This window comes from Burkholderia sp. Bmkn7, from assembly GCF_041103175.1.
Lineage (GTDB): Bacteria > Pseudomonadota > Gammaproteobacteria > Burkholderiales > Burkholderiaceae > Burkholderia > Burkholderia cepacia.
Window position 1 is genome coordinate 1 of the sequence record NZ_JBGCUH010000001.1, and the last position, 57671, is coordinate 57671.

General features: G+C 65.6%; 47 protein-coding genes and 1 pseudogene (1 of these 48 running past the window's edge). 14 read left to right on the forward strand and 34 right to left on the reverse strand.

The window, feature by feature from the left end:
• Nucleotides 1-225 precede the first annotated feature (225 nt).
• The gene (locus tag AB3K92_RS00005) at nucleotides 226-663 is read left to right on the forward strand and encodes an ATPase (protein WP_165582009.1); all 438 of its coding nucleotides are present in this window, start codon (nucleotides 226-228) and stop codon (nucleotides 661-663) included.
• Between the two features lie 172 nt (nucleotides 664-835).
• On the opposite strand, the gene AB3K92_RS00010 is transcribed toward AB3K92_RS00005, so the two are convergent.
• From AB3K92_RS00010 to AB3K92_RS00060, 11 genes are all read right to left on the reverse strand, one after another.
• Complete coding sequence (locus AB3K92_RS00010; protein WP_369464288.1) at nucleotides 836-1519, reverse strand: DUF429 domain-containing protein; 684 nt, start codon at nucleotides 1517-1519, stop codon at nucleotides 836-838.
• A 9-nt stretch (nucleotides 1520-1528) separates the two neighbouring features.
• Nucleotides 1529-2053 carry an HD domain-containing protein gene (locus AB3K92_RS00015; protein WP_043185438.1) on the reverse strand — a complete coding sequence of 175 codons (525 nt, stop codon included), beginning with the start codon at nucleotides 2051-2053 and terminating at the stop codon, nucleotides 1529-1531.
• 121 nt (nucleotides 2054-2174) lie between these two features.
• A complete protein-coding gene (locus tag AB3K92_RS00020) occupies nucleotides 2175-5645 on the reverse strand; it encodes an AAA family ATPase (RefSeq protein ID WP_369464289.1) in 3471 nt (1156 codons plus the stop codon).
• 3 nt (nucleotides 5646-5648) lie between these two features.
• Complete coding sequence (locus AB3K92_RS00025; RefSeq protein WP_048028198.1) at nucleotides 5649-6899, reverse strand: DNA repair exonuclease; 1251 nt, start codon at nucleotides 6897-6899, stop codon at nucleotides 5649-5651.
• A 64-nt stretch (nucleotides 6900-6963) separates the two neighbouring features.
• Nucleotides 6964-7506 carry a CbrC family protein gene (locus AB3K92_RS00030; RefSeq protein ID WP_042976725.1) on the reverse strand — a complete coding sequence of 181 codons (543 nt, stop codon included), beginning with the start codon at nucleotides 7504-7506 and terminating at the stop codon, nucleotides 6964-6966.
• A gap of 78 nt (nucleotides 7507-7584) precedes the next feature.
• Nucleotides 7585-8175: a hypothetical protein gene (locus tag AB3K92_RS00035; RefSeq protein ID WP_021161970.1), complete on the reverse strand. Its 591-nt coding sequence runs from the start codon at nucleotides 8173-8175 to the stop codon at nucleotides 7585-7587.
• Between the two features lie 145 nt (nucleotides 8176-8320).
• The gene (locus AB3K92_RS00040; protein WP_369464291.1) at nucleotides 8321-9091 is read right to left on the reverse strand and encodes a hypothetical protein; all 771 of its coding nucleotides are present in this window, start codon (nucleotides 9089-9091) and stop codon (nucleotides 8321-8323) included.
• A gap of 374 nt (nucleotides 9092-9465) precedes the next feature.
• Nucleotides 9466-10008 carry a hypothetical protein gene (locus AB3K92_RS00045; RefSeq protein WP_021161973.1) on the reverse strand — a complete coding sequence of 181 codons (543 nt, stop codon included), beginning with the start codon at nucleotides 10006-10008 and terminating at the stop codon, nucleotides 9466-9468.
• A gap of 350 nt (nucleotides 10009-10358) precedes the next feature.
• On the reverse strand, nucleotides 10359-10697 hold the full coding sequence (locus tag AB3K92_RS00050) for a hypothetical protein (protein ID WP_257009004.1): 339 nt from the start codon (nucleotides 10695-10697) through the stop codon (nucleotides 10359-10361).
• Between the two features lie 79 nt (nucleotides 10698-10776).
• Nucleotides 10777-12765, reverse strand: a complete 1989-nt coding sequence (locus AB3K92_RS00055) for a gamma-glutamyltransferase family protein (protein ID WP_369464292.1) — start codon at nucleotides 12763-12765, stop codon at nucleotides 10777-10779.
• A gap of 224 nt (nucleotides 12766-12989) precedes the next feature.
• Nucleotides 12990-13946 carry a LysR family transcriptional regulator gene (locus tag AB3K92_RS00060; RefSeq protein WP_021161975.1) on the reverse strand — a complete coding sequence of 319 codons (957 nt, stop codon included), beginning with the start codon at nucleotides 13944-13946 and terminating at the stop codon, nucleotides 12990-12992.
• A 102-nt stretch (nucleotides 13947-14048) separates the two neighbouring features.
• Here AB3K92_RS00060 and AB3K92_RS00065 point away from each other — a divergent pair, with 102 nt between their 5' ends.
• The 3 genes from AB3K92_RS00065 to AB3K92_RS00075 all read left to right on the forward strand — a co-directional run bounded on the left by AB3K92_RS00065 (nucleotide 14049) and on the right by AB3K92_RS00075 (nucleotide 17868).
• Nucleotides 14049-15173 carry an aryl-sulfate sulfotransferase gene (locus tag AB3K92_RS00065; protein ID WP_042976728.1) on the forward strand — a complete coding sequence of 375 codons (1125 nt, stop codon included), beginning with the start codon at nucleotides 14049-14051 and terminating at the stop codon, nucleotides 15171-15173.
• 59 nt (nucleotides 15174-15232) lie between these two features.
• Complete coding sequence (locus tag AB3K92_RS00070) at nucleotides 15233-16594, forward strand: uracil-xanthine permease family protein (RefSeq protein WP_369464293.1); 1362 nt, start codon at nucleotides 15233-15235, stop codon at nucleotides 16592-16594.
• Between the two features lie 335 nt (nucleotides 16595-16929).
• Nucleotides 16930-17868, forward strand: a complete 939-nt coding sequence (locus tag AB3K92_RS00075; RefSeq protein WP_060219872.1) for a tyrosine-type recombinase/integrase — start codon at nucleotides 16930-16932, stop codon at nucleotides 17866-17868.
• 36 nt (nucleotides 17869-17904) lie between these two features.
• Here the strand turns inward: AB3K92_RS00075 and AB3K92_RS00080 are convergent, their stop codons facing one another.
• The 5 genes and pseudogenes from AB3K92_RS00080 to AB3K92_RS00100 all read right to left on the reverse strand — a co-directional run bounded on the left by AB3K92_RS00080 (nucleotide 17905) and on the right by AB3K92_RS00100 (nucleotide 20691).
• On the reverse strand, nucleotides 17905-18384 hold the full coding sequence (locus AB3K92_RS00080; RefSeq protein ID WP_021161980.1) for an RES family NAD+ phosphorylase: 480 nt from the start codon (nucleotides 18382-18384) through the stop codon (nucleotides 17905-17907).
• Nucleotides 18381-18836: an antitoxin Xre/MbcA/ParS toxin-binding domain-containing protein gene (locus AB3K92_RS00085; protein ID WP_006480981.1), complete on the reverse strand. Its 456-nt coding sequence runs from the start codon at nucleotides 18834-18836 to the stop codon at nucleotides 18381-18383. Before AB3K92_RS00085 ends, AB3K92_RS00080 begins: the two co-directional genes overlap by 4 nt.
• 369 nt (nucleotides 18837-19205) lie before the next feature.
• Nucleotides 19206-19407, reverse strand: a pseudogene (locus tag AB3K92_RS00090) (DUF1289 domain-containing protein).
• A 418-nt stretch (nucleotides 19408-19825) separates the two neighbouring features.
• Nucleotides 19826-19957 carry a catalase gene (locus AB3K92_RS00095; protein ID WP_162175300.1) on the reverse strand — a complete coding sequence of 44 codons (132 nt, stop codon included), beginning with the start codon at nucleotides 19955-19957 and terminating at the stop codon, nucleotides 19826-19828.
• Nucleotides 19958-20049: 92 nt separating this feature from the next.
• Complete coding sequence (locus AB3K92_RS00100; RefSeq protein ID WP_059487785.1) at nucleotides 20050-20691, reverse strand: HD domain-containing protein; 642 nt, start codon at nucleotides 20689-20691, stop codon at nucleotides 20050-20052.
• 214 nt (nucleotides 20692-20905) lie between these two features.
• Here AB3K92_RS00100 and AB3K92_RS00105 point away from each other — a divergent pair, with 214 nt between their 5' ends.
• From AB3K92_RS00105 to AB3K92_RS00115, 3 genes are all read left to right on the forward strand, one after another.
• Entirely contained in the window at nucleotides 20906-21871 is a 966-nt protein-coding gene (locus tag AB3K92_RS00105) for a GlxA family transcriptional regulator (RefSeq protein ID WP_042976733.1), read from the forward strand.
• A 322-nt stretch (nucleotides 21872-22193) separates the two neighbouring features.
• Nucleotides 22194-22505: a DUF4148 domain-containing protein gene (locus AB3K92_RS00110; protein ID WP_042976736.1), complete on the forward strand. Its 312-nt coding sequence runs from the start codon at nucleotides 22194-22196 to the stop codon at nucleotides 22503-22505.
• Nucleotides 22506-22820: 315 nt separating this feature from the next.
• On the forward strand, nucleotides 22821-23534 hold the full coding sequence (locus AB3K92_RS00115) for a dienelactone hydrolase family protein (protein ID WP_042976735.1): 714 nt from the start codon (nucleotides 22821-22823) through the stop codon (nucleotides 23532-23534).
• A 133-nt stretch (nucleotides 23535-23667) separates the two neighbouring features.
• Here the strand turns inward: AB3K92_RS00115 and AB3K92_RS00120 are convergent, their stop codons facing one another.
• The 4 genes from AB3K92_RS00120 to AB3K92_RS00135 form a co-directional block, all read right to left on the reverse strand.
• A complete protein-coding gene (locus AB3K92_RS00120; RefSeq protein ID WP_369464294.1) occupies nucleotides 23668-25200 on the reverse strand; it encodes an efflux transporter outer membrane subunit in 1533 nt (510 codons plus the stop codon).
• 2 nt (nucleotides 25201-25202) lie between these two features.
• Nucleotides 25203-28394, reverse strand: a complete 3192-nt coding sequence (locus AB3K92_RS00125; RefSeq protein WP_369464295.1) for an efflux RND transporter permease subunit — start codon at nucleotides 28392-28394, stop codon at nucleotides 25203-25205.
• Nucleotides 28395-28409: 15 nt separating this feature from the next.
• A complete protein-coding gene (locus tag AB3K92_RS00130; protein WP_111998968.1) occupies nucleotides 28410-29666 on the reverse strand; it encodes an efflux RND transporter periplasmic adaptor subunit in 1257 nt (418 codons plus the stop codon).
• Nucleotides 29667-29897: 231 nt separating this feature from the next.
• On the reverse strand, nucleotides 29898-30782 hold the full coding sequence (locus tag AB3K92_RS00135; RefSeq protein WP_369464296.1) for a LysR family transcriptional regulator: 885 nt from the start codon (nucleotides 30780-30782) through the stop codon (nucleotides 29898-29900).
• A 595-nt stretch (nucleotides 30783-31377) separates the two neighbouring features.
• On the opposite strand from AB3K92_RS00135, the gene AB3K92_RS00140 reads away from it, so the two are divergent.
• The gene (locus AB3K92_RS00140; RefSeq protein ID WP_369464297.1) at nucleotides 31378-32346 is read left to right on the forward strand and encodes an AraC family transcriptional regulator N-terminal domain-containing protein; all 969 of its coding nucleotides are present in this window, start codon (nucleotides 31378-31380) and stop codon (nucleotides 32344-32346) included.
• A gap of 210 nt (nucleotides 32347-32556) precedes the next feature.
• On the opposite strand, the gene AB3K92_RS00145 is transcribed toward AB3K92_RS00140, so the two are convergent.
• Complete coding sequence (locus AB3K92_RS00145; RefSeq protein ID WP_059487854.1) at nucleotides 32557-33498, reverse strand: LysR family transcriptional regulator; 942 nt, start codon at nucleotides 33496-33498, stop codon at nucleotides 32557-32559.
• A 298-nt stretch (nucleotides 33499-33796) separates the two neighbouring features.
• Nucleotides 33797-35095 (reverse strand): adenylosuccinate synthase, encoded by a 1299-nt coding sequence (locus AB3K92_RS00150; RefSeq protein ID WP_059487852.1) that lies wholly within the window; start codon nucleotides 35093-35095, stop codon nucleotides 33797-33799.
• A 140-nt stretch (nucleotides 35096-35235) separates the two neighbouring features.
• On the opposite strand from AB3K92_RS00150, the gene gcvA reads away from it, so the two are divergent.
• Entirely contained in the window at nucleotides 35236-36141 is a 906-nt protein-coding gene (gene gcvA, locus AB3K92_RS00155; RefSeq protein ID WP_059551833.1) for a transcriptional regulator GcvA, read from the forward strand.
• A 187-nt stretch (nucleotides 36142-36328) separates the two neighbouring features.
• On the opposite strand, the gene AB3K92_RS00160 is transcribed toward gcvA, so the two are convergent.
• A complete protein-coding gene (locus AB3K92_RS00160) occupies nucleotides 36329-36640 on the reverse strand; it encodes a hypothetical protein (protein ID WP_048028142.1) in 312 nt (103 codons plus the stop codon).
• Between the two features lie 2549 nt (nucleotides 36641-39189).
• On the opposite strand from AB3K92_RS00160, the gene AB3K92_RS00165 reads away from it, so the two are divergent.
• Nucleotides 39190-40506: a replication initiation protein gene (locus AB3K92_RS00165; protein ID WP_021163671.1), complete on the forward strand. Its 1317-nt coding sequence runs from the start codon at nucleotides 39190-39192 to the stop codon at nucleotides 40504-40506.
• Nucleotides 40507-40600: 94 nt separating this feature from the next.
• Here AB3K92_RS00165 and AB3K92_RS00170 read toward each other — a convergent pair whose 3' ends face one another.
• The 4 genes from AB3K92_RS00170 to AB3K92_RS00185 all read right to left on the reverse strand — a co-directional run bounded on the left by AB3K92_RS00170 (nucleotide 40601) and on the right by AB3K92_RS00185 (nucleotide 46390).
• Nucleotides 40601-41632 (reverse strand): ParB/RepB/Spo0J family partition protein, encoded by a 1032-nt coding sequence (locus tag AB3K92_RS00170; RefSeq protein ID WP_369464298.1) that lies wholly within the window; start codon nucleotides 41630-41632, stop codon nucleotides 40601-40603.
• Nucleotides 41625-42320 (reverse strand): ParA family protein, encoded by a 696-nt coding sequence (locus tag AB3K92_RS00175; protein WP_089430033.1) that lies wholly within the window; start codon nucleotides 42318-42320, stop codon nucleotides 41625-41627. The genes AB3K92_RS00170 and AB3K92_RS00175 overlap by 8 nt, the downstream gene beginning before the upstream one ends.
• Before the next feature lie 1804 nt (nucleotides 42321-44124).
• On the reverse strand, nucleotides 44125-45141 hold the full coding sequence (locus AB3K92_RS00180; RefSeq protein ID WP_369464299.1) for an AraC family transcriptional regulator N-terminal domain-containing protein: 1017 nt from the start codon (nucleotides 45139-45141) through the stop codon (nucleotides 44125-44127).
• 124 nt (nucleotides 45142-45265) lie between these two features.
• On the reverse strand, nucleotides 45266-46390 hold the full coding sequence (locus AB3K92_RS00185; RefSeq protein ID WP_059591514.1) for an MBL fold metallo-hydrolase: 1125 nt from the start codon (nucleotides 46388-46390) through the stop codon (nucleotides 45266-45268).
• Nucleotides 46391-46473: 83 nt separating this feature from the next.
• Here AB3K92_RS00185 and AB3K92_RS00190 point away from each other — a divergent pair, with 83 nt between their 5' ends.
• The gene (locus tag AB3K92_RS00190; protein ID WP_021163666.1) at nucleotides 46474-47127 is read left to right on the forward strand and encodes a TetR/AcrR family transcriptional regulator; all 654 of its coding nucleotides are present in this window, start codon (nucleotides 46474-46476) and stop codon (nucleotides 47125-47127) included.
• A gap of 187 nt (nucleotides 47128-47314) precedes the next feature.
• Complete coding sequence (locus AB3K92_RS00195; protein ID WP_027792197.1) at nucleotides 47315-47806, forward strand: flavodoxin family protein; 492 nt, start codon at nucleotides 47315-47317, stop codon at nucleotides 47804-47806.
• A 134-nt stretch (nucleotides 47807-47940) separates the two neighbouring features.
• Here the strand turns inward: AB3K92_RS00195 and AB3K92_RS00200 are convergent, their stop codons facing one another.
• Nucleotides 47941-48525: a DUF2889 domain-containing protein gene (locus tag AB3K92_RS00200; RefSeq protein ID WP_369464625.1), complete on the reverse strand. Its 585-nt coding sequence runs from the start codon at nucleotides 48523-48525 to the stop codon at nucleotides 47941-47943.
• Between the two features lie 755 nt (nucleotides 48526-49280).
• On the opposite strand from AB3K92_RS00200, the gene AB3K92_RS00205 reads away from it, so the two are divergent.
• Nucleotides 49281-49943 (forward strand): ProQ/FinO family protein, encoded by a 663-nt coding sequence (locus AB3K92_RS00205; protein WP_021163663.1) that lies wholly within the window; start codon nucleotides 49281-49283, stop codon nucleotides 49941-49943.
• Between the two features lie 501 nt (nucleotides 49944-50444).
• A complete protein-coding gene (locus AB3K92_RS00210; RefSeq protein WP_060221720.1) occupies nucleotides 50445-51506 on the forward strand; it encodes a DMT family transporter in 1062 nt (353 codons plus the stop codon).
• A gap of 554 nt (nucleotides 51507-52060) precedes the next feature.
• Here AB3K92_RS00210 and AB3K92_RS00215 read toward each other — a convergent pair.
• The 6 genes from AB3K92_RS00215 to AB3K92_RS00240 all read right to left on the reverse strand — a co-directional run.
• Nucleotides 52061-52651: a nitrogen fixation protein NifQ gene (locus tag AB3K92_RS00215; protein ID WP_369464626.1), complete on the reverse strand. Its 591-nt coding sequence runs from the start codon at nucleotides 52649-52651 to the stop codon at nucleotides 52061-52063.
• Between the two features lie 99 nt (nucleotides 52652-52750).
• The gene (locus AB3K92_RS00220) at nucleotides 52751-53176 is read right to left on the reverse strand and encodes a molybdopterin-binding protein (protein WP_369464300.1); all 426 of its coding nucleotides are present in this window, start codon (nucleotides 53174-53176) and stop codon (nucleotides 52751-52753) included.
• Nucleotides 53177-53444: 268 nt separating this feature from the next.
• A complete protein-coding gene (locus AB3K92_RS00225) occupies nucleotides 53445-54980 on the reverse strand; it encodes an efflux transporter outer membrane subunit (RefSeq protein ID WP_369464301.1) in 1536 nt (511 codons plus the stop codon).
• A complete protein-coding gene (locus AB3K92_RS00230) occupies nucleotides 54977-55954 on the reverse strand; it encodes an HlyD family secretion protein (RefSeq protein WP_060276713.1) in 978 nt (325 codons plus the stop codon). The genes AB3K92_RS00225 and AB3K92_RS00230 overlap by 4 nt, the downstream gene beginning before the upstream one ends.
• A 2-nt stretch (nucleotides 55955-55956) precedes the next feature.
• Entirely contained in the window at nucleotides 55957-56169 is a 213-nt protein-coding gene (locus AB3K92_RS00235) for a DUF1656 domain-containing protein (protein WP_027792190.1), read from the reverse strand.
• Nucleotides 56170-56203: 34 nt separating this feature from the next.
• Nucleotides 56204-57671, reverse strand: partial view of an FUSC family protein gene (locus AB3K92_RS00240; RefSeq protein WP_059677848.1) — the 3' portion only. 665 nt of this gene lie beyond the right edge of the window; the window shows 1468 of its 2133 coding nt (coding positions 666-2133); its start codon lies off the right edge, out of view — the gene reads right to left on this strand; the stop codon is at nucleotides 56204-56206.

A 57671-nucleotide genomic window follows, 5' to 3' on the forward strand; every position in this document is an offset into this window, starting at 1 on the left:
GCCCCCCATCCACGCAAGCCCTTTGTGAAAATATTTTGAGAAAGCCCTCGTGCGCTGGCGCGCACGAGGGCTGGCGTCACGACGAGCCGCGCGTCGCCACGCGATCAACCCTCTATTGGTGTGACGTATGCCTCACGTCCCTCTATATATACGGACGCGGAACGGGCAAGGAATCCGGTGCTGTCGAGTATCATGCCGCGACCGAACCACGCACTCATATCCACGATGGACAGCACGACTCAATCCGGCGACGCCGACCTTCGCGACGAATATGCAGCGCTCCGCGAGCGCGCCATCATCCTGGAAGAACAGGCTCCGCCGCTTCTGCAACGCATCTCGGATGTATTGCCGCGCATCAGTGGCGAATCCGAACTGGCAGACGAGCACCGCGAGCGGCTCGTCGGCGCGCGCAACGCGGCAATGGTCTCGATCGAAAATTATCAACAGGCGATTCCCTTCCTGCAGACTGCCGACTCGATCATCGAGCAGTTGGACAAGACGCCCGAGCGTGACGAAGACATCGAGTGGCGCGAATCGCTGCTGCAACGGCTCGACGAACTGATCGACGTCGCAGTCGTGATGATCGACGACGCCGAAGGCTACTTCGAACAGGCGCAAGCCTGCGACCTGTCCAGCGTGCCGAAAGCCATCCTCGAGGATTGAATAACGCAGCCCGGGATCGCGTAGCGCACCGGCCTAACGCCGTGTGCGCCAGCCATTCCGATGCTTGCCGGCCGGCAATCGCAGCCTGACACCTTCGCCGGCACACCGGCCGCGCCCCTCCCGAAAAAGCTCACCTTTTTGTTACGCGCCTCGCCCGGGCCGCGCGACACGACTACGGTGAGTCGAGAGCGATCGTCTCGTTCACGATCGGCACGCGGATATATCCGCCCTCCGTATCGCCATACGCGTGCGCATTCCCGTCGATGACGTATTGCGCGGTCAACGCGCACAGGGTCGCGTCTCGCGCATCGACGGACTTCAGCGTCGACACGTCGATCCCCAGTCGCTCCAGCAACTGCCGGCGCTGGTTGCGTTTCTGCTTCGCCGACGCAACAGTCTTGCCCAGCATTGCGCAGGTGATCGCATAAGGATAGGTTTCGAAGCTCGCTCGCCCGCCCGCATAGCGCGCGCCGGTCAGCAGCGGATAGGCGTCCGCGAGTGCGCGGTAGACACGCTCTCCCGTGAACATCCAGTCGAAGAAGCCTGACGTGCTCGCAACCGCCTGCTCCCGTGACGGCGTCGGAAAGCATGAGATCCGTTCGCGCGCGAGCGCCTGTTCCGCCGCCCGGCGCCCGCTCCCTGCCCACCACCCGCTCGGTGCGTCGACACCGACGGCCACGACGTCATGGGCGAGACACAGCGCAGGCACCGCCTCGGGCGCGATCCGTTCCTCGCAGCAAACGACCGTTGGTCCGCGCAGGATCACGAGATCGCATTGCTTCTTTTCGCCACCCACATCGACACCCGCCACGGCCAGCGATTGCCGCGCGGATCCAGCGGATCGGGCCGATCGCATGCGGGCGCCTCAGTCCGCCGGCCGTGCGTCGTAGGCGGTGTCGAAGATCGCTTCGAGACCGGGATGCACGCCGCGCATCGGGTCGACGACCGACTTCGCCCAGTCGAAGTACGCCTGCTTGCGCTCGAGCGGCCAGTCCGCGGGCGGATGCCGCGCGATGTCGCGCAGGTTGCAGATCTTGTCGGCCAGCTTCACGAGCTTCGCGCGCCGGCTGATGGTCGCCGCATGCTCGACCTGCAGGCGTTTGCGCTCTTCCTTCGGCAACGACTTGTCGTCGGTGACTTCCATCACGATGTCCGCCACGTCCTTACCGAACAGCCGCAGCAACTCCTGCTCGGTCGTCTCCGTATCCTCGACCGTGTCGTGCAGCACGGCGGCGACGATCACCCGCTCGTCCTCGACGCCGGCCTCGTTGGCCAGCACGTCGGCGAGCGCGATCGGATGATTGATGTACGGTGACGCTTCCTCGTCCTTGCGCCGCTGATTGCGATGCTTGTCCGCCGCGAACGCGATGGCAGCTACCAGCTTTTTCATATTCCCCCCTCGTATGGCCAGACCCGCGACCGGCAGAACCGGCCGCGCGCATTTCGGAACCGCACATACTACCTGCACGCGATGACCGCGCCCGTGCGCCGGCATCCCGGCACACCCCGCATCACGCGCTCACCGGCGCGCGCTGCAGCTCGACCACGTTGACCTGCGCACCGAATACGTCCCGCACGAGCGGCAGCAGGTGGTCGTGGTGCGTCAGGAACAGCACCTGGGTTCGCGTCGACAGATCGCGCAGTGCGTCGAGGCCGGCCTTCGCGCGCGCGTCGTCGAAGTTGATGAACAGGTCGTCGGCCACGAACGGCAGCGCGGTCCGGCTGCCGAGCTGCAGTTCCAGTGCCGCGATCCGCAGCGCGAGAAACAACTGGTCACGCGTGCCTTCGCTCAACCCGGCGACCTCGACCGATGCGCCCTTCGTCCGCCGTGCATACAGGGCGGGCGGCGTCCGTTCGGTATCGACGGTCAGCCGCGAGAATTCGCCGAGCGTGAGCCCGGCAAAGATTTCGCCCGCGCGCCTGAGCATCGGCCCCTGCTTCTGGTCGCGATAGCGATCCGTCGCCCACTTCAGCAACCGGCTTGCGGTGGCCGCTTCCAGGTACTGTTCGGCTGCATCGCCCATCGCCGCCAGCGCTTCCTGCCGTTTCGACTCGGCAACGGCCGCGCTCGCCTGGCCGTCGATCGCGCCGAACGCCTGATCGGCCACGACCTGCTGCTGTGAAAGCTCGTTGAGCCGCTTGCCGACATCGGCGAGCGATTGCTTCACCGCTTCGAGGTGCGCAGGTACGTCGGCGATGTCCTGCTCCGCGACCTCGGCTTCGACGGCGGAGCGCGACAGGCCGTCGCCGTCGCGCACCAGTGCCTCGTGCGCGGCATCGACCGCCTGCCGGAGCTGGCGCTGCCGGTCCGAGCGTTCGGCCAGCGGCAGCGCGGCATCGATCGACACGACACCGGCCAGTTGCAGCAGCGGCTGGACGCGTGCCTCGGCACCGGCCACCGCGGCGGCGGCATCCGCGACCTTGCCGTCGGCCTGCCGCACGGCCTCGTCGGCCCGATCGATCGCACGCGCGATTTCCCTGGCGGCGGCGAGGCGCATCGTCAGCCGGCGCGCGACGTCCGGCCAGTCGCCGCTCGTCAGCCATTCCGGCGCGAGTGCCGCGGCAAGCCGCCTTGCGCCCGCCTCGAGCGCGGCCAGTTCCGCACGGATCGCGACGATCCGGTTGCGCGGCGCGTCGGCATCGGCCAGTTCGGCCGTCACGGCGTTGGCAAGCGCGAGCGCACCTTCCGCCGCGGCCAGCGTCGCCGCGCTCGTGGAAAGCTTCGCGTCAGCCAGCGCGTCGCGCCATTGCGCGTGCCACGCGTCGTAGGCCGCCTGCGCGTGGCCGGCCCGCGATTGCGCCGTCGCGCATCCGCGTTCGGCTTCCCGCGCGCGCTCCTCGAGACTGTCCTGCTGCGCGAGCGCTTTCTCGGCCGACTGTACGAAAGCCTCGGCGGTCGCGACGAGTGCCGCCAGACCGTCCGACTCGCTGCCTCGCGACACGGTACGCAGCGCCGCGCGCAACGCGGCTTCGGCACCGGCCCGCGCGGCGCGAATCGTGTCGAATTCGCGACGCTGGCGATCGAGATCGGCCTGCGCGGCGAACACCGTGTCGCGCTTCGCCAGCCAGTCACCCATCGCCGCCAGCGGCATCCCGGGCACCGCGGCCGTCGTCGCGAGCGCGGCCCATGCGTCGCGATGCGCGGCGAGCTCACGCTCGCGCTCGTCCAGCGCGGCCTGCCTGCGCGCCACGCCCGCACGCGCGGATTCGACCTGCTGACGCAGCGACTGCAACGTCGCCGCTGCCTGCGTCGCGCCCAACTGCGCGTCGACGAGTTCGTCCGCAAGGCGAATTGCATCGTCGAGCGCGGGCGCGCCCGTCGCGAGATCGGTCGCGCCGCTGCGGATATCGCCCCACGCGCCGTCGCGCCGCGCACGCGCTGCCAGCACGTCGGCGGTCGTGACGACCTTGTGGTTCTCCGCGAAGTGCTTCTCCTGCAGTTCGAGCCGCTCGAGCTCTTCGAGCGCGCCGTCCCGTGCGTCGCGTGCGGCAGCGGCCGCGCTCGCGCGTTCGCTGTCTTCCTTCAGCAGCGCACCGAGCCGTGCCACCGACGGCACGTCGAGCGCGCGCAGCGTGTCGACCGGCATGCGCCACCGGCCGAGCGCATCGAGTGCGCCGGACAGTGTGCGTTCGGCAGCAGCGATTTCCTGTTCGAGCGCCTGCTCGCGCTGGCCGCTGTTGCGAAAGCCCTGCGCATCGGCCAGCGCCGCGCGCAGCGTTTCCGGCACATCGACGGTCGACAGGCGCGCCTGTTGTTCCTGCACCTGTGCAAGCTCGCGCGTGCGTTCGTCGAGCGATTCGCGCGCGCCGGCCAGCGCCTGGTGCAGCGCGCCGTGTTCGCGCAACAGGTTGGCCACGGTCTTCAGCGACAGCGCCGTCGGCAGCGACGCACGCAGCGACGCTTCGTCCGTCGGCCAATCGAGCTGGGCGGCCGCGGCGAACGCGGCGGACAGGTGCCGCTCGACGTCCGCACCCAGCAGCACCAGATCCTGCGCGTGATTCATGCACGCGCCGCGCAGCCGATCGAGCGCCTCGATGTCGGCTTCGAGCGCCAGCGTGTCAGCGTCGGCGTCGATCGCCTCGCGCGCCTGCCGTTTCGCGAGCAGGTCGGCACGCCGTTCCTCGAGCACCTTCTGTTCGGCCGCGAGATCGCCCTGCGCCTTCAACAGATCCGCATACGCGGTGGGCGGCAACTCGACGACCGCGCCCAGTTCCGCGAGCGCCGCGTCCTTGACCGTCAGCTCCTTGAGGTACGGCGCCAGCCGTCGCACGCGCTCGAGCTTCGAGCGCAGCGCTTCGAGCCGGCGCTGTTCCGCGCGCGCCTGCTCGATCTGCTGTTCGACCGCTTCGCGCGCGTCCTTGCGTTCGACCCAGTCGCGCGTGCGCACCTGAACCGTCTTCAGTTCGGTCACGGCTTCGTTGAACGACGTTTCGGCGAGCGCAAACGCACTGCCGCTGCGACGCGGCGCCCACAGCTCGACCGCACGCGCATCGAGCTCCTCGCGCACCGGCCCGAGACTGCCGACGCCGGCGGCCGATTCGAACAGCACCTGGCCGAGCTTGTCGGATGCGTCGAGAATGCTCCGGCCGCCGGCGACCAGACGCCCGTGATCGAGCCCGAACATCTGCTCGAAGAACTCGCGCGTGGCGCCGTCGAGAACGGCGGCCAGGTAATCGTCGGGCAACCTGTCGTCGGCGGGCGTGCGCAGCGGACTGCGCCCACGGGCGCGGTGGAACGCGAGTTCGCCCGTGCCGCTCTCCAGCACGCCGCCGATCCGCAGTTCCGGTGTGCTGTGCAGGAAATCGAGGGGCGTCTGCAGCTTCATCCCGAACAGCAGTTCCGACACGGCCGTGCGGATCGTCGACTTGCCGGCCTCGTTCGGCCCCACGATCACATGGAAATCCTCGCCGGCCGACGGGAAACGCAACGTCTCGTCGGTGAACTTGCCGTACTTGATCAGATCGAGCTGGTTGATCCGCATCGCTTACTCCCCCCTCGCCAGCCGCGCAAGCAACGCGGGCCCGACCTGCTCGACGAGTGCCGTGAACTCGCCCGCGCGTGCCATCGCCAACAACGGCACCTCTTCCTTCACGTCGCTGCGCACCTTACCGACGAACGGCTTCAGGTCGCGTTCGAGCAACTCGAGGAAATCCGGATCGCGCGCGGCGTCGGCCAGGATCTGCTTCAGGTCCTCGAGCGCTTCGAGCTGCTCGCTTTCGCCCGGCTGATGATCGGCCGCGGACGTCGCGAGCCGGACCTTCTCGAGCCACAGCCGCTCGTTGCCGATGATGCCGATCTGGTTCAGCACCTCCGCGCGCAACTGCGGCGCGCGGCCGAAAAAGAGGCCGTGGGCGGGCGTACGCCCCGCAACCGTCACGCGCACCGCGCGCGGCACATGGCCGTCGACGGTCAGCAGCGCTTCCAGCGACTGGCCGATCTTTCTCGACAGGTCGGCGACGGTCAGGCAATCGGACGCGTCGACCGACACGGCTTCCCAGCGCAGCACGTCGAGATACAGACGCTCGACCTGCGTGCGGCCTTGCTCGACCGTCACGAGCACCGCGCCGCGGCGGCCCGTCTCGCGGATATGGCGCCCCTGCAGGTTGCCGGGAAACACCACGGTGGACGGCCCCGACCATTGCTGGAATTCGTGCACGTGGCCGAGCGCCCAGTAGTCGTAGCCTTTCGCGTGGAGTTCGGCCAGCGTGCACGGCGCATAGTTCGCGTGCGCCGCATAGCCTTCGAGCGCCGTATGCAGCACGCCGATGTTGTAGTAACCGGGGACCGGGTCCGGATAGCCGATCGCGAGATTGTCGACGACGGCCTTGTCCTTGAAGCTCTGCCCGTGCAGCGCGACTTCGAATTCAGGCAGCTTGTGGGTTTCCGCCTTGCGGTGGCCGAACACCGTGACGTTGTCGGGCAGCGTCAGCTTCTTCGTCATCTCGCTTTCGGCATCGTGGTTGCCGCCGAGCACGAACGCGCGGATGCCGGCCTTGCGCAGGCGCCCCATCTGCTGGCCGAAGAAGATGCCCGTGTTGTGATCCTTCCAGTCGCCGTCGTACAGGTCGCCGGCAATCACGAGGAACGCGACTTCCTCTTCGATCGCACGATCCACGAGTTGCCGCAGCGCCTCGCGCGACGCGTTGCGCAACTGCGCGGCCGGCGCGTCGGGATACGCGCTCAGGCCGTGCAACGGGCTGTCAAGGTGTATGTCTGCCGCGTGGATGAACTTCACGAAGATTCCTCTGTTTCATGACGATAAAGCCGGCGATCGCCGCGCGATGCCGTGAGCCAGGCCATCAGTCGCAATCCTGGTAGCCGCCGGGTTCGCCGCAACGGATACAGCGGAACATATATGCGGTCGGTGAACCGTCCTTGTCGAGTGCGGCAAGGAAATGCTCCCACTCCGCGCCCTCGTCGAGTCCGGTCGATTCCCGAATCGACGCGATTGCCTGCGGGCCGAGCGCGCGCAGTTCTCCGGCACCGGCACGGCCGATGAACTGCGCGGCATCGCCGCAATGCGTCCACCACCGCTCCTGCTGCCAACCCTGAAAGCCCGGCGTGCGACAAGTGATTTCGCTGACGACCGCGTCGGGCACTTCGTCCCATTCGCCGCCGCCGATGCCGTCCGTGTCGGTGAAGGTTGCGCCGAGCCGCGCGTGTGCCGAACCGTCGGCGATGCACCATGGGCAGATGCAATTCTCATACTCGTCGACCGCATACACGGGGCCGGCGTAGACGTAACCACGTGCATCGCCGCAACACACGCAGCGCGCGTCGGAGCGGATCACGCTGCCCGTTGCCAGCGGGTCGGGATGGTACCTGAAAGCGGGTAACGACATGACGCTCTCCGTGGAGCCGGAAGGGAGGAAAGCACGCGATGCGAATTCGCATCGCCATCGTGCCACGGGATGACCGTGTTACTGCGGTACCTCGGTCTCGACAAATGTGCCGTTCACGAAACGATAAACGCGATGCAGCGCGCCGCCATGCGCGACATATTCCCACCGGATGTCGATGGCGGCCGGATCGTCGCGCCACGCGATCGCCAGGTAAGGCGACTGAGTTCCACCGTCGGTTTCGAGAGAAACGGAATCGAGACAGCTTTGGACCGGCAGCGAGAAACGTGGCACCGCACGGGTGCCGCGCAGTTCCAGCACGTATAGCGACCCTTCTTCGCCCGCGCCGCAATATCCGGTCGGACGGCTGCTCGACGAGCGATTGACGACGACCAGCAGATAGTCGTTGCCGTCGATCCGCTTCGAACGGCCCGACGGGAACGCAACGCTCGATGCCTCGGCCAATGCACGGCGCAGCGCAGCCGGCACGATCAGTGCCGATTTCGTGTGGCGGGCCGCATCGACCTCGAACAGCCTCGGGCTCGCCCATTCGATCTCGTGACCGTTGGCGAGCCGCACCGATTCCGGTGCCGGCGTTTCGGCGAATGCAACGGCAGCATTCGAGGCCAGCAGCGCCAGCGCCGCGAGCTTCAATGCAATCGACGATCTCATCGGGCCGATCCGTGGCCGCAAGAATCGCGCAGGATCGTCGTGAAGTCCGTCGCATGCGCCGGCATGCCGCTCGGGCCGCGGCGACCCAGGATCGCCGCGCGCGCATCGTTCGCCGCGACGCGCGCGGCCGATCCACGACGCAACGTCACTCGCCGCGCGGCACCGGCGGCGGAGCATAGCCGTTGTCATTGCCGGGGAACGGATTCGCGTTGCGGCGCAGCGCTTCCTCTTCATTCTCCTTCTGCGCAAACAGCGCGACGCCGATCACGCCGACGTTTGCCGAATCGCCGTACTTCGAGTTCGCGACGTAGCTGTCGGGCACCGCCGCGAAGCGGAACGCGGCGACTTCGTCGCGGCTCTTGCGGAAGCCCTCGATCGTCAGCGTGCGGCCCGGATACAGCACGTAACCGCCATTCGTGTAGCTGCCCGGCCGCCCCGACAGCACGTCGAGCCCGTCGACGGTCGACACGACTTCGAACGTACGGCGCCCCTGGTTGCGCAGCACGATCATGTAGCGCGAACCTTCGACGCCCGCCATGTGCCAGCGGCCGTTGCTGCGCGCAAGACGCAGCGGCGCCCCATTTTCGTCCGTAAACGACAGCGCGATGTCGCCGTTGGCGAGCGCGACGCGGGTCGGCAACCGGCGTACCTGGGACGCGGGCGGATGTCCGGGCAACGCATCGTTGTAATAGACCGACGCGAGATCCGTCGGCTTCGTTGGATCCGCGCGTTCGAAATCGACCTGGCGGGTTTCGGATCGCACCGACTCGCCCCATGCGGTGCCGAGCCCGCGGCGTTCGCTGGCATCCGGCGCGGCGGCGGACGCGCCGGTGCTGGCGGACGGCGGGGGCGGCGCTGCGCAGGCGGCCAGCCAGAGCGCGCAGGCGAGCGCGAGAAGACGGAACAGGATGGTCATGACGTGAGGCCTCGGAATGTTATCGGGCCGCGCCGGACTGGCCGGAACGGCGTTTTGGTGTCGTCTGTCGTCACGATGTCGATCGGACATGCTGGCCCGTGTCGGCCGGCACCGCGATCCCGGCGGCCCGGCGATCGGGAGCCCCGCTATTTAAGCATGGCGGGCGGGCAATGGGCAGGGGGCGCGCACACCGCCCGTTGCGGGCACGTGCCGGCGGCCCCAGGCAAAGGCGTGCATACGGGTCGCGCGCCGGATCGGTGGCGAACGTCGACGCATCCCCGTATCGAGGATGCGTTGAACGGCGCGCCGCGCGCGCCAATAGAAAAGCCCGGCCCGCATCGAAGCGGGCCGGGCCTTGACGGGAAGCGTGACGCTTACAGCGCGCCGCCTTGCGCGGACGCCGAACCCTTCACACCGACCGATGCGCCGCCCTGCACCGCGTTCGTCGCACCTTCGAGCGCCTCACCGGCCTTCGCCTTCGCGCCGCCGGCGACTTCGCCTGCCGTCGACACCGCGCCTTGCGCGTGGTTCTTCGCCGTGCCCGCGACATGCTTCACGTGCGATTTCGTCGAGTGGACGGCCGATGCGGCGGCATCCTTCGCCGTGCCCGCTGCCGAACCGACCGCATGCGTCGCACCGCCCACCGCGTTGCCGGCCGCCGAGCCCACGCCGCCGACCGTCTTGCCGACGCCGTTCAGCGCGCCGCCGACGACGTTACCCGCGCCCGAACCCGAGCCTGCCGCGTTCGCGCCGGCGCCGGCCTGCACACCCACGCCACCGCCGAGCAGCGGCGTCTGAACCTGCGCGCCGACACCGGCGGAACCCTGGGCGCCGGTTTGCGCCGTCTGTGCGAACGCAGCCGAAGTCGCCACTGCCGTCAGTGCAGCACCCACCAGAATCGTACGGATCTTGTTCATGGTCATTCTCCCCAAAGACGTTGTTGCTGCGGGCCGCCTTCGTGCGGCTTGTCGCATGCCTCGCCGCGACGTGCGGCAGGTGGAGCTAATGTAGCGGCGCGATCGTGCAAAACGATTGATTTGCGGGGACTGTTACTTCGGTTGCAAATGCTGACGATTGATTCACACAGTTTGACAATCGGGCGATTGCAACGGGATCGGGACGGTGTAGTCCGGCGGACGAGGAAAAGCTGGAGGCGTGTCGCGCGGCGCATTCCGCGACGGAGCCGAGGCCGATCGCACGGATCGGAACCAGACAGGCAAAACGGCCGGAAGCGACCGGAAACGGCTAGCAGGGAAACCGGCCGCTTCTATAAGCATTCCAAAGGACGCTCGTCGGCCAGCCGTCGGTACGGCCTGACAACCGGCTCCTCGCGATCAGCTCGATGTCGTCGGACACGCACGCCGGCATGCCCCGACGCGCCGAACGCGAGCTTGAACGCCTTTTCCCTCAGCGCATCCACGGCCGGCCGGTCGAGCGCTGCGCCTGGATCACCGTCGATTTCGTCGAACGACGCCATCCACTGCGCGTCGAACGGCTCGGCGTCGCGACTGTCCAGCGCGCGGTCGCAATCCAGGTCGGCGAGGAAATCGAAAAAGCCCGGCGCCGACAGGATGGCGTCCATTTCAAGCAGATGCGCATGCATCATTGCGGCTCCTTCACGATGCACGGCCCCGATCGCCCATCGGCCAATACGGGCACATCGGGGCCGCGCGCGTACCGCCCGATTATGGCCGGAACGTATCGCCGAGCACGACGCCTTCACGCCGCGGATCGGTGCCGCCCTGCAACGCGGGCGACTGGCCGACCGTCACGCGCATCACCGTGTTGACGCCGCTCGCCTGCGCGGACGTCGACACCTTGTGCCCGAGCGCGAGCAGCCCCGTGATCAGCGGATCGTTCGCCCCGTTGTTCGCCGTGTTGACGTTCGGATGCTCGCCGCCGATCGTGGTCGTCGGGCTGTTGCTCGCGCCGAAGTCCACGAGCCCCGCGGACTGCTGCGCATCGAGGCCCCAGTCGAGCGCGCCGACGAGCGTCTTGACCACGTATTGCGGAATCGTGCCGCCGCCCGGTGAACCGGTCGCCATCACGAAGTCCCCGCGCGAGCCGTCCGCGGCCTGACCGAACACGATCGTCGGCGCCATCGAGCTGCGCGGACGCTTGCCCGGCTGCAGGCGGTTGGCCACCGGATTGCCCGAACTGTCGACCGGGTTCGCGGAAAAATCGGTCAACTGGTTGTTCAGCAGGAAGCCGTTGGTCATGTGGAACGAACCCATGCTCGACTCGACCGTGGTCGTCGCGCTCAGCACGTTGCCGTCGCCGTCGACGATCGTGAACTGGTTCGTGCCGTGCTCGATCAACGTCGTGTCGACCCCGAGCGGCACCGCACCGAGATTGCCCGGCTGCGCGGTCCCCATGCTCTTGGCCGGGTCGATCAGCGCCGCGCGCGATTTCAGGTACGGCTTGTTCAGCAGCGTATTCCACGTGCCGCCCGGCAGCGGCACGAAATCCGTGTCGGCCACGTACTTGTCGCGGTCGGCATACGCGAGCCGCTCGGCCTCGGTGATCAGGTGCACGCCCGCGACGGTCGGCTTGCCGCCTTCGAGATCGATCGCCGTCGGCTTCAGCGATTTCAGGTCGTAGTTCTCGAGAATGCCGAGTGCCGACGCGACCGCGATGCCGCCCGACGACGGCGGCGGCATCCCGCACACCCAGTAGCTGCGATAGGTCGTGCACACCGGGTCGCGGCGCTTCGCCTGGTAGGCGGCCAGATCCGCGACGGTCGTCTTGCCCGGCGTGAGCGTCGAGCCATCGGCGCCCTTCGTCGTGGCGATCTTCGCGACGATGTCCTGCGCGATCTGCCCCGTGTACAGCGCGTTCGCACCCGACTGCGCCATCAGCGTCAGCGTGCGCGCATACGCCGGATTCTTCAGCACGGTGCCGAGCGTCTTCGGCGAACCGTCAGCGTTCAGGAAATACGCGGCGGCCTCGGGGTCGCGCTTCAGGTTCGCGGCGTTCGCCGCGATCGCGTCGGCGAGCCGGCCACCGATCGGGAAGCCGTTGGTCGCGAGCGTGATCGCATCGCCGAACAGGTTCTGCCATGGCAGCCGGCCGTGATCCTGCTGCAGCGCCTCGATGAGCCTCGGCACACCGATCGTGCCGATCGAGCGGCCGCTCGCACGCGCATTCGGCAGCGGCACGGAGTGGTCGGTCGCATCGTCGACATAGCGCAGGTAGTTTTCCGTCGCGGCGGCCGGCGCGGTTTCCCGGCCGTCATACGCCTGCAGCGTCTTGCCCCGCGCATCGTAGTAGAGCAGCACACCGCCCGAGCCGAGGCCCGTCGCTTCGGGCACGGTCAGCCCGAGCACGGCCTGCACGGCGACCGCCGCGTCGGCGGCCGTGCCGCCTTTCTTCAGCACCGCGCAACCGGCCGCGCTCGCGTAGGCGTTCGACGTGGCGACCAGATACGTTTTCGCATAAACGGGCTTCATCCCGGTGCGATAACCGGACGACGCCTCCGGCAGTGACGGGTCGCCCGGCTGGTTCGACCCGACCACGACAGTCGAGCCGCTGTTGTCGATTGCGAGACAACTCGTGTCGGCCGTGGGTGTCGTCGTGGCGCCCGCGTCGGTTTCGATGTCGTTGCCGCCGCAGGCCGTCATCATGGCGGCCGCGAGCAACGCGGACGCATACGGAAAGATCGCTGTTCTGTTCATTGTCTGCCGATGTTCTTGTCAGTCATTGCGAAGGACATCACGCTGCCTGCGCCCCCCTCGGTGCGCCGACAACGCGTTCGATAGTCCCATGAACAAATTTTTTTCCGCAATAAGGGAATGAAGTAATGCCGCCGGACGTTGCACGCACAACGTCACGACCGCACGCGCGCGGGTACGCGTGTTGCACTGCATCGCAGTGCGATGCGCTCGCGTGGCCGCTGTCGTTATCGCGCTGCCCGGCGGCGCTTGCCGGCCGTCCGGCCGTCCTGCGCGAAACCGTGTTCCATCGCTTCGATCGCATCGGAGAAGAACTCGAGGAACATCGTCATGGCGACAGTCGCGCTCATGTCTGCCCGTTGGTAGATGCAGCTGAACGAGCGCGCGCCCGCATCGGCAAGCGGCGTCCACGCGAGCCGGCCGGCAGCCACGTCGTCCACGACGTTCTCGGCGATCAGGAAGCCGACGCCCGCGCCTTCGGCCGCGAGGCGCCGCACCATCGGCACCGAACCCGTCTCGACCAGCGGCCGCACGCTGCGCGGCTGCCGTGCATCGAATTGGTCGAACATCGCACGCAGTTCCGTGTCGGGTGTCATCAGGATCAGCGGATACGCGAAGCAGTCGCGCATCCGCACCTTGCCGCCTGACGCCGCGAGCGGATGGCCGGGCGCCGTGACGACACCCAGCGGCTGGGCGAACGCCCGCACCTCGACGACGCCCGCCGACGTGCGCCGGCGCAACGCATAGCCGATGTCGGCCTCGCCCGTCTCGACCCAGCGCACGATGCTCTCGCCGTTTCCCGAGCGCACGCTGTACGTGACGCCCGGATAGCGCTGCATCGCGGCGAGGATCGCGTCGGGCACGAGCTTTTCCGCGGTCGATGCGGGCACCGCCAGGTTCACGTGGCCACGCCGCAGCGCGCGCAGGTCCTCGACCTGCGTGAGCGCGTTGTCGAAGTCGCGCTGACCGCGCCGCACGGCCGCGATCACGATCTCGCCAGCAAGCGTCAGCTGCATGCCGCGCGGCAGCCGGTCGAACAGCGGCACGCCGACCTGCTCCTCGAGATTGCGGATCTGCTGGTGCACCGCCGCGGCGGTCAGGTGCAGCGCGTCGGCCGCCTTGCGAATCGAGCCGCGTCGCGCGACTTCGTCGAAACAGCGGAATGCCTGCGATATCGAACGCATGAGTGATCCGTTAGTTTTTTCCGAACAGGCCGTCAAGAATAATCCGATTTTACTGATCGCCCGGATCGTCTAGATTGCGCTGCATCCCCGTGTCCGATTCGAATGGAGCGTGCAGTGACAACCGTCGACCAGATTACCCAGCGCCGCCGTGGCGTCGGCCTCATCGCCCACGATCCCGCACTGTCCGCGGGCGGCTATACGCTCATCGCGCCGCAAACGGCCGACGGCAACGTCTATCTCGTCGGCATCGACGGTGAAGTCGCGCATCAGTGGAAGATGCCCGTGCGCCCCGGCCGCCATGCGGTCATCCTCGCGAACGGCAACCTCGGCTACAACGGCAATCATCCGCACTCCGAATCGCGCTACGCACCGTGGTCGATGTGGCATGGCGGCGACTTCTACGAAGTCACGCCGCAAGGCGAAACGGTGTGGCGCTACGAGGACCCCTCGCATCATCACGACGCGCAGTGGCTGCCGAACGGCAACCTGCTGTACGCCGCGTGCGAACCGGTCGACGCCGCGTTCGCGCGGCGCGTGCCGGGCGGCACGCCGCACGGCGACGACGAAGTGATGTATGCGGACGTGATCCGCGAAGTGAACCGGGCCGGAGAGATCGTGTGGGAATGGCGTGCGCGCGAACACCTGCGACCCGAGGATTTCCCGATCGCGGCGGGCTTCGGGCGCTATCACTGGCCGCTCGTCAACGGCCTCGCTGTCGACGCGAACGGCCGCGTGCTGATGAGCCTGCGCACGACGTCGGGCATCATCGGCGTGAACCGCGAAACCGGCCGCGTCGACCTGCGGATCGGGCCCGACGTCGTGTCGCACCAGCACGCACCGGTGCCGCTCGCGAACGGCAACATCCTCGCGTTCGACAACGGCAATTTCCGCCACGGCGCGCACGTCGTGTTCTCGCGCGTCGTCGAGATCGATCCGGCGACGCAGCGCGTCGTGTGGTCGTATGCGGACGACGTCGTGAACCTGTTCTACACGCCGTTCATGGGCAACGCGCAGCGCTTGCCGAACGGCAACACGCACGTCACCGAATCGTCGACAGGCCGGCTGTTCGAAGTGACGCCCGCCGGCGAGGTCGTCTGGGAATACGTGATTCCGTGGTTCGCCGAATACCCGGACGAAGCCGCGCGCAAGACCGGGCCTGGCCAGCTCAACAGCGTGTTCCAGACGTTCCGCTACAGCGCCGCGCAACTGCCCTGGCTGCGGGCCTGACCTTGCCGTTCACCGCCGGTTTCCGGCGCTCGTCGCCGTTCGCTTCCGAGGGGCCTGCCGTGTTGCACGATCCGATCCCAACGCCCGTCGACGCACGGCTGCCCGCGTGGCAGCTCGCGCTGTTCGGGCTGCAGCACGTGCTGTCGATGGCCGCGTCCCCGATCACGGCCGTGTTCCTGATCGCAAAAGTGCTCGCGCTGCCTGCGGACCTGACGGTCCAGCTGATCGGCGCGACCTTCTTCGCCTGCGGGATCGGCACGCTGCTGCAATCGCTCGGCGCCGGCCCGATCGGCGCGCGCATGCCGTTCGTGATGGTGCCCGGCGGCGCACCGACGATGCTGTTCGCCGGCATTGCCGCGCAATCGGGGCTGCCGACCGCCGCCGGCGCGGCGCTGCTCGCCAGCGCGTTCTATTGGGTGCTGCTGCCCATCTTCACGCGTTGCCTGCGGCTCTTTCCGCGCATCGTCGTCGGCGCGATGCTGCTGCTCGTGTCGATCAACCTGATCCGGATCTACGCGACGATCGTCGTCGGCCAGCCCGGTTCGGCCGACTTCGCGCAGCCGCGCGCGCTCGGTCTCGCGCTGGCGACGATCGTCGCCACGGTCGTCGTTGCGGGTGCGTTCCGCGGCACGCTCGGGCGCCTCGCGGTGCTGATCGGCCTGACGTCCGGCGCAACGCTCGGCTGGGCGCTCGATGCGATGCCGGCGCTCGCCGACGTGTGGCGCGGCCCGCTGTTCACGCATCCGGTATGGCTGCCGTTCGGGATGCCGCGCTTCGACGTGCTGGCCGCGCTGCCGCTGCTGATCTTCACCGCGATCTCGATGGCCGAGGCCACCGCGCAGACCGTCGCCGTCGGCGAAACGTGCGGCAAGCCGATCTCGCTGTCGCGCGACGTGCCGAAGACGATACGCGGCGATGGGCTGGCGTCGCTCGCCGGCGCGCTGTTCGGCACGCCGCTGATCGTGACCAGCGCCGAGAATATCGGCGTCGTGCAGACAACCGGCGTGCGCTCGCGCTACGTGACGGCCGCGGCCGGCGCGATCCTGATCGTCATCGCGCTGTTCGCGCCGCTCGCGCGGCTCGCCTATGCGATACCTGCCGCGGTGGTCGGCGGCACCGCGCTCGTCGTGTTCGCGATGATCGGCGTGATGGGCATCCGGCTGCTCGCCGGCGTCGACCTGCACGCGCGCGCCAACCAGTACACGCTCGCGGCCGCGCTCGTCGTCGGCCTTGCACCGATCCTGGTGCCGAACCTGTATCGCCATTTCAGCTCACCCGTGCAGATCGTGCTCGGCAACGGCATGGCGGCCGGCACGCTCGCGGCCATAGCGACGCAACTGGCGTTCGCCGCATTTGCGCGGCTCAGTGGACAGGCAAGCACGACAGCGGTTGCGGCTTCTTCGCCTTCGCGCGACGGTTGATGGTGGCGGCTCGTGACGTTGCGCGGTGCCGCGTGCCAGCGACATCGCACGCCGAGCAGCCGGTTCGTTTGCGATTGCCGGCCCGACACCCGGCTTCCTCACACGACAGGCCGGGCTCATGTCGGTCAGCCACGGATGATTCGGATGCGGGCCCCGACGCGATGGAACTGGGTACCGGACGCACTCCGTTTCTTCAACACGCGGCTGCTCGCTTGCCTGGGCCCTCCACAACGACGGCATCGTCGACGCACGTCCCGCGCACCGACGCACCGGTTGCGTCGGACTGGCCATCTGACCGATTGCCGGAGCCTCCGCGTTCAGGCTATAAATCGTGCATGGACACGAATCGCTGGACCCACGACCCCGTCGGCGCCTTCCGGGCATGGCAGGAAACCGCCGCTACCGGTGCCGACCGCCGACCGTTCGCGCCGCGTTCGGTCGTGCAGCACGTCGCGATGTTCGAACGGTTCCTGCGTCATCTGATTGCGCACCGCGTGTCGCTGGCCACGTTCGGGCCCGACCACGTCGCGGCCTTCCTGGCGGAACTCGAACGCACCTGTGCGCCCGGCACGTCGACTCGCGTGCGCTACGCGAAGCTGATCGACCGGCTGGGCCGGCATCTGGTCGAGGCCGGCGTGCGCACGATTCATCCGGCCGGCCGGACGACGCGTGATCTCGCATGGCCGGACGGCGAGCCCGAGCCGTGCTACCTGCCGCCCGATGCCGACGCGGCGCTTCAGCACCACGTGCAGCCTCGACCGGACGACACGCCGGCCGATTGCCGGAATCGCGCGATCGTCGCGCTGCTGCTCGCGAGCGGCATCACTTCGGCGGAGATACGTGCGACGACGCACGACACGCTCGATCTCGACGCGCGGCCGCCGGCGCTATCCGTGCCGCGCGATCGGGCGCGGCCGGCGCGCCGGATCGCGCTCGCCGAATTTGCACTGGCGCCGCTCGCCGCATGGCGTGCGCGCTCGGCCGACGCGCCGGCATCCGCGTTGCTGTTTCCCGCACCGCGCGGCGGTGGCGCGATGAACGACATGTTCCTGCTGCTCGTGGTGCGCGACGCGCTGAGCGCGATCGGCTTCCACGCGGCGGACATGAGCCCGCGCGTGCTGCGCAATACGGTTGCACGCCGCCAGTTGCTTGCCGGTCATGCTCATGCCGACGTCAGTGCAATGCTCGGTCTCGTCAGTACGCGAACGGTCACGCGCATCCGGCAGACGCTACCGCCCGATGCGGCAGCGGATCGCGCCGCACACGAGCGCTGAACCTGCGTTCGGCGCAGGCTCCGTGTGTCCGGTTCCCTATTCACCCGGCTTCGACTGGACCAGCCGCAGAATCCGGGTGTCGTATGGTGATTGCATCACTTCGGCAATACGGGCCTCGGAAGCAGCCGGATGCAGTGGATTCAGCAGGAAGTTGTGCGCGTGCGGCACGACGACGCTCGGCACGCGCAGCAGCGCGCTCGGCTGTGTGTGCAGCCACTCGGTACCGGCGCTGCGGGTCCAGTCGACGTTGGATCGCCAGTCGTCCGGCGCGTCGCCCTCCGCGATTTCGGCGATATCGACCGAATTGGCTACCTCGATGCGAAGCAACTGGTACCCGCTCGGCAATTGCGCGACCGTGGCGATCTCGAAATGAACGAGCGTCTCGAGCAGCGCGAGCGCCGGATGCTCGGCGAGATACACGACGGGCTGCCCGGCGAAGTGCCAGCGCCCGCCGGCGCGCAACCCGCCGATGCCTTTCAGGTCGGCGAAATTGCTGATCCGCCACAGCGTCGTCAAGCGAAATACCCCTCGTCGATCTGCGTGAGGGCTTCCTCGACGAGCCGCGCACCATGCTCGGTGCTCGCCATGTCGAGCGACGTGCGGCCGCCGAAGCGCTGGAGCCCGTTGCGCAGCCACGCCATCGCCTTGTCCTGGTCGCCGAACGTGGCCGTCGCCTGCGCGACGATGCGCGCGAGACGGATCGCCTTGTCGGATTCCTCGGGCGACAGGCGTTCGTGCGCCTGGCGACGATGGCTCAGCGTGCGGCGCGGAATGATGAAGGCCAGTTCGTCCGATTTCAGCCCGCGCTCGGACAGCCGGTCGATCACCGAGACGTCGACGCGCGCGCTCGCCAACTCGGCAAGATCGGCCCCCGATCGGACTCGGATCGCCAGCAGTTGTTCGAGAATCGTGAATTCGGCCTGACGCGGATGCGCGACGCCCGAAGGATGAAAAGCAATGGTGCTCATGATTTCTCCAGGCAATTTGCCCAATCATTATAGGCGTTTTGCCGGGAACTGGCGGAAGGTGGATGGAGAGTGTGGCTGTGGAGGAGGTCGGGGCGTCTGCAAAGGCGGGGGCAAACATGACCCACCTGGCTGGAGGCACGTTACTGGGGGCGAATCGAAGATTCGCCAGGGTGACGGGAGGCATTTGTTCAGTATATAAAGTCCGAGAAATATCACGTGGTTGTCACGTAACAACATCTTTACTGATTTCATCCACTCCCACTCCGCCGCCCATTCTTCCTGACAAGGCCGGGAGGTTCACCAAGGACGCGGAGATTTCGTCAAGCGCGGCCCCCGGTCCCTGGCACTCGGAACGCCGCTCCTGGCAATTCACCGTTCGTCACGACGGAAACACATCGCCGCGCCTCGCGCCGGATGCGTTCCCATACCGCACGTTTCCCGTCGTCGGTCATGAACACCCGGTGCGAGACCTCGTCGGCCATTCGGCCTCCCCCTTGCAGGCATCGTCGAACAGTGTCGTGCACACATCGACACCCGGGCTGTCGGAGATGTCGTGAGGTGTGGGCGCCATCGAAACACTCGTATGGGTCGAAAATCCGGCATCGCAACGAATCGCGCCCCCATAAACAGCTACCTTTCCGCTGGTGATGCAGCGATGCCGTGTCGCCGTACCGCCCGCCCGGCTTGCTTCGACGACACCACAAGCCGCCCCGATGTCGCCGTGATGTCCACACCGTATGTCGATCCGGCCTTCACACAGTTGCCGACTTGTCGTGGAGGATGTTCCGCGACTCCCCGAAAACCCGACGCGTGGTGCTGACCAACAGAGTCGGCCACACCAAGTTCACCGGTGAACGTCGGAAAACGCGCCACCACCACCGCCAGCCGATTGCCGTGAAGGTTTTCGCCCTTGTGTATCGGCGAATGCCTTGTGCCACACCACACGCCGTACGCATCGGATTCATTCGCACGCGCGCGCCGCTCCGGAATCACTTCGCGATCAGCCAGACGTCCTGCAACGGCGCGGGGCCGCGCGGGCCGACCGTCTGGATGTTGACGTCATCTTCGACCGGCGCGCCGTTCGCTCCGATCAGCTTTCGATCGTTCGACGGGCCCAACATGATCGCACTCCTGAATAATGCGCGAATCGCGATTCACGTGGCGCGCACGATCTCCGATCAGCAGCCGAGGTCGTGCGCCATACCGTGAACAATCAGCCCGCCCACGCGGACGACCGGATCACGCTGCAGAAGTTGCCGGCGCGGAAATGCGGATCCTTGTCGGCGAGCACGTCGGCCTTCACGTTGCCGAACGTCGTGTCGGGCTTGTGCCTGATCCCGTCGTAGAACGCCTGGATGATGTCTTCCTTGAAGTGCGGCGTACGCGGATGTGCACGGACGACGGCCTCGCGTTCGACGTCGCTGTATTCCGGATACGTCAGGCCCAGCACGTCCATCTCGACGCCCGCGGTCACGAGCGCGATCACCGGATGCATGTGCTGCGGGATGCCCGGCGTGGTATGCAGTGCGATCGAAGTCCATACGACATCGATATCCTGCTGCGAGATGCCCTTTCCCGTCAGGAAATCGCGGGCGGCGTTGGCGCCGTCCACCTCGAACCGCTCGCACGCGCTGCTGTGTTTGTGCGTGAGCCCCATGTCATGAAACATGCAACCGCAGTAGAGCAACTCCGGATCGTATTTCAGACCGCGCCGCTGGCCCGCAAGCGCAGCGAAATAGAAAACGCGGCTGGAATGATGGAACAGCAGCGGCGACGCGGTATCGCGCACGAGTTCGGTGATCTCGCGCGTCAGCTGGCTATCGGGAATGGTGATGCCTGCAACGTTCTCAGTCATGATCGACCTCCATTGAAAACACCCTTGATTCTCCGGAGACCGATAACTGGCTTCAATAGACGTATTGCGTCAAATCCTGCCATTTTGCGCGACAGACGGACACGGTGCCCGCACGGCAGGAAGAACGCCGGAAACAGGCTCCGCCACGCACTCCGTGCATCGCTGGCCCCCCTATACTGCTACCCGTCACGTTAGAAACAACACGCAATCGATCATGCCGAAGGTCGTGGGAATCTTCGCCGTTCCGGGCGTTCAACTGCTCGATGTCTCCGCACCGCTCGACGTCTTCGCGCAAGCGAACGCCGAATGCGGGAAACCGTTCTATACGTTGCGGATCATTGCGGGCGAGTCCGGCCCGATCCGCAGTTCGTCCGGCGCGCAGCTGCTGCCCGACTGGATCGTTCCCGACATTCCCGAGCGCATCGACACGCTGCTGGTCGCCGGCGCGCCGGGCGCCGGCCGGATCGCACTGCGCACCGACGTGCTCGCGTGGCTGCGAGCGGCGGCCGTGCAGAGCAAGCGCTACGGCTCGATCTGCACCGGCGCGTTCATTCTCGCGGCCACCGGCCTGCTGAAAGGGCGTCACCTGACCACGCACTGGGCTGCCGCGGACGCGCTTGCCGAAGCCTATCCGTCGCTCGCCGTCGACGCGGATGCACTGTACGTGCGCGACGGCAAGCTGCGCACCGGCGCCGGCGTGACGGCCGGGCTCGATCTCGCGCTCGCGCTGGTCGAGGAAGATCTCGGCCGCGAGATCGCGCGGCGCGTCGCCGCGCAACTGGTCATGTTCTTCAAGCGACCGGGCGGGCAACTCCAGTTCAGCCGCAAGGGCGAGGCGCGCCCCGCCGGGCGTTCGGTGCTGCAGGAGGTCCAGCGCTGGATCGCGGCCAATCCGGAACTCGAGCACTCGGTGGCGGAGATGGCGAAGCATGCAGGCATGAGCCCGCGCCACTTCGCGCGGCTGTTCCGCGCGGAAGTCGGCATGACGCCTGCCGCATGGGTCGAGGCGACCCGCATTTCGGCAGCCCGCCACCTGCTCGAGAATGGCCACGACACGCCGAAACAGGTCGCCGCGAAATGCGGCTTCGCGAATGTCGATACGCTCAGGCGGTCTTTCACCCGGCACGTCGGCATCACACCTGCCGAATACCGGAAACGGCAGGCAGTCCTGGCCGAGTGACACGGCAGTACGCACGCGATACGACACGAACGATGATGTCGTCAGCCCCACTCGAACACTTCGGAATACGATTTATTCATCGTTGTCCGGCCACTTGCCGAGCGACGACATCGCTCCATCGACGGCCTCGCCCGTGGTCCAGATCAAGCGCCGGACAGGCTCGCAATCGTCAGACGAAATCCTCACCCGCTCAGATCGTTTACCCAGTTGCAATAATTATTCGCTGGAACGCGTATTTCCGACCGGTAACGCGATCGCTACGATGCAATCAACCGCTGAACGCAACAAGCGAAGCGCGAAATCAATGAAACCGGAGGTCATCATGAAGTCGTTCATCTACGCTGTCGTCGCCGCAACCGCCCTGTCCGCCTCGTACGGCGCATTCGCACAGTCGAATTCGTCTGGCCAACTGACGCGTGCCCAGGTGCGCGCGGAACTCGTTCAGCTCGAACAGGCCGGCTACAAGCCCGAAGTCTCCGATCAGTATTACCCGCGCGCGCTGCAGACCGCACAGGCCCGTGTGACGAACGCCGATGAAACCGGCTACGGCGCGCAAGCCGCCGCTGGTGTGCGTGCCGGCCGCGCGATCGCGGTCAAGCAGGACGGCCGCGACTCCGTGTATTTCGGCCAGTAAGCGCCCGTCACGCGCCGGCGTATTCCGATACGCGCGCGGCACACCGCACAACACCCCGCTCCCGTTCCAACGGGGCGGGGTGTTGCTTTTCGGTCATCCGTTCCGGGCACGGATCGCCACCCATCGCACGCGATCTTCCGAACGCCGTGCCGTTCACGCAGGCAGCCGGTGTTTGCGCATAGAATGGCCGCGTGGTCGGCGCCGGCCGAAACGAACGCGAGCGGAAACCACGACGCCCGGCTTGCCCGATCGTCGCCGCGCCGCAGGCCGGCCCCGATGCCGCACTCATCGCATTTTTCGAAAAGGAGCGGTTTCATGTCTCAAACATCCGGTTCCATGATCACGTTTCAACGCCCGGACGGCCAGGAACTGCAGGGTTATCTCGCCACGCCGGCAAAGACCGAAGGCGCGCCTGCGGTCGTCGTCATCCAGGAATGGTGGGGGCTGAACGACCAGATCCGCGGCGTCGCGGATCGCCTCGCGCGCTGCGGCTACTTCGCGCTCGTGCCCGACCTGTATCGCGGCAAGTCGACGGTCGAGGAAGAAGAAGCGCACCACCTGATGACCGGGCTCGATTTCGGCGACGCGGCCTCGCAGGACATTCCGGGCGCCGTGACGTATCTGAAGACGCTTGCGTCGCGTGTCGCGGTAACGGGTTACTGCATGGGCGGCGCACTCACGCTGCTGTCGCTGCAGTTCGCCGATGCGGACGCGGGCGTCACGTGGTACGGCTTCCCGCCGCTCGACTACCTGGATCCGGCGAAGCTCAAGGTGCCGCTGATGGGCCACTGGGCCACGCAGGATGCGTTCTTCGCGATCGACCAGGTCGATGCGCTCGAGAGGAAGCTGACCGACGCGAAGGTCGGTTTCGAATTCCATCGTTATCTCGCGCATCATGCGTTCGCGAACGAAACGGCCGTCGGCCCCGGCCGTATCGCGGGCACGCAGTTCGATCCGGTGTGGTCGCAAATGGCATGGGATCGCACGCTGACGTTCTTCGGCCGCACGCTTTGGACAAAGCAGGCATAGCGCAACATCGCTTCGGATGTGAGCAGCCGAGCAATAAGAAAACGCCACGGATTTTCATCCGTGGCGTTTTCGTTTTTGCATCTCGCCGGTTCGGCAGGCAAAAGCGGTTGCCCGCTCCTGCCCCGCCTTTCACTTACCCGTTCGTCGACGCCGACGACGCAGGCGCCGGAGCGGCCGCCTTGTCGTAGTCGACCGGCGCATCCGGCGCGCGCGGCGTCTCGCCGGCTCGCTGGATCCACCCGCCGCCCAGTGCGCGGTACAGGTCGACCAGATTCGTCCAGCGCGCCAGTCGTGCGTTGATCAGCGTCTGCTGTGCCGAGTATAGATCCGTCTGCGCGGTCAGCACCGACAGGTAGCTGTCGACGCCGTTCTTGTAACGCAGGTCCGACAGGTCGAAACGTCGCTGCTGTGCGTGCTCGTTGCGCTCGAGCGCCGCGATCTGCTGGTCGTACGTGCCGCGTGCGGCCAGACCATCCGCCACTTCGCGGAATGCCGACTGGATCGCCTTCTCGTAGTTCGCGATCTCGATGCGCTTCTGCACGTTCGCGAGGTTCAGGTTCGCGATGTTCTGCCCGCCTTCGAAGATCGGCATCGTGATCTGCGGCGCGAACGACCACGCCGCCGTGCCGGCCTTGAACAGGCCGCCCAGCGTCGGGCTGCCGGTGCCGAACGCGCCCGTCAGCGAGATGCGCGGGAAGAACGCCGCGCGTGCCGCACCGATGTTCGCGTTCGCGGCCAGCAGCGTCTGCTCGGCCTGCATCACGTCCGGACGACGCGTCAGCAGATCCGACGGCAACCCGGCCGGCACGTCCGTCAGCAGGTTCTGCGCGTCGAGCGGCATGCCTGCCGGCAGATCATCCGGCAGCGGCTCGCCGATCAGTTGCACCAGCATGTTCAGTGCCTGCGCACGCGCACGCGCCTGCTGCTGCTGGTTCGACAGCGCCTGCTCGACCACTGTCTGCGCCTGACGCAGCTCGAGCTCGGAGCCCGTGCCGTTGTCGAACCGCAGCTTGGTCAGGTCGTACTGCGCCTGAGCGGACTTCAGCGTGTCCTCCGTGACCTTCAGCAGGTCGTCGGTCGACAACAGCGTCAGGTACTGGTCAGCCACCGAAGACACAAGCGAGATTTCCTGCGCCTGCCGTGCATACGACGTCGACAGGTACTGCGCGAGTGCCTGGTCCTTCAGGCTCTGCACGCGGCCGAACAGGTCGAGCTCCCACGACGCGGACAACCCGACGTTGTAGGCACGCGAGATATACGGCGCGCCCGTCTGCGACAGACCTTGCGGCACGCGCTGGACACTGCCCGTGCCCGTACCGTCGAGCGTCGGGAACAGGCCCGCGCGCGTGATCTGGTACTGCGCACGCGCCGCCTCGATGTTCAGCACCGACACGCGCAGGTCGCGGTTGTTCTTCAGCGCGATCTCGATCAGCCGCTGCAGGCGCGGATCGACGAAGAACTCGCGCCAGCCGATGGCGGTCGCCGCCTGGCCGTTCGCGCTGCGCGCGCCGGCCGCACCCGGCTGCGTCGCGTAGACGCCGCCGGCCGGGTACGCCTGTGCGACGGGCGCGTCGGGCCGCTTGTAATGCGGCGCCATCGTGCAGCCCGTGGCGAACAGCGCGGCAGCCATCGCGACAGCACTTGCAGTCAAAGCATGTTTTTGCATCGTTACTGCCCCTTCGAATCGTGTGCGTCGCCGTGACCGCGCTGCAGGTCGCCCTGCACGAGACGCCAGGCATCGTCGACGTTTTCCGTCTCGCCGCTGAAGATCGCGCGAACCCGCACGAAGAACATCGGGATCATGAAAATCGCGAGGAACGTCGCCGTGATCATCCCGCCGATCACGCCCGTGCCGATTGCATGCTGGCTCGCCGAACCCGCGCCGTTGCTGATCGCAAGGGGCAGCACGCCGAGCATGAATGCAAGCGACGTCATCAGGATCGGACGCAGCCGCAGGCGTGCCGCCTCGATCGCCGCGCGCACCGGCCCCATGTTCTCGTTCGCCTGCAACTCGCGTGCGAACTCGACGATCAGGATCGCGTTCTTCGCGGACAGGCCCACGGTCGTCAGCAGGCCGACCTGGAAGAACACGTCGTTCTCGAGGCCGCGCAGCATCGTCGCGAGCAGCGCGCCGACCACGCCGAGCGGCACCACCATGATCACCGAGAACGGGATCGACCAGCTTTCATACAGTGCCGCGAGACACAGGAACACGACGAGGATCGAGATCGCGTACAGGATCGGCGCCTGCGAGCCGGACTGGATTTCCTGGAACGACAGGCCCGTCCAAGAGTAGCCGATACCTTCCGGCAGCTTGCTCGCGAGCGCTTCCATTGCGGCCATCGCCTGGCCGGTCGACTTGCCCTCCGCAGCCTGCCCCTGGATCTCGATCGACGATACGCCGTTGTAGCGCTCGAGCTTCGGCGACCCGTAGCTCCAGTGGCCGGTCGAGAACGCGCTGAACGGCACCATGCCACCGGTGCTGTTGCGCACGTACCAGATGTTCATGTCTTCCGGCGTCATCCGGAACGGTGCATCCGCCTGCACGTACACCTTCTTGATCCGGCCATCCGTATCCAGGAAGTTGTTCACGTACTGCGACGCCCACGCGATCGAGAACGTCTGGTCGATCGCCGCAGCCGTCACGCCGAGCGCGTTCGCCTTCTCGCGGTCGATATCGACCGTGTACTGCGGCGTATCGTTCAGGCCGTTCGGGCGCACGAGCGCCAGCGTGGGATCCTTCGCGGCCATTCCGAGCAACTGGCCGCGCGCGGCCATCAGTACCTCGTGGCCGAGACCGGCGTTGTCCGTCAGCTCGAAGTCGAAGCCGGCAGCCGTACCGAGTTCGGGAATCGACGGCGGGTTGAACGGGATCACCATCGCGTCCTTGTACTGCGAGTAGTGCGCGAAGGTCCGGCCGATCAGCGCCTGCACCTTCTGGTCGGAGCGCTGGCGATGCTCGTACGGTTTCAGCTTCACGAACACGAGGCCCGCGTTCTGGCCGCGGCCCGCGAAGCTGAAGCCGTTGACCGTGAACACCGAGTCGACCACATCCTTCTCGGTCGTGGTCAGGTACGTGTTGATGTTGTCGAGCGTCTTGCCGGTCGTTTCCTGCGTGGAACCGGACGGCGTCTGCACGATCATGAACATGTAGCCCTGGTCTTCATCCGGCAGGAACGACTTCGGCAGGCGCACGAACATCACGCCGACCGCGATGAACACGGCCAGGTAAATCACGAGCCAGCGCCCCGAGCGCCGGATCACGTGGTTCACGCCGCCCGTATAACGATCGCGGCTGCGGTCGAAGGTACGGTTGAACCAGCCGAAGAAACCCTTCTTCTCTTCGTGATGCCCTTGCGGGATCGGCTTGAGGATCGTCGCGCACAGCGCCGGCGTCAGGATCAACGCGACGAGCACCGACAGCACCATCGCCGACACGATCGTCAGCGAGAACTGGCGATAGATCGCGCCGACCGAACCGCCCGAGAACGCCACCGGCACGAACACCGCCGACAGCACCAGCGCCACGCCGACGAGTGCGCCGGTGATCTGGCCCATCGCCTTGCGGGTCGCCTCCTTCGGCGACAGGCCCTCCTCCGCCATCACGCGCTCGACGTTCTCCACCACCACGATCGCATCGTCGACCAGCAGGCCGATCGCGAGCACGAGGCCGAACATCGACAGCGTGTTGATCGAGAAGCCGACGAGGCCCATGATCGCGAACGTACCGAGCAGCACGACCGGCACCGCGATCGTCGGGATGATCGTCGCCCGCAGGTTCTGCAGGAACAGGTACATCACGAGGAACACGAGCACGATACCTTCGAGCAGCGTCTTGACCACTTCCTCGATCGACAGGCGCACGAACGGCGTCGTGTCGTACGGATAGTGGACGACTAGGCCGTGCGGGAAGTACTTCGACAGCTCCTGGACCTTGGCCCGCAGCGCCGTCGCGGTCGCGAGCGCGTTCGCGCCCGTCGCGAGCTGGATGCCGAGACCGGCCGTCGGCTGCCCCATGTACTTCGTGTCGAACGTGTAGTTTTCCGAACCGAGCGCCGCGCGGCCGACGTCCTTCAGGCGAACCTGCGAGCCGTCCTGGTTGACCTTCAGCAGGATGTTGCCGAACTGCTCGGGCGTGCGCAGCAGCGTCGATTCGGTGATCGTCGCCTGCAGCAGGGTGCCCGGCTTCGCCGGCGTGCCGCCGATCTGGCCGCCCGCGATCTGCACGTTCTGCTGCGAGATCGCCGCCGACACGTCGGTCGGCGTGAGGCTGTAGTTGGTCAGCTTGACGGGATCGAGCCAGATGCGCATCGAGAACTGCGAACCGAGCAGCAGGGTCTGGCCGACGCCGTTCACGCGGCTGAGCGGATCGAGCACGTGCGACGCCACGTAGTTCGTCAGGTCCTCCTTCGACATGCTGCCGTCCTCGGAGTTGAACGCGAACCACATCAGCCAGTTGCTGCTCGACTTCGTGACCTGCATGCCGAGTTGCTGCACGACCTGCGGCAAGTTCGGTGTCGCGAGCGACAGCTTGTTCTGCACCTGCACCTGCGCGACGTCCGGATTCGTGCCCGGCGAGAAAGTCAGCGTGATCGTCGCGTTGCCCGAGTCGTCACTGGTCGACGACATGTACAGGAAGTTGTCGAGACCGCTCATCTGCTGCTCGATCACCTGCGTCACCGTGTCTTCCACCGTCTTCGCGGAAGCGCCCGGATAGTTCGCCTGGATCTGGATCGTCGGCGGTGCGATCGTCGGATACTGCGCGATCGGCATCTTGAAGATCGACGCGACGCCGGCCAGCATCAGCACGATCGCGATCACCCACGCGAAGATCGGGCGATCGATAAAAAACTTGGCCATGAAACGGACTCCTTGTTATTGCGCGGACGACGCAGCGGTCGAACTCGCGGCAGCATTGGCGGCGGTGCTCGCCGGCGCCGCGCCGGACGCATTCGCGGCGCTTGCCGGTGTGCCGGACGCGGCGTCCGGCGCCGGTGCGAGCTGCGCGGGAACCGTCTTCACGGTCGCACCCGGGCGCACCTTGTCGACGCCCTGCACGATCACGTGATCACCCGCTTGCAGACCGCCTTCGACCACCCAGTTCGGGCCCTGCATGCCCGTCGTCTTCAGCGGACGCGGCTCGACCTTGTTGCTGGCGTTCACCACCATCGCGATCGCCTGCCCCTTCTGGTCATGCGTGACGCCGATCTGCGGCACCAGGAACGCGTTCTCGTTCACGCCTTCCTCGATCCGTGCACGCACGAACATGCCCGGCAGCAGCACCTTGCCCGGGTTCGGGAAGACCGCGCGGATCGTCACCGAGCCGGTGGTCTGGTCGACCGTCACGTCCGAGAACTGCAGCTTGCCCGGCTCCGAATAGGTCTTGCCGTCTTCCAGGATCAGCGACACCTTCGCCGCGCCCGGGCCGCTCGTCTTCAGGCGCCCGCTCTGCACGTCCTGGCGCAGCTTCAGCCCTTCGAGGCTCGACTGCGTGAGGTCCACATACACCGGGTCGAGCTGCTGCACCGTCGACATCAGCGTCGCCTGGCTCGCCTGCACGTACGCGCCCGGCGTCACCTGCGAGATGCCGACGCGGCCGGTGATCGGCGACACGACATCCGTATAGCCGAGGTTGATCTGCGCGGTGTCGACCGCCGCCTTGCCGGCCGCGACGTCCGCCGCGGCCTGGCCTTGCGTGGCCACCGCGTTGTCGTAGTCCTGCTTGCTGACCGCGTTCGCGGCCACCAGCACCTTGTAGCGTGCGACCAGCGCGTTCTGCGTGACGAGGTTCGCCTGCGCCTTCGCGAGCGTTGCCTTTGCACTGTTCAGCGCGGCGATGTAAGGCGCCGGATCGATCTTGTAGAGGCGCTGACCGGCCTTGACGTCGGTGCCTTCGGTGAATTCACGACGCAGCACGATGCCGTCGACCCGCGCGCGGACCTGCGCGACGAGGAACGCGCTGGTGCGGCCCGGCAGGTCGGTGAAGACCGGTACGGCTTGCGGCTGGACGGTGACGACGCCGACTTCCGGCGTTTGCGGCGGCGGTGCCGATTCTTTTTTCCCGCACGCGGCCAGGAAAACGGCAGCCGTTGCAGCAGTAATTAAGCGGTATGGAACCCGTTCGACGCGCATGGAGCGACCTCTCGCAAATAGACGACCTTCAATTGGAATCACCAGATCTCCTCGTAACCTGCACGCGCGGCCGGAATGCTGTCGCTTCCTGTTTGCCGCAGATGCGGTTGCGTATGTCGGGCGTTCGTTGCGCCCTGCGGAGCGTTCGTTCGTCGAACTGCTTCCGTGGAAAAAGCGTCATGAGCCCGCGGCACTGGCGGGCAGGCGTTGCCGCGGCAACCAACCGGGCCGCTAGCTCGCGGGCCGGAACGCGGTGCCGGCAAATTCGATGAATGCCCGTGCAGCGGCCGGCAGACACGCGGTACGCGCATGCGCGAGCTTCAGCGTGACGGGCGCGAGCGAGTGAACCGGTGCAACGCGCACCAGCGCGCCGTCCGCCAGATCGGCGTCGACGAGATACGCGGGCAGCACCGCGGCGCCCATGCCGGCCACGGCCAGCCGCCGTGCCATCTCGAGATGGCCGACGCCCTGACTGCCGCCGGGCGTCGCGTCGGGCCGGAACGCAGCCGCATCGTCGCCGCCGGCGGCCGGCAGATCGAGCCGCACGGCCGCAAGATCCGGCCAGTCGCCCGACGCAGCCGCGCCGCCGTGTGCGGCGACATAACCCGGTGCCGCGACGCGCACGGATTCGTAAGAGGCCAGCGTGTGCAACGCGTGCGCACCTGTCACCGGCATGCCGTCGGTCAGGAACGCGACATCGATGTCTTCGGATGTCAGATCGACATGGGCGTCGGTCAGCGTCACGGTCGGCCGCACGTCCGGGAACCGGCTCACGAAACGATCGAGCAACGCGCTCAACTGGCTGAGCCCGAACGCGACCGGCGCGGCAATGCGCAGCGCGCCTTCCGGTTTGCTGCCCATCGCGACGAAACGACCGTCGATCTCGTCGATCGCCCCGAGAATCCGTTCGACGCGCGTGAGATACAACTCGCCGATTTCCGTCAGCGACTGGTGGCAGGTGCTGCGTTGAAGCAGGCGTGCACCAAGGCGCGTCTCGAGCGCATCGACCAGCCGGCTCGCCATCGCCGTCGACACGCGCAGCCGCGTCGCCGCCCGGCGAAAACCGCCTTCCCTTGCCACCGTCACGAATGCCCGAATCGATTGAAGTTGGTCCATTTGTCCGGATTCCCCTGCGCGGTCGGCCGCCTGGACGCGCACACCCGCTGCCGCATCCCGACCGACATGTGACGGCCCGGCCAATGCGATGGCACCGACGCCGGCCACGCCGGATCGGTCGGTGCGCTCGCGCCGGACGCGCACCGGCTTGCAACGGACGCAAGCCGGCCTCGGCTGGCCCGATGCACGAATATTCGAATAGCAGTCCTGAGTCTCTTGCAGCGATTCCCAGCGGCAACGCCGGCGGCATCCGTCGGCCTGGCGACGCTCATACCTGCGTCGCCCGCGCGCACTGGAACACGTTTCTTTCAGCAGGTGCAATGGTATGAAAACCGGCGGAAATTGGCTTGCCTGATCCTGCGATTGTTTTGCCTTAATTTCCGAATTTGTGCGCTGCACACTGCGCAACGACGGGCCATGCGGCCACCGGCCGTGCAGATCCGGATGATTGGGCTGGTTTCCGACAGATTTAGGCAATCACGTGCGCGCGACTCGCCGTACGATGTGACCGCCGCGCGATCCACCTGCCGGGACACCGACAGGGAATCGCAGTCGCGCACCTTGCACCGCCCCCTCGGTCATCCGCTCACGCAATATGGAAATCGACGCCCGAACGACGCCGCTACAGCGCACCGCACCCGACCACGACCCTCAGTCGCCCACGGCCCGGCTCGCTGCGCTGATCGCCGCCTATGCACCGCACGACGGCACGTTCGAACTCCCGGTGCGTGGCTTGCGCATCGCACGCGTGTCCGCGTCGCCGCCACACTGGAACCATGGCGTGCACCGCGCGTGCCTGAGCATCGTCGGACAAGGCGCGAAATCGACACGGGTCGGCGACGCCGCCTACCTGATCGACGAATCGCGGATGCTGGTTACGACTGCCGACCTGCCCGTCACCGGCCGCGTGACGCGCGCAAGCCCGGCCGAGCCGTTCCTTTGCGCACAACTGGAACTCGACCCGGCCCGCATCGCGGTGCTCACACCGCGCGTGTTTCCGCGCGGGCTGCCGAAGGCCGTCGACTGTGGCGCACTCGACACGCACGATGCGCCGCCCGAAATCGTCGACGCCGTCGTGCGGCTGATGCAACTGATCGCACACCCCGACTACATCGACCTGCTCGCGCCGCTGATCGTCGACGAAATCCTCATCCGGCTGCTGCGCGGCCCGTCGGGTGCGCGCGTCGCGCAGGTCGGCCAGGACGACTCGACGACGCAGCGCATCTCGCGTGCGGTCGCCTGGATCCGCGACCACTACCTCGATCCGATGACGGTCGAATCGCTCGCGCGACAGGTGGACATGAGCCCGTCAACGTTCCATCACCACTTCCGCGCGGTCACGTCGATGAGCCCGTTGCAATGCCAGAAGATGCTGCGGCTGCAGGAGGCACGCCGCCTGATGTGCCTGTCGGCAATGGATGCGCAGCAGGCGTGCCGCAGTGTCGGCTATGTGAGTGCGTCGCAGTTCAGCCGCGAATACGCACGCCTCTTCGGCGATGCACCGGGCCGCGATGTCGTGAAGCTGCGCGACCAGGCGGTGCCGCTATCCCGCGTCGCGCCGTAGGCCATGCACGTGACGTGCGTGGCACCCATGCACCGAACCAACGATGTTCGCTATCGAAAGCAAGCACTTTCATAAAGGCGTGCCGGTTGCCTGCGCATCCTTGGTCGAGCCGGTCGCACAGATTAATTCGATACCCGGCTCAAATACAGGACTGCATATTATTTGTTCGATTGACGCGCAGCGTCATCCTCACACCTCGACGGCGCGACTTCAGGACGTGCAGGAAGCGTTCAGCGCAGCCTCGTCGGCGGACAGCATTTCGGGTACGCATTCACGCAGAAAATCGACGAACGTGCGGATTTTCGCATCGAGATACTGGCGCGATGCGTACAGCGTGTAGACGGTCAGCTTCTGCAAGCGGTAGTCGGGCAGCACGCGTACCAGCGCGCCGCTCGCCAGCGCGGGTAGCGCCGACGACATCGGCAGCGAACCGATGCCGAGGCCGGCGCGCAATGCGGCGCCCAGCGCATCGGCGATGTTCACCTGGAAATCCGGCAACGGCAGGTCGAACGTCTCGGGGCCGTCGGGGCCGTCGAGATGCCAGCGATCGCGCGGAAATACGGGCGTGACGATCTGCAGGCACGCGTGGCCGTCGAGCTCGCGCACCGTACGCGGCGTACCGCGCTCCTTCAGATACGCGGGCGACGCGCACAGCACGCTGTGCACCTCGCCGAGCCGCTGCGACACGAGCCCCGAATCGGGAAGCTCCGTCGTACTCAACTGCAGCGACACGTCGTAGCCTTCGTCGATGATGTCGGGCACGTGCTGCGACAGCGTGAGCTCGACCGCGACCGACGGATAACGCTGCCGGTAACGCACGACCGCGGGCACCACGTAGGCCTGGCCGAAGCTCGTCGTCGCATGAACGTGCAGCCGTCCGGACGGCTTCGCCTGTGCATCGGCCGCCTCGGCTTCCGCTTCTTCGATATAGCCGAGGATGCGCTGGCAGCGGTCGAGATAACGCTGCCCGGCATCGGTCAGTGCGATGCGGCGCGTGCTGCGGTTGAGCAGGCGCGTGCGCAGATGGGTCTCGAGCTGCGCGACCGACCGCGATGCATAGGCCGTCGTGATGTCCAGGCGCTGGGCCGCGCTCGTGAAGCTGCCCTCCTCCGCAACCCGGACGAAAATGCGCATCATCTGTAACGTGTCCATCGACCTGTCCCCGGGATTGAGATCACGTCGCGCCACCGTGCGGCCATGGTGCCGGCGGTTCCGGCGCGGGCCGGCCTGGCGCGAATTGTGCGGAACAGTACAGCAGCGGTGCAGACGTGTCCAGTTCGCCGTACGCGGCATGATCCGGATGCCGAATCGTGTCGCCGGGCAGCCCTGCACGCGTCGTCCGGTTCGTGTGCATGAGGTCCGGACGCGCCGGCAAGCTAACCGCAGCGCATCGGCAAAAACTACCCGGCGACCATGGTGTGGCCGCACGATTCACGTCATGTATGACGGATCAGGCCGTGGCGGCCGTATCGAACGGATTGCGCAACACGATCGTGTCGTCGCGCTCCGCGCCGGTCGTGATCATCGATACCGGCGCGCCGGCGACCGCTTCGACGCGCGCGATGAAATCCTGCGCGGCGCGCGGCAGCGCCGCGCGTTCGCGTACCCCTTTCACAGTGCCGCACCAGCCGTCGAACCGCTCGTACACGGGTTTCGCGCGCGACTGCGCATCGAGGCTTGCCGGCAGATGATCGACCCGCACGCCATCGAGTTCGTAGCCGACGCACAGCTCGATCGACTCGAAACCGTCGAGCACGTCGAGCTTGGTGAGCGCCAGCGAATCGATGCCCGAAATCCTGACCGCCTGACGCAACTGAGCGGCATCGAGCCATCCGCAGCGGCGCGGCCGGCCGGTATTCACGCCGAACTCCTGCCCGCGCGCGCGCAGCGTTTCGCCGGTCGCGTCGGACAGCTCGGTGAGGAACGGGCCGCCGCCGACCCGTGTCGCATACGCCTTGGTGACGCCCAGCACGTGGCCGAGCTTCGACGCGCCGAGCCCCGTGCCGGCCGCCGCCGCCGATGCAACGGTGCCGGACGACGTCACGAACGGATACGTGCCCCAGTCGATGTCCAGCATCACGGCTTGAGACCCCTCGAACAGGATGCGCTCGCCACGGTCGGTCGCGTCGTTGAGATCGGCCCAGACGGGGCGGACGAACGGCAGGATTCGCGGCGCGAGGTCAGCGAGCGTCGCCAGCATCGCATCGCGCGAATGCTCGTCGAGCCCCAGGCCGCGGAACCACGCGTTGTGATGGTCGACGAGCACATCCAGTTTGGCGGCAAGCCGGCCCGGTTCCGCGAGATCGCCGACGCGCAACCCGCGACGCCCGACCTTGTCCTCGTAGGCCGGCCCGATCCCGCGCAGCGTGGTGCCGATGGGCTCGCGGCGCAGACGCTCCTGAGCCTGGTCGATCGCACGGTGGATCGGCAGCACCAGCGTCGCGTTCTCGGCGATCGACAGGTTGTCCGGCGTCACCGACAGCCCGAGTTCGGCCATCCGCGCGATTTCCGCGAGCAAGGCTTCCGGATCGAGCGCCACGCCGTTGCCGATCACGCCGCGCTTGCCGCGCACGATGCCGCTCGGCAGGAGCGCGAGCTTGTATGTCTTGCCGCCGACGACCAGCGTATGACCTGCGTTGTGGCCGCCGTTGTAGCGCGCGACGAGATCGGCCTGTGCCGCCAGCCAGTCCACGACGCGTCCCTTACCTTCGTCGCCCCATTGGGCGCCCACGACCACCACGTTCGGCATGCTCCGCACTCCATGTGAGAAATTCAGACAATCGTTCGGCCGAGCCGGCCGTTTGTGTGCCATATTGGCGGAGCTTGAGCACCCGATCAAACGATTAAACCTGAACCATCGCGTGAGTAAATATCACGTGAAATGACGCAATGGCCCGACGCCTCCCTCCATTGAATTCGCTGCGCGCGTTCGAAGCTGCCGCGCGCCACGGCAGCTTCACGCTGGCCGCCGACGAACTGTGCGTGACCCACGGCGCGATCAGCCGGCACGTTCAGCAACTGGAGGCGTGGCTCGGACGGCCGCTGTTCGAACGCCATAACCGCCGAGTCGAGCTGACCGACGCGGGCCGTGCGTATCTCGCCGAGGTCGGTGCGTCGTTCGACCGGATCGCGCTCGCCACCGCGCAGCATTTCGGCCATGCGCAGCAGCGCGTGCTGCGCGTCAGTGCACCCGCGACGTTTTCGTTGCGCTGGCTGGTGCCGAAGCTGTCGTCGTTTCAGGTCGCCCATCCAGCCATCGAGGTACGGCTGTCGACGTCGAACGAGCCGATCGACAAGCTGCGCGACAAGGTCGACCTGATTGTGCGCGGCGGCCCGCAGGCCATCGACGGCTACGTTGCCGAGGAATTCCTGTCGGAAGTCCGGCTACCCGTGTGTGCACCGAAGCTGCTGGAAGGGCGACCATTGCATACGGCCGCCGATCTCGCCGGCTTCACGCTGCTGCACGCGGCCACTTATCCCGGCATGTGGCCTGAATGGCTCGCGGCAGCCGGACATCCGAATCTCGTGCCGCGCCACTCGCTCACGCTCGAGCATTTCTACCTGACGCTCCAGGGTGCGCTCGACGGGCTCGGCGTCGCGATGGGGCCGATCGCGCTCGTCGCGGACGACATCGCCGAAGGTCGGCTCGTGCAGCCGTTCCGCGAACCGGCGCTGCCGCCGTGGCGTTACTTCACGTACGTCGCCTCCGCACGCGCGAACGACGACGCCGTACGGGCGTTCAAGGACTGGCTGAGGGTGACGGGAAATGCGGCTGCGCCGGGCGGGCGGAGCTGACCGCGTCGGAGTGCGGGTGGCACGCGCCACAAAATGCAGGAATGCGAATCAAATAACGCAAGCGACTGGATTGCGTATTGTCTTCGGCCTTCGTCGATACCGGGATTGCTGCGTTTGATGTGCGCCGTGGAACGGCGACGCATGCGGCAAGCCGCGGATCGATCCGTGGCTTGCCGCCGGAAGACGCTTACTGGCTTGCGCCGACGCCGGCTTTTTTCTCCGCGTTCTGCAGGTTCTGCGGATAGTTCGGATCATTGGCCGCCGGCTTGTAACCGGCATCTTCGAGTTTCTTCAGCTCGGCGTTGTTCTTCGCACGCGCGGCCTTGTGCTCTGCCTTGCGCTGGGCCCTGGCCGCCTTGCGTGCCTGGCTCTTCGCTGCCTTGGCGTCCTGTGCAGCGGACGCGCTGGCGTCGGTCTGCGCAAACGCGGGAACTGCCGAGCCGAACAGGAACGCGGCTGCGGTAGCAGCCAACGTGAGTTTTCTGATCTGGATTCGCATCGCTGAACTCTCTTTTCTGGTTTATCACGGATTGGAAGACCATCGAGATACCGCCCCTGCCCCGGTCGGTTGTCATGCCGCATCCGGGACCTGTGCATCATAACCGCGTCGTGAAAAATATGGCGTCAACGTGCAACGGGGTTCGGGGATACACGTATGGGAGAAAACGTGGACGGCACTCGACAGGGACGGTCACTGACAGGACAGGAATTGTGGATCGCGCCATTGGGGAACCGGAAACCGGCGACGTACCTGCGCCCTGAAGACGCGGACGATTGATGTATGGAGGTGCGATGCGAAATACCCATGACTGTTTCATAGGTGGGGATGCCGGCGCGCTCACCCTGGACGTGATCGTCATTCGGCCAATCACGATCACCGCAGTCACAGCAGTCGAACTGTGTGTCACGTTGACGGTCGACGTGGTTCAAGCGACAGTTCCTCCCATAAACGACCACGATTCGGTGTTACGGAGATCAAGGCAAGCACGATTGCATCGCACACAGCGTTTGCAGTTCGATCAGCAACCAATCGCTGAACTGTGACCCCAAGGGCTGCCTTAGTCGGCAAATATGGTCGCCATGTGGTCCGTATGACGAAAGGCGTCGACATTGCCTACGGTGAAGACATCGGCCCGGACCGCTTCACGATTGCGCTGACGGCATCGCGCGGATGTCACCACGGTCGTCGGGCGAACGTGATCCGCAGAAATGATGTCGCGGCCAGGTGAGATCCGGCAGATTCAGCGCAGGAACGCATCGGACCGCATGCCCGAAACACAGGATTTTCATTCCGCGACCTTGGCCTCAATGCATCGTGGCGAGCATTGCCGCCCGCACAGCATGCCGATAACTGCGGCCTCGTCAGGTAGGCGAGCTTTTACGAGATTCGAAAGTGTCGGAAGGTGAGAATGTTCGGGATCATCGCCCGAATTCGACTGGGGTGAGCTTCGTGATCCCTCTATCTTCACGTTGGCCCGCGACGCATGCTGGATCGACCCAGGACCCGGCGACGTGTGCAAACGATGCCGCCCCCCTACTTGATCTCGGGAAAGCCGTTCCAGGGCCTCTCGTTGTGGATGGGAGGCACAGCATTGATTTTCGGTTGATGGAGCCAAAGGTAGAAAGTTGGACGCCCCGGGCGCGGCGAAGCGAGTTGCGGCGATTTCCTCTGTGCACAGCCGACAGGCTGGGTTTGAGCGGAGACGCGAGCTGACGATCGGAGAACTTTCTTCGTAGACAAGGAGGCTTGAGTGTAAAAATTCCTTCGCCAGCCGTAGCGGATGATTTCAAACTGCTGTGAACGAAACCGAAGAGATCTATGTTTCCAGCGGGCCGATGGACTTTGCCGGTCGATAACGTGCATTCGCGAGGCTACGGGGACGGTTTTTCGATCCCATAAACGGGAACCTGTACCTGGAAACGGACAGTTTCCTCCCGTTTTTCTCCCATAAGTTTCTACGTTTCAGGAGATGTGAGTATGTACTCACCTCTTCTGGAAGCCTTGTTGGGCCTGGAACCTGTGCGAAACGAGGAGCCCGGTCACTGTTTCCCAAGCCTGAATCGAAGCGTTGAGGTGCCTGCAACACCATAGACGGCTACTCAATGGTAGCGGTTTATGGGGTTCGTCTTTCTGTGGACGCGCACGTGTGTTTACATCTTTTGTTAACGACGTTTACTTCTTTAACTACTTTTAGACGGCTCACAGCCTTATCCCACAAGGGTTTGACAGGTGTTCGGTACCCATTTATGGGAGCACAGGTGTAAGGGTCTGGGGTTTCAGGTCTGTGGATTTGGGGTTTGGGGTACCGGGTTGTGGGGAGTCAGGGTTGTGGATATGGGGCAAGCGTACCCGGTTATGGGAAATCGGCCACAGAACACGTTGGGTAGTCGTCTATGGGAACGTATGCAGGTAGCCTTTTATGGGGCATTTATTTGATCGGTAGATGCCTGAATGCACAGAGATTTTTCTTGGGTAGCCGGTTATGGGGCGCTTCAAAGGTAGCCGGTTATGGGTGGCATCCGGGGCCGCCTGATTGCCTTTTTCCAAATTTTCCCGTGGTTGGTTCCCATGGACAGGATCGACGGCACGGACAGGTAACCTTTTATGGGGAAACCGGAGGGTTGCCGTTTATGGGTGCTGTCTGCGGCATCCATGCAATCAAGGCCGGTTGAAAGGTACCCTCCTGTGGGAATCGGTGAAGGTAGCAAGTTATGGGAGGAAAACGAGACTGTGCTGCAAGGCACCATGAATGTGCCCAGCGATCTCGATTCTGCACATCTGTTTCCCATGGATGGTTACCTTGGCGAGGGCAAATCCCGTGCCGGGTTTCCGTGACCGGGCATGAAAGGTAGCCGCGTGTGGGAAGCATTTTGATCGAAAGGTAGATGGATATGGGGCCGCGAAAAGATTGTCTGATCGAAGATTTTCCTTTTGTATCTGAAGGTTAGCCGAGATAGTGCAAGTAAAGCAGGAACAAGGGCGTTGCCCGTCGCCGCGAAAAGGTATAAAGTCCGCTCTCAACAAGGTGACCTTATCCGGACATTACGATGCCGCGCAAGCCCGCAAGCAAAGGCTCAGACAAACAGGTTTCGCTGTTTCAGACACCCGAGCCTCCCGACTTGCTGCGCAAGGCGGTCCAGGCGATTCATATCGCGCCCAAGTCCGGGAAGATCGGGCTGCAGCAGCGCAAGATGTTCAGCTCGCTGATCAAGAATGCGCTTCGGCAAGAGGCGTTCGAGCCGGGCCGGACGAGCTTCTCGATCTCGATCGCGTCGCTCTCGCACGAGAGCGGGTTGAACAGCAACAACACGAAATACGTGAAGGACACGGTCAACTCGCTGATCAGTACCGTCGTCAACTGGGACTACCTGGCCGCGGACCGATCCACCGTCTGGAAAGCGTCAGGCCTCCTCGCCGGCGCGGAGCTCGAGCAATCGGTGCTGAAGTACAGCTTCTCCGACCAGATTCGCAGCGAATTGCTCAACCCCGAGATCTACGCATTGATCGATATGCGGATCGCCCGCGAGTTCCGGCGGTCGCACTCGCTCGCGTTGTGGGAAAACACGGTGCGCTACGAAGGAATCGGCATCACCGCGAAGATCCCGCTGCCGAAATTTCGTGACCTCATTCTCGGCCAGGACAAGGCGTCACAGTCGTACAAGGAATACAAGCTGTTCAAGAGCAAGGTCCTGGTGCCGTGCATTCAGGAGGTGAACGAAGTTTCGGATCACACGCTCGAGCTGATCGAACACAAGTCCGGCCGGAGCGTGGAAGCCGTCCAGTTCAAGGTGACGCGCAAGCAGAGCGCCGATACGGTGGAGGACGGCGACGTCAAGAACGAAGCGCTGGTCGAGGAGGTCGCCAAGTTCGGCATTCCGCGTTCGGAAGCGCGCCGGCTGATCACGCAATACGGCGTGCAGCGCATCAAGGCTGCGATTGCCTACACGCTCAATCGGACTACGAAGAAGAATGCGGCGCCGGTCGACAATGTGGCCGCATACTTCCGCAAGGCGCTGACGCACGGCTATACGCTGGCCGACGGGCAGGGAACGGAGGCGGCTGCACCGGCGAAGGAATCCGCGCAGAGCAAGCAGGAACAGATTCGCGACAAATATCTGGCGGCGAAGGTCGAGGAAGCCGGCGCGTATTTCCGCGAACTGGAGATCGACGACCAGACCAAGCTGATCGAGCGTTACAACGAGACGGTGGCAGGCTCGAAGGATCTGACGCTGTCGCCGAAGAAGAAGGCGAGCAAACTTGCGCAGACCAGTTTCTTCCGATGGCTCGCGCTGGATACGTGGGGCGAACCGACCTCGGACGACTTGCTGGAATTCTTGCTGAAAAGCAGTCTCGCTGGCAACTGAACGAGGCCTCGCAGCCGGGTGCGTGTCGCGTGCCGGACGTCGTCGTCCGGCTTCGCGATGCAACGCGGATGCGAGGCCTTCTGCTTTTCGCGCGTTACTTTTGCGTAGCCGTTGCCAGCTTGGCAACGTACGCGTCGATGACGGTCTTCAGCTTGTCGGCGAGCGCCTCCTGGTGCGATGCGTCGACGCCCTTGAGCTGCAGATCCAGGCGGCCGTCCGGATAGGTCTTCAACTGACCGATCGCTTGCGATTCGAGCGCGAAGTCATGCCGGACGCTGTAACGGGTGCGTCCTGCCTTCTTGCTGCCGTCGCTCTGCGCACGCAGGAAATTCTCGAGATCACGAACCGATTTTTTCCGGTCGATCACGGCCGTCAGCAGCCGGTCGGCCGTCGGCTCGCCCAGGCGTTCGAAGATCAGCTTCAGGAAATACGCCGCCTGCAGGCCGACCACGTCGTTCGCGCTCGCCATCCGTTCAAGGAGTGTGTTCGGGAGTGCGTTGAGCGACAGCGTCTTGCTGATCGATGCCTTGTCCTTGCCGATTTTTTCCGCCAGCGTGTTCTGGTCGGAAAAGACCTTCTCGTCGAGGAGACGCTTCCACGCGACCGCATCGTCGAAGATCGTCTGGCGTTCGTGGTCGTGGTTCGCGCGATACGCGATCGTGTAGAGCTGCTCGGGCGTGTGATCCGTGCGGAACGTGGCGTTGATGGTTTCGTCGCCGTTGATGCTCGTCGCGCGAAGCCGGCGTTGCCCGTCGATCACGACGAGCTTGCCGGGAAACTCCGGCAGCCGCGTCACCTTGATCGGCTCGATCTGCCCTTCCCGTTTCAGCGTCAGGGCGAGCTCGTGCAGGCTCGACTCCGAGTAGAACACGCGCGGGTTGAACGGGTTCGGAATGCAATCCTTGACCAGCACCTTCTGTGGCGCGCCAAGATCGGCCGTGACGGCGGGTGCGGCCGCGGCCGGGGCGCTGGCGGGTGCCGATTCGGCGATGGCGTTCGGTGCGGCCGCCGGTTCGGGCAGCCGCGTTTCGAGTGCCGCATTTTCCTGCGCGAGCCCGCGCAGCAGGCCGGCTGCGAGATGCAGGTTGCCGGTCGGCTTCTTGTCTTTCGAGGTGTCCTTAGCCATGGGCGGCTCCGGTAGCGCGCGTCGACGCGATGTATTGGGCCATTTCCGTGACCAGCTTTTCGATTTCCGCTCGGGCTTCTTTCAGGCCCTTCAGGTACCGATTGTGATGATGGATCGTGGTGCCGAGCGCAAACGTCTGACGGTAGACCTCGCGTTGCGCGATCTGGCTGTCGAGCAGATGCTCCCCTATTTCTTCTGCTCTTAGAATTTTTAAAATTTCTTCACGCATTTTAGTTTTTCCATTAACGCTATTCAGCATTAATGCGGAAGACAGATTTGGGTTACGGATGGATCGCATCGATTCGATCATGCGGATCATCGCGACGGTGCTGTAGAGATCGGCCGGCGACGGCGACAGCGGCACAAGGCAGAAATCGGCAACTTCGAGTACCGATGCGATTCGCGGATCTTCGAGGTTGCCGGGACAGTCGACGACGATCACATCGAAGTTCGCGTCTTGCTTTTTGATTTCGCCGCCAATGCCTCGGCCGGCTGGGGCCAGCGAGAGTACCGTCATCGGCAGCGTGTTCTCGCCGCTCGTTACCCACCGGACGGACGTGCCTTGAGGGTCGGCATCGATCAGGGCGACCTTGTTGCCGCCTGCTTCGAACGCAGCCGCGATATTGACGGAGATGGTTGTCTTCCCAGTCCCACCTTTTTGATTACTGACGGCGATCTTGAAAGCCATTAAATTTCCCCACGGAGTTTTGCGTAATATATGCAATTATTAGCGAAATGTCCAGAAAAAGCCTTCGACGGGATGTATGACTTGATGATCGATATGGTTGTCACGTGACAAGTAGCCGAATGGCTAAGAGTCAGCGATGGGCGGTGATCGAGTAAAAATAAAATTGACGATCTCGCTCGAAAATCACGTACAAAGATCGATAGAAAGTTCGACGAGCTTTAACAGTGATGACGGATTAACGCCTGGAGGGTGGACGATTGATCTTGCGAAATTTCTGGCAAAACTCTCAGTGACTCCAGTAGGTCGGCTTGGAGAATGTCGTCGGGAAGCTCAGTTGTCACGTGACAAGACGTAGAGATTTGGTGCTTTCCGGTGCACTCCGACACCGAAGAGTCTTTGGTCAGATCGCGGTGACGATCTCGGCGAAGTTATTTCAACGTTCGATCGCTGGTTTCGCGCGACTACCTCGCAGCCGAGGTGAGTTGTCACGTGACAATCGCCTCAAGAGCGGACGGTGACGACCGCTCTGCGTCGATTTTCAGCCCCGTTGCGATCGAACTCCGCTGAGAATGAACAGATAGATCGGTAAAGGAGAGGTTTGTCGCCTTTGGCTCGTCGCGAAGAGATTCTCCGGGGCGGTTGTTTGCTGGGTTGTCACGTGACAACTGGAGTGTTGTTTGAGGCGCGTGTGCGTTGAGTGGCACGCTGGCCTGCGCGTCGGGCGGCACACACTGTATCGAAGAGTTTGAAGCATCGATTGATCGCAGATTCCGCCCCCATCGTGGCGGGCCATCCGCATTCATACCCCCTGCAAAACGATGGAGCTCCTCACTGGGACAGCAACCCGAGTGCACATCATAAGCGTCTATGATATGGCCCCATTTAACTGGGCCGCTCAGTTGCATCTTCATCGAACGTTAGCCAGCAGGGTAGGGCGAGGCTCTGTCGTGCCTACCCCCGTTCCCGCCAGCGCAGTCCAGCCTTCACGCGACGGCCGTGCGTGCCAGGCGTCGATTTGCGGCAAACTCCGCGATTGAAGGTCGCGCGATAGCTCAAACGGGCCAGATCGTGAAACAATTTCAAGAAATTCGATGCTCGTGGAAATCCTTATCCAGCAAAGGGTTGTGCAATATTCTTCATGTTGTTTCACGCAATATCAACAAGATTGCGCGTTTAAATGGGGGCGCATGGTCATTTCGTGCTCTGCATCCGGCAGCTCGTATAAAGGTGCGTCGATTTGTACTTATTAATACGTATTATGTAGTGTTTGAAACTTCCGTGGTCCCGCCAGGTATCTGAGGCAAGTCGAACTCCCGCGGATCACATACACCACGGCACGCTGTCGAGTCTCTGATCGGATGTCCGCGCCAATAATCGGCGCGAGTTGTCACGTGACAACGCGCATTGGTTGCTCAACTCGTTGGATGACAGAGTGACGCGAGAATCCCGGCACCAAAGAGTTTGTGGCAGAGCGCCGGGGAGACCGTCAAGGGACCTGGTCGTCGAAGAGGGGACGAAGTCATCACCGGCTCATGAGAACGGCATGGGACGACCTGCTTGTGTCTGCGCCTTGATCGCAAGTTGGCGAAACGTCCGACTCCGAGGGGAGCTCACGCATCGCTCGATACTCAATTGCAAGTCCTCAGGCGGCCATCAAGCCATCAGTCCTGAGTCGGCAAGAAATCGAGAGGCGCGCGTCTCGCTGCAAGCGTGTGACTCGCCCGGATCAGGCATGAAACCGATCCAACCATTTCGTGGATACCGCCAAAATCGGCATCCTGCATCTTCGGTACAACTCCGGCGATCAGTAAGTTGCCGCCACCGACAGAACGACATCCGTTCCGCTGCGCAGGTTATCGATATCTCTTCTCGGCGAATTACCGAACAACCGACTGTATTCGCGGTTGAACTGGGTCGGGCTCGCATATCCAACCCGGAACGATGCCGACGTGGCGTCGAGTCGCTCGGACAGCATCAGCCGACGTGCTTCGTTGAGTCGTATCCATTTCTGGTACTGCAGCGGACTCATGCCAGTGAGCTGGCGGAAGTGGTGATGGAAAGTCGAACTGCTCATCTGAACCTGCGTCGCCAGATCGTCGACTCGCAGCGACTCGTCGTAATGGGTTCGCAACCACTGGATCGCCCGCGACACGCGGTTGCCCTGACTGCCGGCGGACGCAATCTGACGCAGGCGGCTGCCCTGGTCGCTCGCCAGCAGCCGGTAGTAGATTTCCCGCTCGACGTACGGAGCGAGAATTGCAATGGCGTTGGGATCATCGAGCAACGCCAGCAACCGGTTGACTGCGTCGTAGAGCGGTTCGGTCATGTCGCCGACGACGAGGCCCCGACCTGCGGGGGCATCCTCGTGATCCGGTGCGACCTGCGCCATCAGTTCGGCCATGACGCGAAAATCAAGCTTGAGCCCGATCCCGAGAAACGGCGTTTCTCGGCTGGCCTCGATGACCTGCGTTGAACCGGGCAAGTCGAGCGACGTGATCAGAAAACGGTTGGCATCGCATAGATACACATCGCCGCTCTGAATGATCCGCTTCGTGCCTTGGACGACGAGCCCGAAGCTTGGCTCGACCATACAGTCCATCGGCTGCGTCGGTGTCTCCCTTCGATGGAGGCTCAGGTTCGGAATGGCCGTGGTGAGGTGGTCGACTCCATCCGTCCACCTCGCGACGCGCTCTGCGAGTGTCAGCCGCAGGTCGCTCTCCCGGCTCTGGCGGGGCGATCGGGGAGAGACGGGGTTGAATGCAGCGAGGGGGGCGGTGTCGACCTGTTGGCCGGGGGAGTATTGGGCAGGTGCCGGATGCATGACTTCTCTACTCGGGTAATCGGGTCTACAGGCGGGCCCATCGACATGCCGGTACGCCGGAAACGAACTTCCCGGAGGCGCGGCATTGCCGCGCTCCCGGGAAAATGCGCAACGTCCGGTGGGCCTACTTCGTCGCTTGCGACGCGCAAAGCGACCAGCGGCGCGATTTCGTGGCAACGGATGGCACGCGCTCGTCCACCGTGCGCCACCACCGCTCGCCGCGATGCGGCTCGGCCAGAGCGAGGCGCTCGCCCATCCTGGGCGTCGACAATTCGACGCCACGCACGATCGCCAGCGCCGTGACGCGCTCGAACGGTTCCTGCCAGCGGTGCATCGCGAGATCGAACGTGCCGTTGTGGATCGGGACCAGCCAGCGACCGCGCAAATCGATGTGCGCCTGCACGGTTTCTTCCGGCTGCATGTGGACGTACGGCCATTGCGCATCGTATGCGCCTGTTTCGATCAGCGTGACGTCGAACGGCCCGAGGCGCTCGCCGATCGTCCGGAAACCATCGAAGTAGCCCGTGTCGCCGCTGAAGAACACGCGCAAGTCGTCGTCGACGATGACCCAGGATGCCCACAGCGTGCTGTTGCCATCGAACAGGCTGCGCCCGGAAAAATGCTGGGCAGGCGTGGCGGTCAGCGTCAAGCCGGCCTCGTCGACACTCTGCCACCAGTCGAGCTGACGGATTTTCTTCGCGTCGATTCCCCACTCGATCAGGCGGTCGCCGACGCCCAGTGTTGTCACGAACACACCGGTGGTTGCCGCGAGCGCGAGCACCGTGTCGCGGTCGAGGTGATCGTAGTGATCGTGCGACAGGATCACGCCGCGCAGCGGCGGAAGATCTTCGAGTGCGATCGGAGGCGCATGAAAACGCTTCGGGCCGACGCGACGAAACGGCGACGCGCGCTCGGCAAAGACGGGATCGGTCAGCCAGAATTCGCCGCGCAGCTTGAGCAGCAGCGTTGAATGGCCGAGCCGGTACAGGCTGCGATCGGGGGCCGCGTCGAGTTCCGCGCGGGTCAGCGAATCGACGGGCAGCACCCCTGCGGGCACGGTATGGCGCGGCTTGTTGAACAACATGTTCCACGCGATGCCGAGTGTCTTGCCCAACCCCTCGGCCGGCCGGGGCGCGACATTGCTGAAGCGCTCGCCATTGTGCTGCGGCGAGCCGCCAGACAGCACGCGGCCGCGTCGGGCGGCCGCAAGACCCAGAATGCGATGAATCAAAACGAGAGGCGATGCCATGTGGATTCGTCCGGAGAATAAAGTACACTAAACAGTGTAGTTTATTTTTGGGATAAGTAAACTACGCGGTGTAAAATTTCCGAATGGATACCAGCACTCCCCCTCAGCGCCTGACCGATCGAAAGCGCGCGGCCATCGTCGACGCGGCCATCGAGGAATTTCTCGCGTCGGGTTACGACGCGACCAGCATGGACCGAATCGCCGCGCGCGCGGACGTGTCGAAACGCACGGTCTACAACCACTTTCCGGGCAAGGAAACGCTGTTCGCCGCGATCCTGCAAAAATTGTGGGATGCGACCCGAACCGGCAGTTCGCCAACCTATCGTTCCGACGTGCCGCTGCGCGAGCAATTGCTCGCGTTGCTGGAGCGCAAAATGCGCCTGCTCGGCGACGAGGCATTTCTCGCGCTCGCACGTGTCGCGATCGGTGCGGCCATCCATTCGCCGGAACGCGCGCGCGACATGGTCGAGCGTCTCGGCGAGCGCGAGGAAGACATGACGGTCTGGGTACGAACGGCCGCGGCGGCCGGACGCCTGTCGGTCACCGATCCGGTGTTTGCCGCGCATCAGCTGCACGGGGTCGTGAAGGCATTCGCGTTCTGGCCGCAGATCACGATGGGCCAGCCGCCACTCGCGGCGCCGGAGCAACAAAAAGTCGCGGAATCCGCCGCAGACATGTTTCTCGCGTACTACGCGCGACCGGAAGACCCCGACGCATCACGCGCCGCAGCAGACTGATCGTGCATCCGGTCGATCATGCGCAAAGCGAGGCCGGCACAGTGCGCATGTTCGACGCGCGCCCTGGCCCGACGCGTCGGTAAACCGGCAGATCCACGGATGCGGAACCGCCTCATATGATCGCTGGCCATCCAGCAGAACCGGCGATGCCGCCGGCTTACCTGAAGCCGTACGCGAGTGACGACGCATGAAGACACTGTTGATCGTCTATCACACGATGACCGGAGGCACGCAACAGATGGCCGAAGCGGCTGCCGGCGCGGCGCGCGAGCAATCCGGCGTCGACGTCAGGCTGCAGCGCGCGGACGCGACGAGCGCAGACGATGTGCTGGACGCCGATGCCTATCTGTTTGCGACACCTGAGAATCTCGCGGCGATGTCCGGGCTGATGAAGGACTTCTTCGACCGCTGCTACTACGCGGCGCTCGATCGCGTGAACGGCCGCCCGTATGCGGTGATGATCTGCGCGGGAAGCGATGGACAGAACGCCTTGCGCCAGATCGACCGGATCGCGACAGGCTGGCGGTTGAAGAACGTGGCGCCGGGCCTGATCGTCTGTACGCACGCGCAGACGCCGGAACGCATCCTCGCGGCCAAGACGATCGACGGCGACGATCTCGCGCGCTGCGCCGAATTGGGCGCCGGTCTTGCAGCGGGACTTGCACTGGGCGTTTTCTGATCACGCAGGCCGCCGACAGCGCCGGCCGGTCGGCGTGAGGCCGGACCGAAGTACGTTCGTGCACATGACACGTGCACACAGGCGCGGTACCGATCCTGCGGTGCGGGCACTGGACTGGCGCGACTGCCTGGCGCTCAGCTGCCTTTTGCCGGCGTCGAAGGCCGGTGGTATTCGGGCCAAAGGCGTTTCACCAGATCGCGCGATGCGCCATATGCATGGCAACTGTCGATCTTGAGCGGCTTTCCGTCGCTGTCGCGCTCCTCGAGCGATGACTTCCGCATGCCGACCATCGTCTGATAGGCCGTGGTGGCGATCGGGCCGAGCAATTCCTTCAGGTGCGTGCACGTATCGCAGGACGGCAGGCGCTTGCGAACCTCGCTGTTCCAGCCGGCGCCGATGGTCAGTCCGACGAGCGCCTGCAGCGAGTCGCCGCCACCCGGACACTGCGCATACGGATGCGACCGGAGGAACGTTGATACGGCGCGGACGATCATGTCGGCGTCGAAGACCAGTGTCACGCCGAGGTCGTGGATCGGCGACAGCGCAGCGACCGTCCGGGTGCCGCCTGGCGGTGTGAAATCGAAAGTCTTGCGATCCGCGAGGCAGGCTGTTACTTCGAACCGGCCGTCGCTGCGCCGATAGCCGCGCATGTCGATCTGCCGGTGGTGTATTTCCTCGCGCGTGATGTCGTCGTGCGGGATGTCGTGTGGGGGAACCATGTATCTGCTCCGTTTCGTGCAACCGGTTCTTTTCGCCGGCAAGCGAGATCTCGACGGCTGGCCCGGTGCGCAGCGAAAGGGGCCGAGGGATACCGCCGCCGACATCGATCCGGCCATACTACGCACTTTTCGGCATCTTCGTACGCGACGGGATCGATGCGGACGCAACGATTCGAGTAGGGGTATCGATGCGATCGACGGAGGCATTCGCATGTCGCGACAGACGCCGCCCCGTCGGCGGGCGCTTCACATTGGCGCAATCGTCGATTCACACGCAACCGACGGCGCCGCCCCGGATCACGAATGGCGACCGAGATTCGCGGCGCATCGATGCGGCACGATCGGGGGCTGCGCGCCGAAGGCGGCATATCTCGCATGGGGCGTCGGCCAGTGCCGCCGGCGAGGCAATCTCGGCGCGCAAGATGGCCCCGATTTCCGCCGACGAGGGTGAACGACGTGACTTCCTGAGGCGTATCCATATAATGCGCAACACGACCGTCCGGATGCATTTCCGGTGCCCCGAATCGGGCCAATGCAGACCAGTGAGTCAACCGGCCGTCGCGCGTACCGGTATACTTCCACTCCTGCCTTGTCCGGCATCGTGGCCGGGTGCCTGAAAACAGAGTGGCGTGCGCGATGTGGCCCTGTAGTGTTCCGCCTCGGCGGCAGACGGGTCGCACGCATGGCGGCGAAGCGGGTGCGCCGCGCGGTGTGACCGCACGAACCACACCTTATATTCCTGGTGGATTGAATTTATGGGTTTTGAACAACTTGCCGAATTGCGGGCGCAGCTCGCAGCGAAGGCCAAGCAGGAGCGCAACGCGAAGCGGCCGGCAGCGCCGGCGGACACCGGCGCGAAGCCGAAGTCCGGCGACCAGCCGCAGCGTGGCGCCAAGCCGGCTGCGGCCGGCGGCAAAGCACCGCATCGCGCGAAGCCTGCATCGGCGAAGCCGTCGGCGCCGGTCGATCCGGTCATCGTTGCGATCGGCAAACTGCAGCGTAAGTTTCCGCGTGCATTCCCGAAGAATCCGGCCCCCAAAGTGCCGCTCAAGGTCGGCATCTGGGACGACCTCGCGCGCGAAGCACAGGCCGTCGGGCTCAACGAAGCCGAACTGCGTGAAGCGATGTCGACGTGGTGCCGCGGCAACCGCTACTGGTCGTGCCTCGTCGAAGATGCCGTGCGGGTCGACCTGCAGGGCAACGAAGCAGGGCGCGTCACGCATGACGACGCAGCGCGGGCGCGCCGGCTGAAGGCTCGCCGCCCCGGCAAGGGCGCGGCGCAATCGGCCAAGGGCGCGCAGCAGCAGCCGAAAGCCGAGCAGCAGGCCGAGGCGGCCGCCGAGCCGCAACCGGCGAACGTGGAAGCACAAGCCGACGCCGTGCCGCAGGTCGAGCAGCAAACGGCTGGAAACGAGTAACCGGCAGCGCGCGGCTGCATGCCGCGCGGCGCTGATCCGCTGCACATTGCCTGCGGCGAACGACACGACTGACTAACCTGCCTCGACAGAGGCAGGTCAGGACTCCTCCCACCGGCGCCTGACGCGCCGGGTCCTTATCTATCCCGCCTCGAACAGACCCTGCGACCGGACGAAGAAAGTTCGTCGATCGTTGCTGCATGCGCGATATCCCGACCGTGTCGTTTGCGCATGGACGGTACGCATGTCCGGAACGCGACGACGTGTCATTCAGTTAATTCGGTTTCCTGAAATTTCGCAATGCCGGAAGCATCGACACGGCATGTGAGCGTTCGCGCCCGTTCGTCCTGACACGTTGACGCGCGATAATCTCGCCGGGGCACGTCAGTTCGTGCGCAAGTTGACCGGTACGATGCAGCTTGCATTCAGAAAGGTACTGAACGCCAACCGCGACACAACCCGAAGCCGCTACCGGCGCCATTCAACGTCAATCCCGTCCGGATCATGCACTCGAGACATTCCGCGATTCTCGTCGCGCTCACCGCTGCCGCGCTGTTCGGCGCCGCGACACCGCTTGCCAAGGCGCTGATCGGCGCGATGTCGCCGTTCATGGTCGCCGGCCTGTTCTATCTCGGCAGCGGCGTCGGGCTCGGTATCGGTATCCTGCTTCGCCGCCTGCACAACCGTCACGCACCGGCCTCAGACGCCGCACCGCTGCAGCGCGCCGACCTGCCGTGGCTGGCCGGCGCGATCGCGGCGGGCGGGGTGGCCGGCCCGGCCTTGCTGATGCTCGGGCTATCGAGCACGCCGGCGGCGACGAGCGCGTTGCTGCTCAATCTCGAAGGCGTGCTGACGGCCGTCATCGCATGGGTGGTGTTTCGCGAGAACGTGGATACGCAGGTGTTCCTCGGGATGGTCGCGATCGTCGCCGGCGGCACGCTGCTGTCGTGGACGCCAGGCCGGGCCGGTGTGCCGGTCGGCGCGTTGCTGATCGTCGGCGCATGCCTGTGCTGGGCGATCGACAACAACCTGACCCGCAAGGTGGCCGCGAACGATGCGATGGTCATCGCGTGCGTGAAGGGGCTGATTGCAGGGCCCGTGAACATCGGCATCGCGCTGGCGACCGGCGCGACGCTGCCGGCTCTCCCGGTCACGGCCGCCGCGATGCTGACGGGGCTCGGCGGCTACGGGATCAGCCTCGTGCTGTTCGTCGTCGCGCTGCGTCATCTCGGCAGCGCGCGCACGGGCGCGTATTTCTCGGTCGCGCCGTTGTTCGGCGTCGTGCTGTCGCTGCTGATCTGGCCCGCGCTGCCGCCCGCGACGTTCTGGATCGCTGCCGCGCTGATGGCGCTCGGTATCTGGCTGCACGTTCGCGAGCGGCATGAACACACGCATACGCACGAGCGGCTCGAGCACACGCACCGCCATCGGCACGACGAACATCACCAGCATGCGCACGACATTACGTATGACGGCAACGAACCGCACACGCATCCGCACGTGCATCTGCCGATCACGCACAGCCATGCGCATTTTCCGGACATTCATCACCGGCACCGGCATTGACCGCGCCACGAACGGCGGACGACGCGGCGCGTAAGGTAACCGTTTATGGGGTGTGCACGGCATCGCGCTCGCATCCGTTGACAGTGCCGCCGGGGCGCGGTCGCAACAACGGGGGCGAGCCGGGCGTTCGCTCTGGATCGACCGGGGCGGCAATCTGTCCGGATCGATCGGTGCGTCAACCCTGCCGCCTCAGGCTTCGCGCTTGGGCCGGTGCACGCGCGGTCAACCGGTCGTTTGTTCGGGAATGCCCGCTGCGAGCACGTCGTCGAAGAGCGTGCGGAAGTTCGCGAGCCGGAAGCGGCGACTGAACCAACTCGTCGCCGCATTGGATTTGCGGTACGGATGGAATTCCGGCAACGGGGCGCGGCGCTCGATGTGTATCCAGCCGCGAGCCGCGGTCGTGGCAGGTTTCAGCGAACCCCGGTTTTGCGTAGAAGCGAGAGGCGGATTCGAAGCCGCACGATGGCAGGCTGGGCGGCCGCAACGCCGGCCAACGCGGATGCTTCGGATGGCGATGCGACGAATCGAATCGGCAGCGCGGGCTACGGTGGCGACTATCGCGCTTGAGGAAAGCAGAAGCCGAAATCCTCGCAGCCCGGGCACCCTGGCGCGGGGCCGGGCACCACATCGAGCGATGCGGCCACTTCCTGCGCGAGAAATTTTTTCCAGCGCAGGTGAGTGACGTTGCGTGCGGCAAGCGCGGGGAAATAGCGATCGAGCATCGCGGATACCGCGTCGCGCCCGTCGAGCCCGAGATCGCGCCACAGATGGTCGGGGCGCAGGCAGGCGTGCGCGATGATCGACGCGAGACAACCGGCGTCGTCGCGGTCGACGGCGGGATTCGCATCGTCCATCAGCCGCGCGTGCAGCGTCGCGACGAACGCAGCGTGGGGGGATGGCAGCAGTGCTATCGCGGCCGTCGGCACGAGCGCCGCGGCGTCGGCCGCAGGCAGGCGCGGAAACTGCCGCGCCAGCACGGCGGCCAGTTGCGGATGAGACAGGCCGAGCAGCCCGAGTTCGTTGCGGCGCGCACGTGCCGCAACGAGCGTGCCGAACAGGCGTGCGTCGGGCGTGTCGGCGTTTGCGGCTGCGGACAGCAGCGACTGCAGCGCCCGTTGTCGAGCGTCATCGAACGCGGCGGTCATCGTAGGCATCGGCGCGACAGCCGCACGGTGCGATCCGCATGATCCGCACGAATGCGCGGTGCCGAACGGATCGCCATCGCCATCACGATCGTCACGCGTTCACTCGACGCCGACGATCACGCTCGATGCCTTGAAGATCGCGGACGCAGCCGTGCCGCTTGCGAGGCCGAGACGATCGACGCTGTCGTTGGTGACGATCGCGACGATCTCGGCGCCGCCCGCGGCCTTGACCACGACTTCCGAATTGACCGCGCCTTTCGTGACCGACGATACGGTGCCCGCGACGCAGTTGCGGGCCGATACCTTGCTGCTGTCGACGTCGACCATCACGATGACCGAAGACGCCTTCACGAGTGCGAACGCCTTCGAGCCGGCCGCGAGGCCCAGCGAAGTCGCGCTGCCGTGGGTGATCACGGCGACGATGTCGAGGCCGTCCTGCGTCCGGAGCGTGATTTCGTCGTTGACGGCACCGGCCTTGACGGCGCTGACCTGGCCGGCGAAATGGTTGCGGGCGCTGGTTCGCATGATGGATCTCCGGAAAATGAACCGCCCGGCGGGCGGCGAGTAAAAGACGGGAAAAGCGCGGACGAGTTTACCTTCAATGCCGGCCCATTGCGGCTCGCGTTTGCGATGCCCGGCATTCCGGTTGCGCACGGTCGCGCGGCTGCCCGGGGTGCCATTCGTCGGACGCTTCCGGCGAGCCCAGGCTGGCCGTGCGCGTGTCACCCGGCAAGTCGATCAGCGGATGGCGCGCGTAGCGCGGCAAGCGCGCTTCCCGTTCTTCACCGGCAGGTTACTCGGCTGCGGTCACGGCGGCCGAGGCCGCCGATGCGCCGCTTGCGGGTGCCGGCTTCGGCGTCTGTTTCGATATCTGTTTCGACGCGTCGGATGCGGATGCCGCATCGTCATCCCATCCGCCGCCGAGCGCGAGGAAGAGCCGCACCTGATCGGCCGCGACCTGGCCTTCGGCTGCCGCCACCTGCGCCTGCACGCTCGTCAGCGTGCGCGTCGCGTCGAGGTCGGAGATGAACGACTCGCGGCCGGCCATATAGAGACGATGCGTTTCGTCGGCGGAACTGCGTGCCGATTCATAAGCCGTGCGCAGTGCTTCCGTGCGCTGCACGTCGGCCGCGTAGGTCGCGAGGCTCGACTGCGTCTCGCGCAGCGCGTTCAGCACGACACCGTCGAAGTGCGCGAGCGCGCCGCCCGTCGCGGCTTCGGCTTCGCGCACTCGCGCACGCTGGCCGTTGACGGGGAACGACCAGCTGATCAGCGGGCCCAACGACCAGCGATTCGTGTTGGACGAGAACAGGTCGGCAGCGACACCGACCGAGCCGGCCGACGCACCGATGCTGATCGACGGGTACAGCGCGGCGGTCGCCACCCCGATGCGCGCGGTCGCGGCGGCGAGTTGCCGCTCGGCTTCGCGCACGTCCGGGCGGCGGCGCAGCAGCGCGGCGCCGTCGCCGATCGGAATCGGCTGGCGCAGCTTCGGCAGGCGCTCGCACTCGGCGACGGCCTTCGGCAGGTCGGCCGGCGAGCGCGCGAGCAGCGCGGCGAGCTGGTATTGCGCGACCTTGCGGCGGCCTTCGAAGCGCGGGATATCGGCGGCGAGGGTGCGCACCTGCGTCACGCCGCGCGTCACGTCGGTCTGGTTGCCGCGCCCGGCATCGCGCAGCCGCTGCGACAGCGCGACGCGCTGCTTCTGCAGCGCGAGCGACTGCTTCGCGACGGCCAGCTCGTCGCCGGCCGAGCACGATTCGACGTACGCGCGCACGACGTCGGCGACGACCGTGATGCGTGCCAGGTCGCCGGCGGCCCTGACGGCCTCGCTGTCCGCGCGCGCGGCTTCGACGCCGCGCCGGAGCTTGCCGAACAGGTCGATCTCGTACGACACATTGATGCCGACCGCGCCTTCGTTGACGACCGGCAGCTTGTTCTCGAGCAGGTATTGCTCGGCCGATTCCTGCGCGCGCTGCACGGCGGCTTCCGCGCCGCCCGAGAAGCCGCCCTGCTGGCTCGCGACTTCCAGCGCCGCACGCGAGCGCGCGAGGTTGGCCGCGGCGACGCGCAGGTCGGTGTTCGACTTCAGTGCATCGCGCACGAGCGCGTTGAGCACGGGATCGTCGTAGAGCTGCCACCAGTTGCCGGGCACGGCGTCGCGCGACACGAGCGTGCCGTTCGCGTCGTCGAGCGCGTGGTTCGCGAGCGGCGCATTCACGTACGCCTGCTGCGGCAGCGTGTAATCGGGGCCGACGGATTTGCACGCGCCGAGTGCCAGCGCAAGCGGTGCGAGCGTCGCGGCGAGGCGCAGACCATGCCGCTTCATTGCGATGCTCCTGCTGCACCGGCGGCCGTGGCGGAAGCCGTCGAACCCGGCGCGACGGCCGACGCCGTGCCGGCGCCTGCCGGTTTCACGTTGTCGTTGCGACGCGTGTCGGCGTCGCGCATCGAGACGGTCGCGGTGCGGCCCGCGATCATGCGGAAATCGTCGGGCACTTCGTCGAGCACGACGCGCACCGGCACGCGTTGCGCGAGCCGCACCCAGCTGAATGCCGGGTTCACGTTCGGCAGCAGGTTCGCACCCTGCGTGCGGTCGCGATCCTCGATCGCGGCGACGATGCTCTGCACGTGGCCGCGCAGCGTATGCGGCTCACCCATCACGATGATGTCGACCGGCTGGCCGATGTGGATGCCGCGCAGCTTGGTTTCCTCGAAGTAGCCGTCGACGCGGAACGAATTGCGGTCGACGACCGACAGCACCGCGCGGCCGGCCGGCACGTATTCGCCGATGCGCGGCGCGCGGTCGTTCAGGTAGCCGTCTACGGGACTGACGATCGTCGTGCGCTGGAGGTTCAGCTTCGCGGTGTCGAGCGACACCTGCGCATCGGCGACGGCGGCTTCACCCTGTTCGACGCGCGTGCGGCTTTCCTCGACCTGTTCGCTCGCGACCAGGTTGCCGAGCTGCAGGTTGCGCGCGTATTCGCGCTTCGCCTGGGCGAGCGTCGCGCGGCGCTGGGCGAGCGTGGCTTCGGCGAGGCGCTCCGCAAGCGTGTAGCGGGCCTGGTCGATCACGAACAGCACCTGGCCGCGCTTGACCTCCTGGTTGTCGGCGACCTGCACCGACGTGATGAGGCCCGCCACGTCCGGCGCGACCTGGATCACGTCGGCGCGCACGTGACCGTCGCGGGTCCACGGCGAGAACATGTAGTAGTTGACGATGCGCCACAGCACGACGGCGGCCACGACGACGACGATCAGGGTAAGCAGGATTTGCCCTGCCGAGAGCCAGGTTTTTTTCACGGTTAGCTAGCCACGAGATGGTGGGAAACGATCACGACGGCGGCAAACACGAACACGTAGATGCCGAGGTCGAAGATCGAACGGTGCCAGACGAGGCGGTAGAAGCCGACGCGCTCGAGCACGGCGCGCACGACGATGTTGATCAGGTAGGCGATCAGCATCAGCACGAGCGGGGCCGGCACGAATACGCCGAAGATGTCGATTTCGCCGATCATGGTCGCGGTCGGAAAGACGGATGGGAAAGCGGGATCATGCGCGTGCTCCGTCGGGTGCCTGCGGAGGCTGCCCCGCCGCGGCCGGATACAGCGACAGGCGCAGGCCGACGAGCGCGTGCAGTGTGTCGCGCAGCCGGCGATGCGTGGCGGGCGTGGCCGGCGCAGCGGGCGCTGCGCCGTGTTCCGCCGGCGTGGCGCCCGGCAGGTTGCGGCCCGCGACGCGCTGCAGCGCGTCGTCGATCGTCGCGAGCAGCGCGGGCGGTGCCGGCTGGCGCGCGTTCGCGGCCGCGCAGCGTGCGTAGTGGTCGGTGACGCCGGCCAGCACGCGGTCGATCGCGTCGGGCACGTCGCCCGACAGCCGGCGGCGCGAGCGGCGCAGGTCGAGCGCATTCAGTGCGATGCGCAGGTCGCGGAAGCTTTCGATCGACGGATGACGGTGGTCGTCGGACGCGCCGAGGCGCGGCAGCAGCTGCGTGACGCGGTCGAGCATCCGTGACGCGTGATTGCGCTGGTCGTCGAGCGGCTGCGTCGACGCGGAGCGCACGACGTCTTCCCAGCCCGAGCGCAGCAGGCGCCGCACTGCGAGCTCGGCGCCGAACGGCCGCGTCGCACGCGTCCACACATACGCGAACAGCAGCCCGGCGACGCCCGCGAGGTTGCTGTTCAGGAACACGAAGAAATCGGCGTCGTACGCACCCTGGATGCTGATGAAGGTGGCCGTGTTCACGGCGACGAGCATCGTCACCATGTTGAACTGCGGGCGCGGCAGCAGCGTGCCGATCAGGATGAACGGGCCCGCGAACATCACGACGAGCATCGCGAAATCGTGCACGTGCGGCAGCACGACGAACAGGTACAGGCCCGCGAACACGACGCTCGCGGTCGTCGCGAGGAAGAACTTGAACACCAGCGGCGCCGGCTCGTCGAGCGCGGCGAAGAAGCTGCACGACACGGCCACGAGCGTGACGGCCGCGGCGCCGTCGTGCCACCCGGACGCGATCCACAGCCAGCTCGCGAACACGATCGCGGCGGCGACGGTCAGCGTCGAGAACAGCATCATCCCGCGATCGAAGAAGCGCTCGGTGCCGCCGAGCCGCCAGTGCCGGTAGCGCGGCTGCCAGACGCCCGATTCGTTGCCGATCAGCGCGCGCAGCGAGCGGCAGTCCTGCCAGATGTCGATGACCTGGCGCAGCCGCCACAGCGCGTTCGACAGCAGCGCACCGTCCCAGCTCGCGAGCGCGTCGTCGGCCGGCTGCAGCGCGGCAATGCGTTCGCGCAGGCGTTCCGCGACCGGGTCGTCGGCCATGTCGCCGTCGTTGCCGGCCTTGACGGCCGGCAACGGTGCGTCGAACCATTTCGCGGCATCGGCAAGCAGGTCGTCCAGCCCGGCCGGCCGGATATGCAGGTCGCGCATCAGCGCAATCAACGGATCGGCGAGCGACGACATCAGCGGCAGGAACAGCTGCATCCGGCCCGCGAGCGCCTGCGCACGCGCGAGGATG

Coding starts and splice junctions, on each gene's coding strand:
- AB3K92_RS00125 (WP_369464295.1), bottom strand. CDS start 28,394: ATGGCCAAGTTTTTTATCGATCGCCCGATCTTCGCGTGGGTGATCGCG.
- AB3K92_RS00005 (WP_165582009.1), top strand. CDS start 226: ATGGACAGCACGACTCAATCCGGCGACGCCGACCTTCGCGACGAATAT.
- AB3K92_RS00160 (WP_048028142.1), bottom strand. CDS start 36,640: ATGCGAATCCAGATCAGAAAACTCACGTTGGCTGCTACCGCAGCCGCG.
- AB3K92_RS00190 (WP_021163666.1), top strand. CDS start 46,474: ATGGATACCAGCACTCCCCCTCAGCGCCTGACCGATCGAAAGCGCGCG.
- AB3K92_RS00050 (WP_257009004.1), bottom strand. CDS start 10,697: ATGATGCATGCGCATCTGCTTGAAATGGACGCCATCCTGTCGGCGCCG.
- AB3K92_RS00020 (WP_369464289.1), bottom strand. CDS start 5,645: ATGCGGATCAACCAGCTCGATCTGATCAAGTACGGCAAGTTCACCGAC.
- AB3K92_RS00195 (WP_027792197.1), top strand. CDS start 47,315: ATGAAGACACTGTTGATCGTCTATCACACGATGACCGGAGGCACGCAA.
- AB3K92_RS00185 (WP_059591514.1), bottom strand. CDS start 46,390: ATGGCATCGCCTCTCGTTTTGATTCATCGCATTCTGGGTCTTGCGGCC.
- AB3K92_RS00205 (WP_021163663.1), top strand. CDS start 49,281: ATGGGTTTTGAACAACTTGCCGAATTGCGGGCGCAGCTCGCAGCGAAG.
- AB3K92_RS00140 (WP_369464297.1), top strand. CDS start 31,378: ATGGAAATCGACGCCCGAACGACGCCGCTACAGCGCACCGCACCCGAC.
- AB3K92_RS00225 (WP_369464301.1), bottom strand. CDS start 54,980: ATGAAGCGGCATGGTCTGCGCCTCGCCGCGACGCTCGCACCGCTTGCG.
- AB3K92_RS00065 (WP_042976728.1), top strand. CDS start 14,049: ATGGAGCGTGCAGTGACAACCGTCGACCAGATTACCCAGCGCCGCCGT.
- AB3K92_RS00200 (WP_369464625.1), bottom strand. CDS start 48,525: ATGGTTCCCCCACACGACATCCCGCACGACGACATCACGCGCGAGGAA.
- AB3K92_RS00115 (WP_042976735.1), top strand. CDS start 22,821: ATGTCTCAAACATCCGGTTCCATGATCACGTTTCAACGCCCGGACGGC.
- AB3K92_RS00235 (WP_027792190.1), bottom strand. CDS start 56,169: ATGATCGGCGAAATCGACATCTTCGGCGTATTCGTGCCGGCCCCGCTC.
- AB3K92_RS00130 (WP_111998968.1), bottom strand. CDS start 29,666: ATGCGCGTCGAACGGGTTCCATACCGCTTAATTACTGCTGCAACGGCT.
- AB3K92_RS00135 (WP_369464296.1), bottom strand. CDS start 30,782: ATGGACCAACTTCAATCGATTCGGGCATTCGTGACGGTGGCAAGGGAA.
- AB3K92_RS00040 (WP_369464291.1), bottom strand. CDS start 9,091: ATGACCATCCTGTTCCGTCTTCTCGCGCTCGCCTGCGCGCTCTGGCTG.
- AB3K92_RS00215 (WP_369464626.1), bottom strand. CDS start 52,651: ATGACCGCCGCGTTCGATGACGCTCGACAACGGGCGCTGCAGTCGCTG.
- AB3K92_RS00150 (WP_059487852.1), bottom strand. CDS start 35,095: ATGCCGAACGTGGTGGTCGTGGGCGCCCAATGGGGCGACGAAGGTAAG.
- AB3K92_RS00045 (WP_021161973.1), bottom strand. CDS start 10,008: ATGAACAAGATCCGTACGATTCTGGTGGGTGCTGCACTGACGGCAGTG.
- AB3K92_RS00220 (WP_369464300.1), bottom strand. CDS start 53,176: ATGCGAACCAGCGCCCGCAACCATTTCGCCGGCCAGGTCAGCGCCGTC.
- AB3K92_RS00035 (WP_021161970.1), bottom strand. CDS start 8,175: ATGAGATCGTCGATTGCATTGAAGCTCGCGGCGCTGGCGCTGCTGGCC.
- AB3K92_RS00030 (WP_042976725.1), bottom strand. CDS start 7,506: ATGTCGTTACCCGCTTTCAGGTACCATCCCGACCCGCTGGCAACGGGC.
- AB3K92_RS00180 (WP_369464299.1), bottom strand. CDS start 45,141: ATGCATCCGGCACCTGCCCAATACTCCCCCGGCCAACAGGTCGACACC.
- AB3K92_RS00210 (WP_060221720.1), top strand. CDS start 50,445: ATGCACTCGAGACATTCCGCGATTCTCGTCGCGCTCACCGCTGCCGCG.
- AB3K92_RS00145 (WP_059487854.1), bottom strand. CDS start 33,498: ATGGACACGTTACAGATGATGCGCATTTTCGTCCGGGTTGCGGAGGAG.
- AB3K92_RS00100 (WP_059487785.1), bottom strand. CDS start 20,691: ATGACTGAGAACGTTGCAGGCATCACCATTCCCGATAGCCAGCTGACG.
- AB3K92_RS00060 (WP_021161975.1), bottom strand. CDS start 13,946: ATGCGTTCGATATCGCAGGCATTCCGCTGTTTCGACGAAGTCGCGCGA.
- AB3K92_RS00095 (WP_162175300.1), bottom strand. CDS start 19,957: ATGTTGGGCCCGTCGAACGATCGAAAGCTGATCGGAGCGAACGGCGCG.
- AB3K92_RS00085 (WP_006480981.1), bottom strand. CDS start 18,836: ATGAGCACCATTGCTTTTCATCCTTCGGGCGTCGCGCATCCGCGTCAG.
- AB3K92_RS00055 (WP_369464292.1), bottom strand. CDS start 12,765: ATGAACAGAACAGCGATCTTTCCGTATGCGTCCGCGTTGCTCGCGGCC.
- AB3K92_RS00110 (WP_042976736.1), top strand. CDS start 22,194: ATGAAGTCGTTCATCTACGCTGTCGTCGCCGCAACCGCCCTGTCCGCC.
- AB3K92_RS00120 (WP_369464294.1), bottom strand. CDS start 25,200: ATGCAAAAACATGCTTTGACTGCAAGTGCTGTCGCGATGGCTGCCGCG.
- AB3K92_RS00105 (WP_042976733.1), top strand. CDS start 20,906: ATGCCGAAGGTCGTGGGAATCTTCGCCGTTCCGGGCGTTCAACTGCTC.
- AB3K92_RS00075 (WP_060219872.1), top strand. CDS start 16,930: ATGGACACGAATCGCTGGACCCACGACCCCGTCGGCGCCTTCCGGGCA.
- AB3K92_RS00010 (WP_369464288.1), bottom strand. CDS start 1,519: ATGCGATCGGCCCGATCCGCTGGATCCGCGCGGCAATCGCTGGCCGTG.
- AB3K92_RS00175 (WP_089430033.1), bottom strand. CDS start 42,320: ATGGCTTTCAAGATCGCCGTCAGTAATCAAAAAGGTGGGACTGGGAAG.
- AB3K92_RS00015 (WP_043185438.1), bottom strand. CDS start 2,053: ATGAAAAAGCTGGTAGCTGCCATCGCGTTCGCGGCGGACAAGCATCGC.
- AB3K92_RS00170 (WP_369464298.1), bottom strand. CDS start 41,632: ATGGCTAAGGACACCTCGAAAGACAAGAAGCCGACCGGCAACCTGCAT.
- AB3K92_RS00165 (WP_021163671.1), top strand. CDS start 39,190: ATGCCGCGCAAGCCCGCAAGCAAAGGCTCAGACAAACAGGTTTCGCTG.
- gcvA (WP_059551833.1), top strand. CDS start 35,236: ATGGCCCGACGCCTCCCTCCATTGAATTCGCTGCGCGCGTTCGAAGCT.